General features: G+C 75.2%; 49 protein-coding genes, 1 tRNA gene, 1 pseudogene and 1 riboswitch (2 of these 52 running past the window's edge). Of the genes and pseudogenes, 23 read left to right on the top strand and 28 right to left on the bottom strand.

What is annotated here, in order from left to right:
* Both AC2TDM_RS04870 and purU read right to left on the bottom strand, forming a co-directional pair.
* On the bottom strand, positions 1-21 hold the 5' portion of the coding sequence (locus tag AC2TDM_RS04870; RefSeq protein WP_484635972.1) for a DMT family transporter. It extends 891 nt beyond the left edge of the window; only the first 21 of its 912 coding nucleotides appear in the window; it begins with the start codon at positions 19-21; the stop codon falls past the left edge of the window.
* A gap of 62 nt (positions 22-83) precedes the next feature.
* Positions 84-962, bottom strand: a complete 879-nt coding sequence (gene purU / locus AC2TDM_RS04875) for a formyltetrahydrofolate deformylase (protein ID WP_484635973.1) — start codon at positions 960-962, stop codon at positions 84-86.
* 72 nt (positions 963-1,034) lie between these two features.
* On the opposite strand from purU, the gene AC2TDM_RS04880 reads away from it, so the two are divergent.
* The 5 genes from AC2TDM_RS04880 (at position 1,035) to AC2TDM_RS04900 (ending at position 5,449) form a co-directional block, all read left to right on the top strand.
* Entirely contained in the window at positions 1,035-1,544 is a 510-nt protein-coding gene (locus tag AC2TDM_RS04880) for a GNAT family N-acetyltransferase (RefSeq protein WP_090034067.1), read from the top strand.
* Positions 1,545-1,579: 35 nt separating this feature from the next.
* A riboswitch (ZMP/ZTP riboswitch) is annotated at positions 1,580-1,666 on the top strand.
* Between the two features lie 118 nt (positions 1,667-1,784).
* Positions 1,785-3,083: a serine hydroxymethyltransferase gene (gene glyA, locus AC2TDM_RS04885; RefSeq protein ID WP_484635974.1), complete on the top strand. Its 1,299-nt coding sequence runs from the start codon at positions 1,785-1,787 to the stop codon at positions 3,081-3,083.
* An 11-nt stretch (positions 3,084-3,094) separates the two neighbouring features.
* A complete protein-coding gene (locus AC2TDM_RS04890; RefSeq protein WP_484635975.1) occupies positions 3,095-3,976 on the top strand; it encodes a bifunctional methylenetetrahydrofolate dehydrogenase/methenyltetrahydrofolate cyclohydrolase in 882 nt (293 codons plus the stop codon).
* Positions 3,977-4,118: 142 nt separating this feature from the next.
* Entirely contained in the window at positions 4,119-4,610 is a 492-nt protein-coding gene (locus AC2TDM_RS04895; protein ID WP_484635976.1) for a VOC family protein, read from the top strand.
* A gap of 53 nt (positions 4,611-4,663) precedes the next feature.
* A complete protein-coding gene (locus AC2TDM_RS04900; protein ID WP_484635977.1) occupies positions 4,664-5,449 on the top strand; it encodes an exodeoxyribonuclease III in 786 nt (261 codons plus the stop codon).
* 18 nt (positions 5,450-5,467) lie between these two features.
* On the opposite strand, the gene AC2TDM_RS04905 is transcribed toward AC2TDM_RS04900, so the two are convergent.
* The 6 genes and pseudogenes from AC2TDM_RS04905 to AC2TDM_RS04930 form a co-directional block, all read right to left on the bottom strand.
* Positions 5,468-6,682, bottom strand: coding sequence for an ABC transporter permease (locus tag AC2TDM_RS04905; protein WP_484635978.1), 1,215 nt, complete (start codon positions 6,680-6,682; stop codon positions 5,468-5,470).
* Positions 6,679-7,548, bottom strand: coding sequence for an ABC transporter ATP-binding protein (locus AC2TDM_RS04910; protein WP_090034116.1), 870 nt, complete (start codon positions 7,546-7,548; stop codon positions 6,679-6,681). The genes AC2TDM_RS04905 and AC2TDM_RS04910 overlap by 4 nt, the downstream gene beginning before the upstream one ends.
* The gene (locus AC2TDM_RS04915) at positions 7,545-8,594 is read right to left on the bottom strand and encodes a permuted SH3 domain-containing protein (protein WP_484635979.1); all 1,050 of its coding nucleotides are present in this window, start codon (positions 8,592-8,594) and stop codon (positions 7,545-7,547) included. The genes AC2TDM_RS04910 and AC2TDM_RS04915 overlap by 4 nt, the downstream gene beginning before the upstream one ends.
* A 163-nt stretch (positions 8,595-8,757) precedes the next feature.
* Complete coding sequence (locus AC2TDM_RS04920) at positions 8,758-9,996, bottom strand: Mrp/NBP35 family ATP-binding protein (RefSeq protein ID WP_484635980.1); 1,239 nt, start codon at positions 9,994-9,996, stop codon at positions 8,758-8,760.
* A gap of 274 nt (positions 9,997-10,270) precedes the next feature.
* Positions 10,271-10,759: pseudogene (locus AC2TDM_RS04925) on the bottom strand (DUF1003 domain-containing protein); the annotation flags it as partial.
* Positions 10,752-12,029, bottom strand: coding sequence for a magnesium transporter MgtE N-terminal domain-containing protein (locus tag AC2TDM_RS04930; protein ID WP_090034078.1), 1,278 nt, complete (start codon positions 12,027-12,029; stop codon positions 10,752-10,754). The gene AC2TDM_RS04930 and the pseudogene AC2TDM_RS04925, both read right to left, overlap by 8 nt.
* Before the next feature lie 126 nt (positions 12,030-12,155).
* Here AC2TDM_RS04930 and AC2TDM_RS04935 point away from each other — a divergent pair, with 126 nt between their 5' ends.
* Positions 12,156-12,848, top strand: coding sequence for a YflT domain-containing protein (locus AC2TDM_RS04935; protein WP_484635981.1), 693 nt, complete (start codon positions 12,156-12,158; stop codon positions 12,846-12,848).
* 93 nt (positions 12,849-12,941) lie between these two features.
* Here AC2TDM_RS04935 and AC2TDM_RS04940 read toward each other — a convergent pair whose 3' ends face one another.
* Complete coding sequence (locus AC2TDM_RS04940) at positions 12,942-14,558, bottom strand: aminopeptidase P family protein (RefSeq protein WP_484635982.1); 1,617 nt, start codon at positions 14,556-14,558, stop codon at positions 12,942-12,944.
* A gap of 129 nt (positions 14,559-14,687) precedes the next feature.
* Between AC2TDM_RS04940 and AC2TDM_RS04945 the strand changes: the two genes are divergently transcribed.
* Both AC2TDM_RS04945 and AC2TDM_RS04950 read left to right on the top strand, forming a co-directional pair.
* Positions 14,688-15,530, top strand: a complete 843-nt coding sequence (locus AC2TDM_RS04945) for a PHP domain-containing protein (protein WP_090034082.1) — start codon at positions 14,688-14,690, stop codon at positions 15,528-15,530.
* On the top strand, positions 15,527-16,147 hold the full coding sequence (locus AC2TDM_RS04950; RefSeq protein ID WP_090034084.1) for a MarC family protein: 621 nt from the start codon (positions 15,527-15,529) through the stop codon (positions 16,145-16,147). The genes AC2TDM_RS04945 and AC2TDM_RS04950 overlap by 4 nt, the downstream gene beginning before the upstream one ends.
* Positions 16,148-16,223: 76 nt before the next feature.
* Here AC2TDM_RS04950 and AC2TDM_RS04955 read toward each other — a convergent pair whose 3' ends face one another.
* Positions 16,224-18,032, bottom strand: coding sequence for a DEAD/DEAH box helicase (locus AC2TDM_RS04955; protein ID WP_484635983.1), 1,809 nt, complete (start codon positions 18,030-18,032; stop codon positions 16,224-16,226).
* Between the two features lie 315 nt (positions 18,033-18,347).
* Here AC2TDM_RS04955 and AC2TDM_RS04960 point away from each other — a divergent pair, with 315 nt between their 5' ends.
* Positions 18,348-19,313, top strand: coding sequence for a ferritin-like fold-containing protein (locus tag AC2TDM_RS04960; RefSeq protein ID WP_484635984.1), 966 nt, complete (start codon positions 18,348-18,350; stop codon positions 19,311-19,313).
* A gap of 136 nt (positions 19,314-19,449) precedes the next feature.
* On the opposite strand, the gene AC2TDM_RS04965 is transcribed toward AC2TDM_RS04960, so the two are convergent.
* Both AC2TDM_RS04965 and AC2TDM_RS04970 read right to left on the bottom strand, forming a co-directional pair.
* Positions 19,450-19,674 (bottom strand): DUF3107 domain-containing protein, encoded by a 225-nt coding sequence (locus AC2TDM_RS04965; protein WP_090034120.1) that lies wholly within the window; start codon positions 19,672-19,674, stop codon positions 19,450-19,452.
* A 39-nt stretch (positions 19,675-19,713) separates the two neighbouring features.
* The gene (locus tag AC2TDM_RS04970; protein ID WP_484635985.1) at positions 19,714-20,550 is read right to left on the bottom strand and encodes a TetR/AcrR family transcriptional regulator; all 837 of its coding nucleotides are present in this window, start codon (positions 20,548-20,550) and stop codon (positions 19,714-19,716) included.
* A gap of 162 nt (positions 20,551-20,712) precedes the next feature.
* Here AC2TDM_RS04970 and AC2TDM_RS04975 point away from each other — a divergent pair, with 162 nt between their 5' ends.
* From AC2TDM_RS04975 to AC2TDM_RS04985, 3 genes are all read left to right on the top strand, one after another.
* Positions 20,713-21,627 (top strand): DUF3152 domain-containing protein, encoded by a 915-nt coding sequence (locus AC2TDM_RS04975; protein ID WP_484635986.1) that lies wholly within the window; start codon positions 20,713-20,715, stop codon positions 21,625-21,627.
* 96 nt (positions 21,628-21,723) lie between these two features.
* A complete protein-coding gene (locus tag AC2TDM_RS04980) occupies positions 21,724-25,101 on the top strand; it encodes a PD-(D/E)XK nuclease family protein (RefSeq protein WP_484635987.1) in 3,378 nt (1,125 codons plus the stop codon).
* 32 nt (positions 25,102-25,133) lie between these two features.
* Positions 25,134-28,889, top strand: coding sequence for an ATP-dependent helicase (locus AC2TDM_RS04985; RefSeq protein WP_484636387.1), 3,756 nt, complete (start codon positions 25,134-25,136; stop codon positions 28,887-28,889).
* 7 nt (positions 28,890-28,896) lie between these two features.
* Here the strand turns inward: AC2TDM_RS04985 and AC2TDM_RS04990 are convergent, their stop codons facing one another.
* Complete coding sequence (locus AC2TDM_RS04990; RefSeq protein ID WP_484635988.1) at positions 28,897-29,838, bottom strand: phosphotransferase; 942 nt, start codon at positions 29,836-29,838, stop codon at positions 28,897-28,899.
* 154 nt (positions 29,839-29,992) lie between these two features.
* Between AC2TDM_RS04990 and nudC the strand changes: the two genes are divergently transcribed.
* Entirely contained in the window at positions 29,993-31,096 is a 1,104-nt protein-coding gene (gene nudC / locus AC2TDM_RS04995) for an NAD(+) diphosphatase (protein WP_484635989.1), read from the top strand.
* Between the two features lie 28 nt (positions 31,097-31,124).
* Here the strand turns inward: nudC and AC2TDM_RS05000 are convergent, their stop codons facing one another.
* Both AC2TDM_RS05000 and AC2TDM_RS05005 read right to left on the bottom strand, forming a co-directional pair.
* Complete coding sequence (locus tag AC2TDM_RS05000) at positions 31,125-32,276, bottom strand: acyltransferase family protein (protein ID WP_484635990.1); 1,152 nt, start codon at positions 32,274-32,276, stop codon at positions 31,125-31,127.
* A gap of 68 nt (positions 32,277-32,344) precedes the next feature.
* Positions 32,345-32,632: a mycoredoxin gene (locus tag AC2TDM_RS05005; protein ID WP_484635991.1), complete on the bottom strand. Its 288-nt coding sequence runs from the start codon at positions 32,630-32,632 to the stop codon at positions 32,345-32,347.
* A gap of 227 nt (positions 32,633-32,859) precedes the next feature.
* Here AC2TDM_RS05005 and AC2TDM_RS05010 point away from each other — a divergent pair, with 227 nt between their 5' ends.
* From AC2TDM_RS05010 to AC2TDM_RS05020, 3 genes are all read left to right on the top strand, one after another.
* The gene (locus AC2TDM_RS05010; RefSeq protein WP_090034096.1) at positions 32,860-34,947 is read left to right on the top strand and encodes an ATP-dependent helicase; all 2,088 of its coding nucleotides are present in this window, start codon (positions 32,860-32,862) and stop codon (positions 34,945-34,947) included.
* 205 nt (positions 34,948-35,152) lie between these two features.
* Positions 35,153-35,425, top strand: a complete 273-nt coding sequence (locus tag AC2TDM_RS05015) for a hypothetical protein (protein ID WP_090034098.1) — start codon at positions 35,153-35,155, stop codon at positions 35,423-35,425.
* A 132-nt stretch (positions 35,426-35,557) separates the two neighbouring features.
* Positions 35,558-35,974, top strand: coding sequence for a WhiB family transcriptional regulator (locus AC2TDM_RS05020; RefSeq protein ID WP_484635992.1), 417 nt, complete (start codon positions 35,558-35,560; stop codon positions 35,972-35,974).
* A gap of 24 nt (positions 35,975-35,998) precedes the next feature.
* On the opposite strand, the gene AC2TDM_RS05025 is transcribed toward AC2TDM_RS05020, so the two are convergent.
* Positions 35,999-37,030, bottom strand: coding sequence for a ThiF family adenylyltransferase (locus AC2TDM_RS05025; RefSeq protein WP_484635993.1), 1,032 nt, complete (start codon positions 37,028-37,030; stop codon positions 35,999-36,001).
* Positions 37,031-37,321: 291 nt separating this feature from the next.
* Positions 37,322-37,480, bottom strand: a complete 159-nt coding sequence (locus AC2TDM_RS05030) for a DUF5679 domain-containing protein (protein WP_090034128.1) — start codon at positions 37,478-37,480, stop codon at positions 37,322-37,324.
* A gap of 191 nt (positions 37,481-37,671) precedes the next feature.
* Here AC2TDM_RS05030 and AC2TDM_RS05035 point away from each other — a divergent pair, with 191 nt between their 5' ends.
* A complete protein-coding gene (locus AC2TDM_RS05035; protein WP_484635994.1) occupies positions 37,672-38,310 on the top strand; it encodes a YgjP-like metallopeptidase domain-containing protein in 639 nt (212 codons plus the stop codon).
* A gap of 58 nt (positions 38,311-38,368) precedes the next feature.
* On the opposite strand, the gene AC2TDM_RS05040 is transcribed toward AC2TDM_RS05035, so the two are convergent.
* Complete coding sequence (locus AC2TDM_RS05040; RefSeq protein ID WP_484635995.1) at positions 38,369-39,877, bottom strand: zinc-dependent metalloprotease; 1,509 nt, start codon at positions 39,875-39,877, stop codon at positions 38,369-38,371.
* A 214-nt stretch (positions 39,878-40,091) separates the two neighbouring features.
* Between AC2TDM_RS05040 and AC2TDM_RS05045 the strand changes: the two genes are divergently transcribed.
* Positions 40,092-41,306: a YlbL family protein gene (locus tag AC2TDM_RS05045; RefSeq protein ID WP_484635996.1), complete on the top strand. Its 1,215-nt coding sequence runs from the start codon at positions 40,092-40,094 to the stop codon at positions 41,304-41,306.
* Between the two features lie 19 nt (positions 41,307-41,325).
* On the opposite strand, the gene AC2TDM_RS05050 is transcribed toward AC2TDM_RS05045, so the two are convergent.
* A complete protein-coding gene (locus AC2TDM_RS05050; protein ID WP_090034105.1) occupies positions 41,326-41,904 on the bottom strand; it encodes a PPA1309 family protein in 579 nt (192 codons plus the stop codon).
* A 133-nt stretch (positions 41,905-42,037) separates the two neighbouring features.
* Between AC2TDM_RS05050 and AC2TDM_RS05055 the strand changes: the two genes are divergently transcribed.
* Together AC2TDM_RS05055 and AC2TDM_RS05060 are read left to right on the top strand one after the other, a co-directional pair.
* The gene (locus AC2TDM_RS05055) at positions 42,038-45,154 is read left to right on the top strand and encodes a UPF0182 family membrane protein (protein WP_484635997.1); all 3,117 of its coding nucleotides are present in this window, start codon (positions 42,038-42,040) and stop codon (positions 45,152-45,154) included.
* 140 nt (positions 45,155-45,294) lie between these two features.
* A tRNA-Met gene (locus tag AC2TDM_RS05060) sits at positions 45,295-45,368 on the top strand.
* Positions 45,369-45,543: 175 nt separating this feature from the next.
* Here the strand turns inward: AC2TDM_RS05060 and AC2TDM_RS05065 are convergent.
* Positions 45,544-45,789 carry a MerR family DNA-binding protein gene (locus AC2TDM_RS05065; protein ID WP_484635998.1) on the bottom strand — a complete coding sequence of 82 codons (246 nt, stop codon included), beginning with the start codon at positions 45,787-45,789 and terminating at the stop codon, positions 45,544-45,546.
* 45 nt (positions 45,790-45,834) lie between these two features.
* Positions 45,835-46,863 carry a restriction endonuclease gene (locus tag AC2TDM_RS05070; RefSeq protein WP_484635999.1) on the bottom strand — a complete coding sequence of 343 codons (1,029 nt, stop codon included), beginning with the start codon at positions 46,861-46,863 and terminating at the stop codon, positions 45,835-45,837.
* Positions 46,864-47,356: 493 nt separating this feature from the next.
* Between AC2TDM_RS05070 and AC2TDM_RS05075 the strand changes: the two genes are divergently transcribed.
* Positions 47,357-48,367 carry a hypothetical protein gene (locus tag AC2TDM_RS05075; RefSeq protein WP_484636000.1) on the top strand — a complete coding sequence of 337 codons (1,011 nt, stop codon included), beginning with the start codon at positions 47,357-47,359 and terminating at the stop codon, positions 48,365-48,367.
* 48 nt (positions 48,368-48,415) lie between these two features.
* On the opposite strand, the gene istB is transcribed toward AC2TDM_RS05075, so the two are convergent.
* From istB to AC2TDM_RS05095, 4 genes are all read right to left on the bottom strand, one after another.
* Positions 48,416-49,204, bottom strand: coding sequence for an IS21-like element helper ATPase IstB (gene istB / locus AC2TDM_RS05080; RefSeq protein WP_484636001.1), 789 nt, complete (start codon positions 49,202-49,204; stop codon positions 48,416-48,418).
* A complete protein-coding gene (gene istA / locus AC2TDM_RS05085; RefSeq protein WP_484636002.1) occupies positions 49,204-50,472 on the bottom strand; it encodes an IS21 family transposase in 1,269 nt (422 codons plus the stop codon). The genes istB and istA overlap by 1 nt, the downstream gene beginning before the upstream one ends.
* 276 nt (positions 50,473-50,748) lie before the next feature.
* The gene (locus AC2TDM_RS05090) at positions 50,749-51,621 is read right to left on the bottom strand and encodes an IS3 family transposase (protein WP_484636003.1); all 873 of its coding nucleotides are present in this window, start codon (positions 51,619-51,621) and stop codon (positions 50,749-50,751) included.
* Positions 51,618-51,905, bottom strand: coding sequence for a transposase (locus tag AC2TDM_RS05095; RefSeq protein WP_484636004.1), 288 nt, complete (start codon positions 51,903-51,905; stop codon positions 51,618-51,620). Before AC2TDM_RS05095 ends, AC2TDM_RS05090 begins: the two co-directional genes overlap by 4 nt.
* 246 nt (positions 51,906-52,151) lie before the next feature.
* Here AC2TDM_RS05095 and AC2TDM_RS05100 point away from each other — a divergent pair.
* A protein-coding gene (locus tag AC2TDM_RS05100) for an IS3 family transposase (protein ID WP_484636005.1) occupies positions 52,152-53,308 on the top strand; the annotation gives its coding sequence in 2 pieces (ribosomal slippage) (positions 52,152-52,425 and positions 52,425-53,308; 1,158 coding nt in all).
* Between the two features lie 199 nt (positions 53,309-53,507).
* On the opposite strand, the gene AC2TDM_RS05105 is transcribed toward AC2TDM_RS05100, so the two are convergent.
* Positions 53,508-54,377, bottom strand: a complete 870-nt coding sequence (locus tag AC2TDM_RS05105) for a hypothetical protein (protein ID WP_484636006.1) — start codon at positions 54,375-54,377, stop codon at positions 53,508-53,510.
* 230 nt (positions 54,378-54,607) lie between these two features.
* Between AC2TDM_RS05105 and AC2TDM_RS05110 the strand changes: the two genes are divergently transcribed.
* Positions 54,608-54,859 carry an excisionase family DNA-binding protein gene (locus AC2TDM_RS05110; RefSeq protein WP_484636007.1) on the top strand — a complete coding sequence of 84 codons (252 nt, stop codon included), beginning with the start codon at positions 54,608-54,610 and terminating at the stop codon, positions 54,857-54,859.
* Here AC2TDM_RS05110 and AC2TDM_RS05115 read toward each other — a convergent pair.
* Positions 54,852-55,403: a CueP family metal-binding protein gene (locus AC2TDM_RS05115; protein WP_310751819.1), complete on the bottom strand. Its 552-nt coding sequence runs from the start codon at positions 55,401-55,403 to the stop codon at positions 54,852-54,854. The genes AC2TDM_RS05110 and AC2TDM_RS05115 overlap by 8 nt on opposite strands.
* A gap of 83 nt (positions 55,404-55,486) precedes the next feature.
* On the bottom strand, positions 55,487-57,154 hold the 3' portion of the coding sequence (locus tag AC2TDM_RS05120) for a heavy metal translocating P-type ATPase (RefSeq protein WP_484636008.1). The gene runs 585 nt beyond the window's last position; only the last 1,668 of its 2,253 coding nucleotides appear in the window; its start codon lies off the right edge, out of view — the gene reads right to left on this strand; it ends in the stop codon at positions 55,487-55,489.

Here is a 57,154-nt window from a genome sequence, read left to right on the forward strand (position 1 = left end):
CCCGCCGGCGGTGCTGCCCACCGACGTTCCCGCCGACGCGCCCGCCGACGTGGCCGGTGGCCCTCCCGGCCGGGCCGACCCGGTCACCGGAAGACGATCGTGCGGTGCCCGTCCAGGAGCACGCGGTGCTCGGCGTGCCAGCGGACCGCGCGGGCCAGCGCGCGGCGCTCGACGTCCTGCCCGAGCGCGACGAGGGCCTCCACGCCGTGCGTGTGGTCCACGCGCTCGACGTCCTGCTCGATGATCGGCCCCTCGTCGAGGTCGCCGGTGACGTAGTGCGCGGTGGCGCCGATGAGCTTCACGCCGCGGTCGTGGGCCTGGTGGTAGGGCTTCGCGCCCTTGAACGACGGCAGGAACGAGTGGTGGATGTTGATGACGCGGCCCGCCAGCGCCCGGCACAGGTCGTCGGACAGGATCTGCATGTACCGCGCGAGCACGACGAGCTCGACGTCCAGCTCCTCCACCAGCGCGAGCAGCCGTGCCTCCGCCTCGGCCCGCGTCGCCGCCGTCACGGGCACGTGGTGGAAGTCGATCCCGTAGAACTGCGCGAGCGGCTCGAGCACGGTGTGGTTGGAGACCACGGCGACGAGCTCGACCGGCAGGGCCTCCGAGCGCTGGCGGAAGGCCAGGTCGTTGAGGCAGTGCGCCGCGGTGGAGCCCATGACGAGCGTGCGCACCGGCCGCCCGACGACGTCCAGCGTCCACGCCAGGCCGAACTCGCCCTCCAGCGCGCGCAGCCCGGACTCGAGCGCGGCGCGGGGCACGGCAGCGGTGACCTGGACGCGCATGAAGAACAGCCCGGTGCCGGCGTCGCCGAACTGCTGGGACTCGGTGATGTTGCCGTCCAGCCCGGCGAGCAGCCCGGAGACCGCGTGCACGATGCCGGGCCGGTCGGGGCACGAGAGCGTCAGCACCCAGTGGGTGGGCACGCCGGCCGGCACGTCGCCGGAGGCGGACGTCACGGGCTGATCCGATCGGTGGGACACGGGTGCCGAGAGTAGTGCGCCCCGCCCGGGGGCTGACACGATGGCCGCATGACGGAGGACGCGCTCGACATCCGACCCGTCGGCGGCCAGGACGCGGGGGAGCTGCTCACCCTGCGCCGTGCGGCCTTCGTCACGGAGGCCCAGGTCTACGGCGACCCGAACATCCCGCCGCTGACGCAGACGCTCGACGAGCTGCGCGAGGACCTGCGCGCGGTCGGCGTCATCACGCTCGGGGCGTGGCGCGGGCACCGCCTCGTCGGGTCGATCCGGGTCCTCGTCGAGGGGACGAAGGCCACCCTCGGGCGCTTCGCGGTCGCGCCGGACCTGCAGGGCCAGGGCGTGGGGACGCAGCTGCTGCTCGCGGTCGTGCCCTACCTGTCCGAGGGCGTCGAGGAGATCTGGGTCTTCACGGGCCGCGACTCCGTTCACAACATCGCGATGTACGCCAACCAGGGCTACGAGCGCCAGGAGGACCGCACGGCGGGCGACCTCACCTACGCCTACCTGCGCAAGATCGTCGGGGACGACGCCGACGCCCCCTCCGACCAGCCCGCCTGAGACACCCCTCGTCGCCGGTGCCGGTCGCGGTACCCTCGCCAGGTCGCGACTGGCGCACGGGTGGGTCACCACCGGGGAGCGACGCTGCAGCAGACCACGGGTCGGACGCCTGGGCCCCCGGTCACCCCGCACGGTCAGCTAGTCAGTCCCCCCACGCGACCGGTGTGCGAGGGGTGCCGGACGTGAGCCGGCGGCACCCCGAGGACCGCACCGGGACCGTCACGATCCGCCAGGAGAGCCATGAGCGCCGACCAGATCACCCGCCCGTCGCTGCTGGACCAGAGCATCGGCGAGGTCGACCCCGAGATCGCCGCCGTCCTCGACGGGGAGCTCGCCCGCCAGCAGGACACCCTCGAGATGATCGCCAGCGAGAACTTCGTCCCGCGCGCGGTCCTCGAGGCGCAGGGGTCGGTCCTCACCAACAAGTACGCCGAGGGCTACCCGGGTCGGCGCTACTACGGCGGCTGCGAGCAGGTCGACGTCGCGGAGACCATCGCGATCGACCGCGCGAAGGCGCTGTTCGGCGCCGAGCACGCGAACGTCCAGCCGCACTCCGGCGCCACGGCGAACGCAGCGGTCCTGCACGCGCTCATCCGCGCAGGGGACAAGATCCTCGGCCTCGAGCTGGCCCACGGCGGCCACCTCACGCACGGCATGAAGATCAACTTCTCGGGCCGGCTCTACGACGTCGCCTCCTACGGCGTGGACCCCGACACGTTCCTGGTCGACATGGACAAGGTCCGCGAGGCGGCGCTCGAGCACCGCCCCGACGTCATCATCGGCGGCTGGTCCGCGTACCCCCGCCAGCTCGACTTCGCGGCGTTCCGCTCCATCGCCGACGAGGTGGGCGCCAAGCTCTGGGTCGACATGGCGCACTTCGCCGGCCTCGTCGCCGCCGGGCTGCACCCCTCGCCCGTGCCGCACGCGGACGTCGTGTCCTCGACGGTGCACAAGACGATCGGCGGCCCGCGCTCGGGCTTCATCCTCTCCCGCGAGGAGCACGCCAAGAAGCTCGACTCCGCGGTCTTCCCCGGCCAGCAGGGCGGCCCGCTCATGCACGTCATCGCCGCCAAGGCCGTGGCGTTCAAGATCGCCGGCAGCGAGGCCTTCCGCGACCGCCAGGAGCGCACGCTCGAGGGCGCGCGGATCATCGCCGAGCGGCTGACCGCCCCCGAGGTGGCGCAGGCCGGCGTCTCGGTCCTCACCGGCGGCACGGACGTGCACCTCGTCCTCGTCGACCTGCGGCACTCCGAGCTGGACGGCCAGCAGGCGGAGGACCTCCTCCACGCCGTGGGCATCACCGTGAACCGCAACGCCGTGCCGTTCGACCCGCGCCCCCCGCGCGTCACCTCCGGCCTGCGCATCGGCACGCCGGCGCTGGCCACCCGCGGCTTCGACGCCACGGCCTTCGCCGACGTCGCCGACGTCATCGCCACGGCGCTGACCCAGGGCGCCGCGGCGGACGTCGATGCCCTCAAGGCCCGCACGGCCCGGCTGGCGGAGCAGTACCCGCTGTACGCCGGCCTGCGTCAGTACTGAGCGGCGGCGCCATGACGGCACAGCTGCTGGACGGCACGGCCACGGCCGCGGCCATCAAGGCGGAGCTCACGGAGCGGGTCGCCGCGCTCGCGGCGCGCGGGGTCGTGCCCGGTCTGGGCACCCTGCTCGTGGGCGACGACCCCGGCTCGCGCTGGTACGTCGCCGGCAAGCACAAGGACTGCGCGGAGGTCGGCATCGCCTCGCTGCGCGAGGACCTGCCGGCCGACGCCACCCAGGAGGACATCGAGGCCGCGGTGCGGCGCCTGAACGAGGACCCGGCCTGCACCGGGTTCATCGTCCAGCTCCCGCTGCCCGCGGGGATCGACACCCAGCGCGTCATCGAGCTCGTCGACCCCGCCAAGGACGCGGACGGGCTGCATCCGACGAACCTCGGCCGGCTCGTCCTGCGTGTGGCGGAGGACCTCGACTCACCGCTGCCCTGCACGCCGCACGGCATCGTCGAGCTCGTCGAGCGGCACGGGATCTCCTGGCGCGGGGCCGAGGTCGTCGTGGTCGGGCGCGGGGTCACCGTGGGGCGCTCGATCGGGCTGCTGCTGACCCGCCGGGCGGTCAACGCCACCGTGACGCTGACGCACACCGGCACGCGGGACCTGGCGGGGCTCACGCGCCGGGCCGACGTCGTCGTCGCGGCGGCGGGCGTGCCGGGCATCGTCACCGCGGACATGGTGAAGCCGGGCGCCGTGGTCGTCGACGTGGGCGTCTCGCGCGCGACCGACCCGGAGACCGGGAAGAGCCGGGTCGTCGGGGACGTCGACCCAGGCGTGCGCGAGGTCGCGGGCTGGGTCTCGCCCAACCCCGGCGGCGTGGGCCCGATGACCCGCGCGATGCTGCTGCGCAACGTCGTCGAGACCGCGGAGCGCGCGGCGCGCTGACGACGGGCGGGGCGTGGGCGATGAGCGGGCGATGAGCGGGCGATGAGCGGGCGATGAGCGGGCGATGAGTCCGTGCCCCGCCCGCGGTCTGCCCCACCAGGACGGGACGCACGGGGCGTCCCGACGACGAGGGGAGCCCGCCATGGGCAAGGTCCGTCCGCACCTGTGGTTCGACCACGAGGCCGAGGAGGCCGCGACGTTCTACGCCGCGACGATCCCCGGGTCGAGGATCACGCACGTCAACCGCGCGCCGGAGGGCGTGCCGGGTGTCGAGGCCGGCGCGGCGTTCGTCGTCGAGCTCGAGCTCGACGGCATGCCGGTCACCTTCCTCAACGGCGGGCCGGGCCACCCGCAGACGGACGCGTTCAGCCTCGTCGTCGACTGCGCGGACCAGGCGGAGGTCGACCACTACTGGGCCGCGCTGACCGCCGACGGCGGCACCGAGGGCCAGTGCGGCTGGTGCCAGGACCGCTTCGGCGTGTGGTGGCAGGTCGTCCCGCGCGGCATGGAGGAGGTGCTCGCGGGCGACGACCCCGAGGGCACCCGGCGGGCGATGGGGGCGATGTTCGGCATGCGCAAGGTGGACGTCGCGGCCCTGTGGGCGGCGTACCGCGGGGAGACGGCCACCGTCTGAGCCGGGCCCGGACGCCGCAGGGTCGTGTCGGTGCCCTGCGGCAGGATGTCCGGGTGCTGACCGTCGCCACCGTCAACGTCAACGGCATCCGTGCCGCCGCCCGCCGGGGCATGGGCCTCTGGCTCGACGAGCGCAAGCCCGACGTGCTGCTCCTCCAGGAGGTGCGCGGGTCTGACGAGGTGCTGACCGAGCACCTGCCGGGGGACTGGCACCTCGTGCACGAGGAGGGTGCGGCGAAGGGGCGGGCCGGGGTCGCGGTGGCGTCCCGGCTGCCCTTCACCGCGGTGCGCGTGGGGCTGGGCACCGACGTCCCCGGGGACGCGGGGCGCTGGGTCGAGGCCGACCTCGAGGCGCCCGGCGGCGCCCTCACCGTGGTCTCGGCGTACCTGCACTCCGCGACGGTCGGGACCCCGTCGCTCGACGAGAAGTACGCCTATCTCGAGGTCGTGACCGCCCGGATGGCGCAGCTGGCCGACGCGACGGCGCTCGTCGGCGGCGACCTCAACATCGCCCATCGGGAGGTGGACCTCAAGAACTGGAAGGGCAACCTGAAGAGCGCCGGCTTCCTGCCCGAGGAGCGCGCGTACCTGGACCGGTGGTTCGGCGACCTCGGCTGGCGCGACCTGGGCCGGGACCTCGGCGGACCCGGGCCGGGGCCGTACACGTGGTGGTCCTGGCGGGGTAAGGCGTACGACAACGACGCCGGGTGGCGGATCGACTACCAGCTCGGCTCGCCGGATCTCGCCCGCCGGGCCGTCCGCGCGCAGGTGGACCGGGCCGCGACCTACGCGGAGCGCTTCTCCGACCACGCCCCGCTCGTCGTGGAGTACGACCTGTAGAGGTCGTGCCCTGACGGGTCAGTAGCGGATCGCGTCGATGACCTTGACGCGGACCGCGACGACGGCCGGGATGAGGCCCGCCAGGGCACCGACGCCCGTCGCGGCCGCCATGCCGACGAGCGCGGCCGACACCGGGAACGGCGGCATCTCCTGGATGGCCCCGCCGAACACGCGGTCCACCGGCACGGACTTGATGATCGCCACGGCGAGCACCACGCCGACCGCTCCGGCGACGACGGTCGCCACGACCGACTCCATGAGCACGCCGAAGAACACCCGCCCCGAGGTGGCGCCGAAGGACCGGCGGATGCCGATCTCGCGGATGCGGTAGCGGACGGTCACGAGCGCGATGTTCACCAGGCCGAGGCCGCCGAGCAGCAGCGCGAAGGCGCCGACCCCGATGCCCACCCAACGGGCGGCGCCGTCGATGTCGAAGGTCTCGCCCCAGCCGCGGTTGTCGCTGACGTCCACCTGCAGGCCCGGCACGGCGGCGGCCATGTCGCGGGAGATCCGGGCGCCCAGCTCGTCGGCCATGTCGGCGGGCACCCACACGGACAGGGTCGGCGGCCCGCCGCCCCAGGCCGGGTTGGCGGTGCCGTACCAGTGCGCGAGCTGGTCGTAGAGGACCATCGCGAACGGCTCGGGGTTCTCGTACCCCTCGTCCATGACGCCGATGACCGTGGCGCGCACCGGGTCCGTGCGGCCCAGCAGGACGGTGGGGTGGTCCGCCACGCGGGCCCCGACGCGGTCGAGGAAGGCCTCGTTGACCACCAGCGTCGGCGCGTAGGCCTGCGCGTCGGCGGCCGTGAACCACCGGCCCTCGGTGATCGGGATGCGCTGCAGGACCCCGGCCGCCGGGTCGACGGCCCGCACGCCGATGTCCTGCACGCCGTTGCCGGGGAAGCGGATGGGCGCGCCCGTCCACAGGTCCCGCGTCGACCAGGTGAGCCCGTAGCGGGCCAGGGTCTCGGCGTAGGCGGCGTCGACGCGGGCGTTGTCCTCCTCGGTCGTGGCGCCGGTCATCGACCACGCGCTCACCATGAGCGTGACCTGCCGGCCGGCCTGCCGGTCCGTCTGCTCGGCGAAGGCCTGCTTGAGCATCGCCACCGCCGCGGTGACCCCGGTGATGGCCGTGACGGCCACGGCGACGCCCACGAGGGCGAGCAGCACGCGCAGCCGGTGGATGCGCAGCTCCTGCCACGCCTCGACGACGGTGCTGACGAGGCCGGTCACGGTCCGACCACCGGGCTCGTGACCTCGGTGCGGGCGGCATCCGGTGCCGCTGCCGGCGGCGCGGCAGGCACCGACGGCGCGAGCACCGGCGGCAGGCTGCGCCCCGACGCGTCGTGCGTGCGCTCGGCCAGGTCCACCGGCACGTCGCCGACCCACTCGGTGACGCGCCCCGGCTCGCCGAGGCTCACGGGAACGAGCACGCCGTCGGCCAGCCGGTAGCAGCGCTGGGCGCGCGCGGCCACGGACAGGTCGTGCGTGATGGTGACCAGCGCCGCCCCCGTGTCGGCGGCGACCTCGTCGAGCAGGTCCATGACGCTGGCGCCCGTCTCGACGTCGAGGGCGCCGGTGGGCTCGTCGGCGAGGATGACGCGCGGGCCGCGCACGAGGGCGCGGGCGATGGCGACGCGCTGCTGCTCACCGCCGGACAGCTTCTCCGGCATCGTCTCCAACCGGTCGCCCAGGCCGACGCGCTCGAGCATCGCGGCGGCCAGCGAGGTGCGCCGCCAGAACTGGCGACCCGGCGCGTACATGAGCGGCGCGACGACGTTCTCCAGCGCGGTGCGCCCCGGCAGCAGGTTGAACTGCTGGAAGACGAAGCCGAAGTCGCGCCCGCGCCGCTTCGTCCGGGTGCGCGACGAGAGCCGGCCGATGGGCACGCCGTCCAGCAGGTACTGGCCCTCGGTGGGGGAGTCGAGCAGCCCGAGGATGTTGAGCAGCGTCGACTTGCCGGTGCCGGAGCGCCCGACGACGGACACGTGCTCACCCGTGTCGACCGCCAGGTCCACGCCGCGCAGGATGTGCAGGCGTCGGTCGTCGGGCAGCAGGACCGAGCGCGTGACGCCGGTCAGCTCCAGGAGCGCGCTCATCCGCCGCACACCGCCGGGTCGTACTGCGACGGGTCGGCGCAGTCGACGGCCGCGTCGGCCACCGGGATGAACTGCAGCACGTGCTCGCCGGGCTCCAGGCCACCCGTGACCTGGACCATCTCGCCGTCGGTGAGCCCGAGGGCGACCTGCCGCAGCTCGCCCTCCGGGGCCGCGTCCGTGACGACCCAGACGTTGCCGTTCTGCACCGAGCCCTGCACGGCGGTCACGGGGACGACGACGCCGTCGGCCTGCCCGTTGGTGATCTCCAGGTCCGCGCCGAGGCCGGCGAACGCGGTGACGCCGGCGGGCACGGCGCACGTGACGGTCCCGGACGCCGTCGTGCCGTCGGGGCTCGTCGCGACGCCCGTGCCGGCGCCGCCGGCGTCCGTGCCGGTCCCGGTGCCGCCGGCCACGGCGCCGATCCGCATTCCGGTGCAGGTGAACGGCGCGGGCCCGCCCTTGAGCGTGACCTGGGCCTCCGTCGGGGCGTTGACGAGGCGGTACTGCTGCTCGGGCGTGAGCGTGCCCGTGACCGACAGGGTGCCGGGGGTGACGCTCGCGACGACGTCGCCGATGGCGACCTCCTGCCCGACGAGCACCGGCAGCGTGAGGGTCCCGCCGACGGGCACCGTGATCGTCGTCGTCGTGACCTTCGGGGCGCGCTCGGTGACGGTCTGCTCCCCGGTGGTGGGGTCGGTCGTGACGACCGGCTCCTGCGGCGTCTCCGTCCGGATCTGCACGATCCCGGCATCGGGCCCGACGCCGACGCCGTCCGTCGCCAGGAGCTTGGCGACGGTCCCGGCCGCCGTGGACTTCACGGGGACGGCCGGGTCGGCCACGACCGACCCGGCGACCTTCACCGTGTTGACGACGGTCCCGGTGGCGACCTCGACGGTGGGCTCGACGAGCTGGCCGCCGGGGACCAGCGGGTCCTCCGCCGTCTGCAGCTCGGCGCCGCTGAACGCGATGCGCACGAGCGCGACGGCGATGACCGCCCAGATGACCAGGCGCAGGGCGGGGAAGACGATGCGACGGGTGACACCCACGGTGGTGCGCCTCTCGGGTCGGGGGCCGGCTGCCCCCCAGCCGACCACGCGACCCTAGCGGCCGGCATCGTCCCGCAGGAGGAGATTCGGCCCCCGAGTTGCACGACTGTGGTTCCCGTGCTGCCGCCGCGTCGCCCCACCGGGGGAGGACGGCGGCACCGTGTCAGCGACCCGCCGGCGTCAGGCCCAGCGAGAGCCCGGCCAGACCACGGCGACGGCCGGCGAGCGCGGTCGCGACCCCGCGCAGCGCCTGCGCCCCCGGGCCGCCGGGGTGCGCCGCGACGACGGGCACGCCGGCGTCGCCGGCCTCCCGCACGGGGACGTCGAGGGGCACCTGCGCCAGCACCGGCACGTCGGTCCCCGTCAGGCGGGACAGCTCGTCGGCGACCTGACGCCCGCCGCCGCTGCCGAAGAGCTCCAGGCGCGTGCCGTCCGGCTGCTCGAGCCAGGACATGTTCTCGACGACGCCGACGACCCGCTGCCGGGTCTGCACGGCGACCGAGCCGGCGCGGGCGGCGACCTCCGCGGCCGCCGGCTGCGGCGTGGTGACCACGACGATCTCGCTCGTCGGGAGGAGCTGCGCCACGGAGATGGCGATGTCGCCGGTGCCGGGCGGCAGGTCGAGCAGCAGCACGTCGAGGTCGCCCCAGAACACGTCCGCGAGGAACTGCTGCAGCGCGCGGTGCAGCATCGGTCCGCGCCACACGACGGGCTGACCCGCGGGCACGAACATCCCGATGGACACGACCTTGACCCCGTGCGCGACGGGCGGCAGCAGCATGTCGTCCACCCGCGTCGGCGCGCGGTCCACGCCCAGCATGCGCGGCAGGCTGAAGCCGTGGATGTCGGCGTCGACGACGCCCACGCGCAGGCCCTCCTGCGCGAGCGCGACCGCGAGGTTCGCCGTCACGGTCGACTTGCCCACCCCGCCCTTGCCGGACGCGATGGCGTAGACCTTCGTCAGCGAGCCGGGCTGCGCGAAGGGGATGACGGGCTCGGCGGTGCCGCCGCGCAGGTGGGCGCGCAGCTCCGCGCGCTGCTCGGGGCTCATGGCACCGAGCGCGACGTCGACGGACGCGACCCCCGCGACGCGGAGCGCGGCGGCGGTCACGTCGCGCGTCAGGGTGTCCTTGAGCGGGCACGCGGCGACGGTGAGGTCCACGCCGACCACGACGTGCGCGCCGTCCGGGCCCGACCCGGCCACCTCGACCGACCGGACCATGCCGAGCTCGGTGATCGGCCGGCGGATCTCGGGGTCCTGCACGGCGCCCAGCGCGGCGCGGACGGCGTCGACGAGGGCGTCCGACGACGGGCCGGCGGAGGGCGTCGTCCCCTGGTCGGGGACGTCGCGGCGGACGTCGCGGCGGACGTCGACGGGGTCAGCGGGACGAGGGTCGGGCACGGGTCCCATCGTAGGTGGCGACGGAGGACCCTCCCGTGGGACCCCCGGCCACGTCCTCCGCGGGCGCCGCCGCCGCGCGCGGTGCTTCCTCCGGCACGACGGGGACGGCGGTGGTGGCGGTCCCGGGCTCCTGCCGGCGCCGGCGGCCACGGCCCTTGCGCGCCTCGCCCTTGCGGCCCTCGCCCTTGCGGCCCTCGCCCCTGCTGCGCCCCTCGCCGCGCCCCTCGCCGCGCCCCTCGCCGCGCCCCTCGCCGCGACCGGCGTCCTCGTCGCCCTCCTCGTCGCCCTCGTCGTCCGCGAGGAGGTCCTCGAGCAGGTTGCGCAGCTCGGAGCGGACGAAGTCGCGGGTCGCGACCTCGTTGAGCGCGATGCGCAGCGCCGCCACCTCCCGGGCCAGGAACTCCGTGTCGGCGAGGTTGCGCTCGGCGCGCGTGCGGTCGAGGTCGGCCTGCACCCGGTCGCGGTCCGTCTGACGGTTCTGCGCGAGGAGGATGAGGGGCGCGGCGTAGGAGGCCTGCAGGGACAGCATGAGCGTCAGCGCGGTGAAGCCGTTGGCCGCCCGGTCGAAGCGCAGGTCCTCCGGGGCGAGGGAGTTCCACAGCAGCCAGACGACGCAGAACAGCGTCAGCCAGAGGATGAACGTCGGCGTGCCGAGGAACCGCGCGATGGACTCGGAGACCTTGCCGCTCGTGTCCTGGTCCAGGCGCGGGCGCGGCAGGAGCGGCCGCCGCGTGCTGCGGGGCGTGTCGAGGCGCTCAGCCACGACGCACCGCGCGCACCGGGTAGAAGGTCTCGTCCGTCTCGCGCCAGTCCTCGGGCAGCAGGTGGTCGAGGACGTCGTCGACCGAGACCGCCCCGAGCAGCCGCCGCTCGGCGTCCACGACGGGCAGCGCGAGCAGGTTGTACGTGGCCAGGCGGCGCGTGACGGACTGCAGGTGGGCGTCGGCGGTGACCGTCTCGATGTCGCTGTCGACGATCGTGCCGATGGACTCGTGCGGCGGTTCGCGCAGCATCCGCTGCAGGTGCACCACGCCGATGAACCGCCCCGTCGGCGTCTCGAGCGGCGGGCGCACGACGAAGACCATGGAGGCGAGCGCCGGCGTCAGGTCCTGCCGGCGCACGTGCGCCAGGGCGGCGGCGATGGGCGTCTCCGGGCCGAGGATCACCGGGTCGGTGGTCATGAGGCCGCCGGCGGTGTTGTCCTCGTAGGCCAGGAGGCGGCGCACGTCCTTGGCCTCCTCCGGCTCCATCCGGGCCAGCAGCTGCGCGGCCTGCTCGTCGGGCAGCCCGCCCAGCAGGTCGGCGGCGTCGTCGGGCTCCATCGCCTCGAGGACGTCGGCGGCGCGCTCGACGCCGAGGTCGGCGAGGATCGCGACCTGGTCGTCCTCGCCCAGCTCCTCCAGGACGTCCGCCAGGCGGTCGTTGTCGAGGGCCGCGGCGACCTCCAGGCGGCGGGTGATGCCCAGGTCGTGCAGGCGGTCCGCCAGGTCGGCGGGCTTGAGGTCGCTGAACTGCGCGAGCAGCGACTGCGTGCCCTGGACCGGCGCCCGCCCGCCGAGCCCGCGCACGGCGTGGTGGTCGACGACGAGCGTCTCGCCGCGCCGCCGCAGCAGCCCCGACCCGCCGCCCTGCCGCCGCACCGACAGCCGCCGCACCTCCCAGTCGCCGTTGCGCTGCCGCTCGATGGCGACGTCCTCCACGGTGACCTGCCCCGACCCGTCCACCATGTCGACGGTCCGGTCCAGCAGCTCCCCGACGACGCTCGTCTCGATCGCCCGCTGCTCGAAGCGGCGCATGTTGAGCAGACCGGTGGAGATGACCCGTCCGGGCTCGATGGAGGTCACGCGCGTCAGGGGGAGGAACACGCGGCGCCGTCCCGGCACCTCGACGACGAGGCCGACGGCGCGCGGCGCACGCTTCTCGCGGATGAGGACCACGACGTCGCGCACGCGGCCGACCTGGTCCCCGATGGGGTCGAACACCGCGGTCCCGGCCAGGCGCGCGACGAACACAGGGGTCCCGACGCCGCTCACGCCGTCAGCCTAGACGTCGCCGGCGCGCCTGCCCCGCCTGGGAGCGGGCTGGGCGTCCGCTCCGGGTTCGCTGCGGGTTCCCCCCATCACCAGGACGGGCGGCCCCCGCGCGGGGATGATGGACGCATGTCCCTCTCCGGCAACACCCGCAGCCCCCGCACCCCGACCCTGCCGCAGGGCGAGACGGTCGCGTCGTACGCGACGTACCTCGAGGCGCAGAAGGCGGTGGACCACCTGTCGGACAAGGAGTTCCCGGTCGAGCTCGTGACGATCGTGGGCACCGACCTGCGCATGGTCGAGCGCGTGATGGGCCGGCTGACCTACCCCCGCGTGGCGCTGAGCGGGTTCGCCTCCGGCGCCTGGTTCGGCATCTCGTTCGGCCTGCTCATCGGGCTGCTGGCGGGCGGTGGGCTCGGGGTGACCGTGCTGGCCGGCCTGCTCATCGGTGGCGCCTTCGGGCTGCTGTTCGCGGTGGTCGCCTACGCGTTCACCGGCGGCCGGCGGGACTTCACCTCGTCGAGCCAGATCGTCGCCACGACGTACTCCGTGCTGTGCCGGGAGGAGAAGGCGCACCAGGCCCGCCAGCTCCTCGCCGAGGTCGGCGGGGTGCAGTCGGGCTGGGGCCGCCCCCAGTCCGCGCCTGTCGCGCCGCCGGCGCCGCAGCCGCAGGCCGTGCACCAGCCGGTCCAGCAGCCCGTGCACCAGCCCGCGCACCAGCCCGCCCAGCCGCAGCCCGGGCAGCCGCAGGCCGGTCAGCCCTGGGGCGCGCCCCAGCCCCAGCCCCAGCCCCAGCAGCCGCCGCAGCCCCCGCAGGGCTGACCCAGGGCTGACGCAGAGCTGACGCAGCGCTGAGCCGGGCGCCGGCCCCAGGCAGGGGCCGGCGCCCGGCTGCGCCCCGGGCCGCGCGCCGCGTCAGCCGAGCAGCCGGGCCATCCACGCCTCGACGTCGTCGGGCTCGCGCGGCAGCGCCGCCGACAGGTTCTCGACGCCGTCCGCCGTGACCAGCACGTCGTCCTCGATCCGCACGCCGATGCCGCGGAACCTCTCGGGCACCAGCAGGTCGTCGGACTTGAAGTACAGGCCGGGTTCGATCGTGAACACCATGCCGGGCCGCAGCTCGGCGTCGAGGTACATCTCCTTGCGGGCCAGCGCGCAGTCGTGCACGTCGAGGCCGAGGTGGTGGCTCGTGCCGTGCACCATCCAGCGGCGGTGGTGCTGGGCGTCCGGGTCGAGCGACTCCTCGGCGGTGCCCGGCAGCAGGCCCCACGCCGCGAGCCGGTCGGCGATGACGCGCATGGCGGCGGCGTGCACGTCGCCGAACCGGACGCCCGGCCGCGCGGCGGCGAAGGCGGCGTCCGCGGCGTCGAGCACCGCCTGGTACACCTGCCGCTGGACGTCGGTGAAGCGCCCGTCGACGGGCAGCGTGCGGGTCACGTCCGCGGTGTAGAGGGAGTCCACCTCCACCCCGGCGTCGACGAGCACGAGCTCGCCCGCACGGACGCTGCCGTCGTTGTCGGTCCAGTGCAGGGTCGTCGCGTGCTCGCCGCCCGCGGCGATGGTCTCGTACCCGACGGCGTTGCCCTCCTGCCGGGCGTGCCCGAGGAAGGTGCCCTCGAGCACCCGCTCGCCGCGCCGGTGCGCCGTGGCGGCCGGTAGCGCGCGCACGATCTTCTCGAAGCCCTCGACCGTGGCGTCGACGGCCCGGCGCAGCTCGGCCACCTCGTGCTCGTCCTTGACGAGCCGGAGCTCGGAGAGGGCCTCCGCGAGGCGGGCGTCCGTCTCGCCCGCCTCCTCCTGGCCCCGGATCTCGGCGACGACGGCGTCGACCGCCGGGTCGACGCCCGTGACGACCCGCAGCCGGACGCCGTCGGGGCCGACGTCCTTGGCGAGGGCGTCGCGCAGCTCGTCGAGGTCCGCGGTCGTGATGCCCGTCAGGGCGGCGACCTCCTCCAGCGTCGGGCGGGCGCCGACCCAGAACTCGCCGGAGCGGGCGTCGGAGAAGAACTCGTCGGTGTCGCGGCCCGCGAGCGGGCGCACGTGGAGGACGGCGCGGTGGCCGCTGCCGGACCCGCTGCCGGACCCGCTGCTGGCGCCCTCCTCGTCGGCGACGGGGTGCAGCACGAGCACGGCGTCCGGCTCCTGCTCGCCGCCGAGCCCGGTGAGGTGGGCGAAGGCCGAGTGCGGGCGGAAGCGGTGGTCGGTGTCGTTGGAACGGACCGTGAGCGTGCCGGCGGGCACGACGAGCCGCTCGCCGGGGAACAGCGCCGCGAGGGCCTCGCGCCGGGCGGCCGCGAAGGGGGCCGCGGGCGAGGGCTCGACCGTGCGCGGCTCCCGCGGCGCCCACCCCGACGTCATGTACGCCGCGAAGGCCGCGGACCGCGGCTTCTGCGAGCGGTTCGACCCCCGGTCGGCCAGCGTCTGGGGGTCCGACGGCTCGGCCGGGGTGGTGGCGTCGGGGACGGCGACGGGCGTCGCGCCGCCACCGGCGTCAGCGGTCGTCCGTGCGGTGGGCTCGAGGGGTTCCGTCATGGCCCCAGTATCCGCGCAGCACCCGCGCGGCGGCCGCGTGGCGACACCCGCGTGGGGACACCCGCGTGGGGACGCCCGCGTGGGGACGCCGGGGCGGGGACGCCCGCGGGCGGCACTACCCTGGGCCCGGTGCGTGCCGACCTCCACACCCACTCGACCGCGTCGGACGGCACGCAGACCCCCGCGGAGGTGGTGCGGGCCGCCGCGGCGGCCGGCCTCGACGTCGTCGCCCTCACGGACCACGACACGACCGCCGGCTGGGACGCCGCCGCCGACGAGGCCCGTCGCTCGGGCGTCGCGCTGGTCCGCGGCACGGAGGTCTCCACGCTGTCGGGCCACGTGAGCGTGCACCTGCTCAGCTACCTGCACGACCCGGAGCACCCCGCGCTCGCGGCGGAGCTCGCCCGGACCCGGGCCGCCCGCGACGGCCGGGCCCGCGCGATGGTGGACCTCCTCTCCCGCGACCTGCCCATCACCTGGGCGGACGTCGAGGCGCAGTCCGTCGGCAACGTCGCCCTCGGCCGGCCGCACATCGCCGACGCGCTCGTCGCCGCCGGGGTGGTGCCCGACCGGGACACCGCCTTCGCGCGGCTGCTCAGCGCCCGCGGGCCCTACTTCGTCCCGCACCACGCGCCGCCCACGGCACGCGCCGTCGCGCTCGTGCGCGCCGCCGGCGGCGTCCCCGTGCTCGCGCACCCGGGCGCCGACGCCCGGGGCCGGGTCATCCCCGACGCCGTGTTCGACGAGCTCGCCGGCGCCGGGCTGGCCGGCGTCGAGGTGCACCACCGCGACCACACCCCGGCCCAGGTCGCGCGGCTGTCCGCGATCGCCGCGCGGCTCGGCCTGCTCGTCACGGGGTCCAGCGACTACCACGGCACGGGCAAGGTCAACCGGCTGGGGGAGCACCTGACGGCCCCGGAGGTCGTCGCCGCCGTCGAGGAGCAGGGAGGGCTGCCGGTGGTCCGGCCGTGACGGGGGCGTTCGACGCCCAGCTGCTGCTGTCCGTCTTCATCACGCTGTTCGTCATCATGGACCCGCCCGGGACCGTGCCGATCTTCCTGGCGCTGACGGGGACGATGACACGGGCCGAGCGCTCGCGGGCCGCCCGGCAGGCGGTGCTCGTGGCGCTGGGCGTCGTCGTCGCCTTCGCCGTGTTCGGGCAGGGCCTGCTGTCCTACATGCACATCTCGCTGGCCGCCCTGCAGGGGTCGGGGGGCCTGCTGCTGCTCGTCGTCGCCATGGAGCTGCTCACGGGCAAGGCGGAGGAGCCGCAGCCGGCGGCGGCCGGGCGCGTCAACGTGGCGCTGGTGCCGCTCGGGACGCCGCTCCTGGCGGGGCCCGGCGCCATCGTCGCGACGATGGTCTTCGTCCAGCAGGCCGAGCAGACGTGGGACTGGGTCGTCATCGCGCTGGGCATCCTCGGCGTGCACCTGTGCCTGTACCTGGCCATGCGGTTCGCCGGCGCGGTGCACCGGGTGCTGGGGGAGTCGGGCACGACCCTCGTGACCCGCATCGCGGGTCTGCTGCTCGCGGCGATCGCCGTGCAGCTCGTCGCCGACGCGGTGCGCGCCTTCGTCACGGAGGGCTGAGGCCGGCACGGGGGACGGTGACGGCGCCGACCCGTCGTGGGTCGGCGCCGTCGCGGTGCGCCCTCGTGGGCGCCGGTCAGGCCTCCGGGGCCGCCGGTGCCGGCTCGCCGGACGCCGGTGCGCCCGCAGCGCCGTCACGGCCGCCGCGGGTGCGCCGGCGGTTGCGGCTCCGGCGGCGGGGGGCGTCGCCCTCCTCGCGCGGCCCGGTCGCGGTCGCGCCGTCGCCCGCCCCGGCCGTCACCCCGGGCGCGTCGGGCGTCGTCGGGCCGTCCGCGGCCGCGTCCCGCGCGCGGCCCTCGCCGCGCCCGGACCGGCCCCGGCCGCCGCCGCGCTCGTCGCGCCCGCGGCCCGCGTCACGCCCGCCCTCGCGCGCGCCTTCCCGCCCGCCCTCACGACGGGGCTCGCGACCGCTCTGGGCGCCGGCCCCGCCGCCGCGCTTGCCGGTCTCGCCCAGGTCCTCGAGCGCCTCGGCCTGCAGGCCGGCGCGGGTGCGCTGCTCCTTCGGCAGGCGCCCCGTGGTGCCCGCGGGGATGTCGAGCTCGGCGTAGACGTGCGGCGAGGAGGAGTAGGTCTCCACGGGCTCGGGGATGCCGAGGCCCAGCGCCTTGTCGATAAGGCCCCAGCGGGGGATGTCGTCCCAGTCGACGAAGGTGACGGCGGTGCCCGTGTGCCCCGCGCGGCCCGTGCGGCCGGTGCGGTGCAGGTAGGTCTTCTCGTCCTCGGGGCACTGGTAGTTCACGACGTGCGTGACGTCCTCGACGTCGATCCCGCGCGCCGCGACGTCCGTGGCGACGAGCACGTCGACCTTGCCGTGGCGGAACGCGCGCAACGCCTGCTCGCGGGCGCCCTGGCCGAGGTCGCCGTGCAGGGCGCCGGCGGCGAACCCGCGCTCGACGAGCTCGTCGGCCACCTTGGCCGCAGTCCGCTTCGTGCGCGCGAAGACGATCGTCAGGCCGCGCTTGCGCGCCTGGAGGATGCGGGCCAGCAGCTCGACCTTGTCCAGCGCGTGCGCCCGGTAGACGACCTGCGCGATGTTCTTGACGGTCTGGCCGTCGTCGTCCGGCGCGGCGGCGCGGATGTGCGTCGGCTGCGTCATGTAGCGGCGGGCCATGGCGACGACCGCGCCGGGCATCGTCGCGGAGAACAGCATCGTGTGCCGGCTGGCCGGAGTGGCGCCCAGGAGCTTCTCGACGTCGGGCAGGAAGCCCAGGTCGAGCATCTCGTCGGCCTCGTCGAGGACGACCTCGACCACGCGGGACAGGTCGAGGTGACGCTGGTTGAGCAGGTCGATCATGCGGCCGGGCGTCCCGACGACGACGTCGGCGCCGCGCTGCAGCGCCTCGATCTGCGGCTCGTAGGCGCGCCCGCCGTAGACCTGCACGACGCGGACGGACCGGCGCGACGAGGCCGTCGCCAGGTCGCCGGCCACCTGGACGGCGAGCTCGCGCGTCGGCACGACGACGAGCGCCTGCGGCTTGCCCGGCGCGGGCAGGCGGTCGTAGCCGTCCTCGCCGGGCGCGACGACGCGGTGCAGCAGCGGGACGCCGAAGCCCAGCGTCTTGCCGGTACCGGTCTTCGCCTGGCCGATGATGTCGTGGCCCGCCAGCGCCACGGGCAGCGTCATGGCCTGGATGGGGAAGGGCCGGGTGATGCCGGCGTCGGCCAGGGCGGCGACGATCTCCGGGCGGACGTCGAAGTCCGCGAAGGAGGCGTCGACCGCCTGCACCGAGCTGTAGGAGGTGAGCGAGGAGCGCGCGTGCGCGTCGGCCTCGGTGGTGACGGTGGCGCTCTCGGGGGTGGCGCTCTCGGGGGTGGCGCTCTCGGGGGTGGGGGTCTCGTCGGGGGTGGGCGCGTCGGCGCCGGTCGTGCTCGTCTGGGTGGTCACGCGTGCTCTCGTCTGCTGAGGGCCTCCGCCGGGCGGGCGCCGACCGCGTCCGCCGGCCGGGGAGGCCGTGCGCGGTCTCGGCGCCGGCCGGGCGGTCGCCACGGCTGGCGGCAGCCGATCGCGGAGGTCGCTCGCGCTGCTCCGCCGGTGGGGCGGGCACGAGGTGGTCCGGGCGGGTGTCCCCACCCCTCGGACCGGTGGAGCTTCGACGGGGGGACGACCGGGCAACCGATAACACGGCCAGCGTAGCCGACGGGACCCCGCACCGGCCTGCGGATGTGGGCGGCGTGCCAGCGCCCGCACTACGATGCCCGGATGACGTCGACGCCCCGCCGGCCGGACACCGCCACGTCCCGCGCCGCCACCACGGCCGCGGCCGACCCGGACGCCCGGGCCGCGGGCCGCCCGGGTGCCGGGGCCCCGACGGACGACGGCTGCTCCGCGGCCGACGCGATCGCGCTCCTCGGCCTCGTCGCCGAGCTCGAGCACGAGTCCTTCGCCCGGCTCGCGGCGGACGCGGCGGTCGCCCCCAGCCTCGAACAGTGCCTGCAGCTGTCGCGCCTCGCGGTCGAGGCCGTCGCGCGGCGGGACCGGGTGCTCACGCGGGTCACGGAGCTCGGCGGGGACCCGGTCGACGCGATGCGCCCCTACGAGCACATGCTCGACGACTTCGACGCCCGCACGACGCCGTCCTCGTGGTGGGAGCGCCTGCTCAAGGTGTACGTGGGCTACGGCGTGGCGGACGACTTCTGCCGCCTCGCGGCGGCCGGCCTCGACGAGCGCTCACGTGAGCTGGTCCTCGAGGTGCTGCAGGACGCGTCGCACGCCGAGCTCGCGGTGGCCGAGCTGGACGCAGCCGGGGCCGGCAACGACGTGCTGGCCGCCCGTCTCGCCCTGTGGGGCCGTCGGCTGGTGGGCGAGGCGCTCGGCACCGTGCAGCGGCTCGTCGTCGAGCACCCGACGCTGGCGCGGCTCATCGCCGAGCGGCCCGGTGCCCGCACCGCCACGGGACGCACCGGGCGCGACGCGACGGCGCCCGGCGTGCCGGTCGTCGCGGCGCCTGCGGCCCCGCTCGCGGTGGCGTCCCCGGTGGCCGCCTCGGTGGCTGCCCCGGAGAGCGGGGGCCACGGCCGTCGCTTCGGCCTCCACCGCCGCCGCCCGGCGGCCGTCCCCGTGCCCGCCGCCGTCGACCCGGCCACGGCGGAGGCCACGGCGGGGATCTTCGGGGAGCTGACCGCCGAGCACACGCGCCGCATGACGCGGCTGGGCCTCACGGCCTGAGCGCGCCCGTCCCACACGGCGGCGGCGTGGACGGACGCCAGGAGGGCGACAGGCCCGGCACCGGTGACGTGACGAGGGCCCTGCACGGCGCGCCGTGCAGGGCCCTCCTCGTCGGCCTCCGCGGCCGGAGCAGGGGTCAGATGGAGCCGAAGCCCACGCGCCCCTTGGTCTCCGTGCCGATCTCCACGTAGCCGATCGCGCTCGTCGGGACGATCACGCGCCGTCCCTTGCTGTCGGTGAGCTCGAGCGTCGCGCCGCCGCCGAGCGCCTCGGTGACCGCTGCGGCCACCGCGTCCGCCGACTGGTCGGACTCGAGCACGAGCTCGCGGGGCAGGTTCTGCACACCGATGGTGATGTCCACCGTCATCGTCTCCTCATGATCAGGTCGAGCACGGCGACCCTATCCCGCCACCTGCACGCCCTGCCCGCCGGCCCCGGCAGCGCCGGGCAGGGCACCGGCGGTGCTCGCGGGGACCCCCGCGACGGCGCCCGACGGCGCGGGACGCGCGACCCCGAGCACCCCGTCCCAGGACAGCGCCGTGACGAGCTCGACCGCCTCGTCGGGGCCGAGGCCGTCCGGGCTGCGCAACCGGTGCGTGGCCGCCCCCCGGGCCAGGGCGACGAGCGCGACGGAGGCCAGGCGCGCCTGGGCGGGGGTGAGCGACGCCGTCGCCTCCAGGGCCGCCGCCACCCGCTGCGCCACCTGGAGGGAGGCGCTCTCCACCCGCTCGCGGACGCCCGGGTCGTGCCGCACGTCCGACTCGAACAGCAGGCTCGACGACTCGCCGGCCACGTCGACGAAGGCGAAGATCGCGTGCACGACGGCGTGCACGACCTGGCGTCCCCCGTCGGCGGGCACGGGTGCGGGCCCCAGCGCGGTGAGCGCGAGCTCGACCGTGCGCAGCAGCTCCTCGCCGCGCTGGTCGACGACGGCGAGGTACAGGTCGAGCTTCGACGGGAAGTGGCGGTAGAGCACGGGCTTGCCGACGCAGGCGCGATCGGCGATGTCGTCCATCGAGACGTGGTGGTAGCCCTCGCGCGAGAAGAGCTCCTGCGCGACCTGGAGCACCTGCGTGCGGCGCTCGTCGCGCGCGAGGCGCTGACCGCGGATGCGCGGGACCTCGCCGGTGACCGTCGGGACGGGGGCGGCCGCGGTGGCGCCCGTGCTCGTGCCCGGAGTCGTGCCCGTGCTCGTGCTCGTGCCCGGGTCCGTTCCGGTACCCGCGAGCGCGTCCACGGCGCGATGGTACGGCCTGCGTGGGGGCCGGCGGGAGCCTCCGGACGGGCAGTTGATCGGCCCAGCACCTGCGCGTGCGCCGTCGGGTGCGGGTGCGGGTGCGGGTGCGGGTGCGGGTGCGAGTGCGGGTGTGGGTGCGGGTGCGGGTGCGAGCATGGGGTCGTGCTCCGACCCCTCCCCGCCCGTCGGCCCCTGGTGCCCCCACCGGTGGGCGACGGGCCGCGACCGGTCGTGGCGGCGGCCGTCGTCGGGCTGTCCCTCGTCGCGGGCCTCGCTGTGGGGTCGGGCCTCGTCGGCGGGGGCGACGAGGCCCCCCGGACCGCCCGTGCCGTCGCGGCGGCCGACGCCGGCGCGGCGCCCACGACCACCGGTCAGGACGGCGTGCAGGACGGCGTGCAGGACGGCGCGCAGGACGAGATCGGATCGGCGCCCGTGACCGCCGCGCCGCTCGTCCAGGAGCCGCTCGTGCAGCCGCCGGACCTCGGCGTGCTCCCCGAGGGTCTCGACGCCGCGGACCTCGCCGCCGGGTTGACCGGCGCGGAGGTGCCCGAGGTCGCCACCGGCGCGCTCGAGGTGGTCCCCGGGTCCGGTGCGGCCGGTCCTGACGCCGGTCCGGGCGCGCGCGTCCGAACCGTGAGGGTCGAGGTCGAGGCGGGCCTGGCGGTCGACGGGGCGACCTTCGCGCAGTTCGTCATGCAGACCCTGGCGGACCCACGCTCCTGGGGCGGTGACGGCTCGACGACGTTCGTGCGCACGGACGGCGCCGCCGAGCTGCGCGTGGTGCTGGCCAGCCCCGACCTCACCGATGCGCTGTGCGCGCCGCTCGACACGGGTGGGCAGGTCTCCTGCGGGCGCGCCGGCGCCGCCGTCCTCAACTGGCGGCGGTGGGTGCTGGCCACGCCGGAGTTCGCCGACCGGACCGTCTACCGGCAGTACCTCGTCAACCACGAGGTCGGGCACCTGCTGGGCCACGGTCACCGCACGTGCCCCGGCGCGGGGCAGGTGGCGCCCGTCATGCAGCAGCAGACCCTCGGCGTGGCACCGTGCACCGCCAACGCCTGGCCCTTCCCGGGCTGACCTCCGGGGTGTCCTGAGCGGGGACGTCGTGGTCCCGTCCGCATGGCCGGGGTGCCGGTGCGGGGCGTGTCGGTGGGGTGTGCTGGGATCGTCCGCGTGACAGCGACGGTGGAGGACCGCCCCACGGCGGCGGGGGAGGCGGGCGGCGCGGGGACCGTGCGCGCGCCGGGCGGGACGCGGGCGGTGCGGCTGGTGCGGCCCGCGCTCGCGGACGGGCCCGTCTCGGGGCCCGGGGCGCCCGTCGTGCTCGACCCCGTGCAGCAGGAGGTCGCCGACCGCGTCGTGGCGGGGGTGACGGACGCCGGCGCCGGGCACCTGCTGGTGCTCGGCGCGCCCGGCAGCGGCCGGACGACGGTCCTGCTCGAGGCGGCGGTCGCGGCGGTGGCCGCCGGCCTGCCCGTGGAGGAGCTGCTCGTCCTGGCGGCCACGCGGCGCGCGGCGGCCGACCTGCGGGACCGGCTCGCGGCCCGGCTGCGCGGCACCGCGGGCCGGCCGCTGGTGCAGACCCCCGCCGCCGCGGCGTTCGCCGTGCTGCGTGCGCGGGCCGCCGCGCTCGGCGAGCGCCCGCCGACGCTCGTCAGCGGGCCCGAGCAGGACCTCGTCATCGCCGAGCTGCTGGAGGGGCACGCCGCCGGCGAGGGACGACGCGTGCCCTGGCCGACGGGTGTGCCTGCGGAGCCCGCGGGGGTCCGCGCGTTCCGGGACGAGCTGCGGGACCTGCTCATGCGGGCCGCCGAGCGCGGGCTCGGGCCGGCGGACCTCGCGGCCCTCGGCCGCAGGCTCGGCCGGCCCGAGTGGGAGGCGGCCGCGGCGGTCCACGAGGAGTACCTCGACGTGCTGGAGCTGCGGTCCGGCACACCGGACCTGGGTCCTCGCTTCGATCCCGCGGCCGTCGTGGCGGAGGCGGCGCGGGCTCTCGCGCGCTGGTCGCGGGAGGTGCCCGGCGTGGCGGCCCCCCGTCGCCGCCTCGTCCTCGTCGACGACCACCAGGAGAGCACGGCCGCGACGGCACAGCTGCTCGCGCGGTTCGCGGCGGACGGGGCGCGCGTCGTCCTGGCCGGCGACCCCGACATCGCGGTGCAGACGTTCCGCGGTGCCCTGCCCTCGCTCGTCGGGCGGGCCGCCGTGGCGGGCGGCGCAGCCGGTGAGCTGGGCGCGACGACCCTGGTCCTGCCCCAGGTGTGGCGGCACGGGGCCGCCGTGCGCGCCGTGGTGCAGCGGGTCACCGAGCGGGTGCCCACCGCCGGGGTCGCGGCGCACCGCGCGGCCCCGTCGGCCACGAGCACGGCGACGAGCACGGCGACGAGGTCGACCACGAGTGGGACCGGAGGGGTGATCCCAGCCGCCGGGACGAGCGCCGGGCCGGCCGCCGACGCGGGCCTCGTGCGGGCGGCGGTGCTCCCCAGCGCGGCGCAGGAGGCCGCCTGGGTGGTGCACGCGCTGCGCGCGGCCCACCACGAGGACGGCGTGCCGTGGCAGGAGATGGCCGTCGTGGCGCCGACGGGGGCCCGGGTCGCGGCCCTGCGGCGCGCGCTGGTCGCGGGTCAGGTGCCGGTGGCCGTGCTGGGCGCGGACGTCCCCCTGCGCGAGGAGCCGGCGGTCCGTCCGCTGCTGGAGGCCACGCGGGTCGCCCTCGGGGCCGATCCCCTCGACGCCGACACCGCCGCGCGCCTGCTGCAGTCGCCGCTCGGCGGCGTCGACGCCGTCGGGCTGCGTCGTCTGCGGCGTGCGCTGCGGGCGGAGGAGCTGGCCGCCGGTGGTGGCCGGTCGAGCGACGCGCTGCTCGTCGAGGCGCTGCTCGAGCCGGGCACGGTGCTGGCGCTGCCGTCCACGGTGACGCGGCCGGTCCTGCGCGTGGCGGCCGTGCTGGCCGCGGGCGCCAGGGAGGCGGCGCGCCCGGACGCGGACGCCCGGACCGTGCTGTGGGCGGTGTGGGAGGCCGCGGGACTGGCCGAGACGTGGCGCGCGGCCGCGCTGGGCGGGGGCGTCGCCGCCGAGCGGGCGGACCGGGACCTGGACGCGGTCGTCGCGCTCTTCCGGGCGGCGGAGACCTTCGTCGAGCGCATGCCGCAGAGCCCGCCCGCGTCCTTCACCGACTGGCTCGTGGCGCAGGACCTGCCCGCGGACTCGCTCGCGGCGCGGGGGCGTCGCGCGGCGGTGTCCGTGCTCACGCCCGCCGGTGCATCGGCACGCGAGTGGGAGGTCGTCGTCGTGGTGGGGGTGCAGGACGGGGTGTGGCCCGACCTGCGGCTGCGCGACTCGCTCCTGGGCGCGCAGGCGCTCGTCGACCACCTCGCGGGCCGTGCCACCGCCGCCACCGACCCGGCGGCGGCGCGCGCTGCGGTGCTCGGCGACGAGCTGCGCTCCTTCGCGCTCGCGTGCTCCCGCGCGCGCCGCACCCTGCTCGTGACGGCCGTCAGCGGGCCGGACGACCAGCCGTCCCCGCTCCTGGACCTCGTGCAGCCGCCGGCCCCGGGCGACGACGCCGGGTCCGAGGAGAAGGACGTCCGCGTCACCTCCGCGCCCTCGCCCTGGGACCTGCGCGGGGTCGTCGCACGGCTGCGGCGACGCCTCGAGGAGGCCGCGGCTGCGGGGGCCGAGGACCCCGTCGCGGCCCGCGCGCTCGCGCGGCTGGCCGCCCACGGCGTCGCCGGCGCCGACCCGGCGGGCTGGGCCGGACGGGCGGCCGTCTCCTCCGACGCGCCGCTGTGGGCGCCCGGGGAGCGCGTCCCGGTCTCCCCGAGCCGGCTGGAGACCGCGCACACGTGCGCCCTGCGGTGGGCGCTGGAGAGCGCCGGCGGGACCGCCGGTGACTCCGGGCAGCAGTCGCTCGGGACGCTCGTGCACGCCATCGCGCAGGACCACCCGCGCGGGACGCACGCGGAGCTCGCGGCGGCGCTCGACGCACGGTTCGAGGAGCTCGGGCTCGGCTCGGGCTGGCCGGCGCTGGCGACGCGGCGCAAGGCGGAGCGCATGGTCGAGCGGCTGGCGGCCTACCTGCGGGACGGCGGCACGCCCGTCGCGGTGGAGGCGCCGTTCCGGGTCGAGACCGACCGCGCCGTGGTGCGCGGGACCATCGACCGGGTGGAGCAGCTCGCCGACGGCAGCGTGCGGGTGGTGGACCTCAAGACGGGGTCGGCCGTGCCGACCGCCGCGGAGGCCGCGGTGAACCCGCAGCTCGGCGCCTACCAGCTCGCGCTCGACGCCGGCGCCGTCCCCGACGTGCCGCCCGGTGCCCCGTCCGCGGGGGCCCGCCTCGTCCACCTGGCGCACGGCTCGGCCGCGCCGACGTGCCGGGACCAGCAGCCCTTGGCCGACGCGGAGGACCCCGCCTGGTCCCGTGCCCTCGTCGACGAGGTCGCGGAGCGCATGGCCGCTTCCGCCTTCGACGCCGCCGTCAACCGGCGCTGCGACCGGTGCCCCGTGCGCCGCTCCTGCCCCGCACGCCCCGAGGGTGCGCAGGTGGCCGGGTGACGACCACGACGACGTCCCCCGGCGCGGGGCGCATGCCGGCCGCACCGGGCTTGGTCGCCGACGCCGCCGCGGCGCGCCTGACCGCGCTCGAGGTCGCCGACCTGCTGGGCCAGCACCCGCCGACCCCGGAGCAGCGGCGCGTCATCGAGGCACCGCTCGCCCCGGCGCTCGTCGTGGCGGGTGCCGGCTCGGGGAAGACCGAGACGATGGCCGGTCGCGTCGTCTGGCTGGTCGCGAACGGGTTCGTCGCGCCCGAGGAGGTCCTCGGGCTCACGTTCACGCGCAAGGCCGCGGGAGAGCTCGCGCTGCGCGTGCGCCAGCGGCTGCGCCAGCTGCGCGTGGCGCTGCGGGCCGCGGGGCTGGAGCCGGCCGTGCGCGCCGGCGGCGGGGGCGCGGGCGGCGGCACGGACGGCGGCGGTGCGGGTGGCGGCGGTGCGGGTGGTGGCGGTGCGGGTGGTGGCGGTGCCGGTGGTGGCGGTGCGGTGGGTCTGGCGGACCTGGACCGTCCGGTGGTGTCGACCTACAACGCCTACGCCGCCTCCGTCGTCGCGGACCACGCCGTGCGCCTGGGGCTCGAGCCCACCGCGCGGCTGCTGGGCGAGGCGTCCCAGTGGCAGCTCGCCAGCGAGACCGTCGAGGCGTGGGCGGGCGACCTCGACACCGACCGCGCGACCTCCACGGTGGTCCGCGCGGTGCTCGCGCTGTCCGGGGCGCTCGACGAGCACCTCCTCGACCCGGCCGTCGCGCGGGCGCAGGTGCAGGCGCTGGCGGCGGGCCTCGCCGCGACCCCGCCCACGGCGCCGACCGGCAAGGGCCGGCCGCGGCCCCTGCGCAAGGAGGCGCTCGAGGTGCTCCAGAGCCTCGAGCTGCGGGGCCGGCTGCTCGACCTCGTCGCCGACTACCGCGCCCGCAAGCGACGTGCCGACGCCATCGACCACGGGGACCAGATCGCGCTGGCCGCGCGCCTCGCGGAGTCGTTCGAGCCGGTCGCCGCGGGTGAGCGGGCGCGGTACCGGGTCGTCCTGCTCGACGAGTACCAGGACACGTCCTACGCCCAGGTCCGGCTCCTGCGCGCCCTGTTCGGCGGTGGCCACGCCGTGACCGCCGTCGGCGACCCCCACCAGTCCATCTACGGCTGGCGCGGGGCCAGCGCGGGAGGGCTCGCCCGCTTCCCCGGCGAGTTCCCCGCTCGCGCCTCCGGGACGACGTCCGCCTCGGACGTCGTCGCGCCGGGAGCCGGGGTACCGGGCGGACGCGTCCCGGGTCCGCTGCGGCCCGCTGACGTGCACCCGCTGTCGACGTCCTGGCGGAACGACCGCGCGGTCCTCGCCGTCGCGAACGCCGTGGCGGAGCCGCTCCGCGCGGGCGTGCGCGGCCTCGACCTGCCGGTGCTCGTCCCACGCCCCGGGGCCGGCGAGGGGCGCGTCCGCGCGCTCGTCGCCGGCACGGTGGAGGAGGAGGCCGCGGCGGTGGCCCGGCACCTGCGCGACCTGCGCGCCGGCACGGGGGCCGGCACAGGGGCCGGCACAGGGAACGGCACGGGTGCCGGAGCGGAGGACGGCAGGGCTCCGGTGACCGCCGCCGTGCTGTGCCGGCGGCGCTCGCAGTTCCCGCTCCTGCGTCGGGCCCTGCTGGACGCGGGGGTCCCGGTGGAGGTCGTGGGGCTCGGCGGGCTCCTCAGCACACCGGAGGTCGTCGACCTCGTCGCGGCGCTGCAGGTCGCCCACGACCCGGCGCGCGGCGACGCCATGGTGCGGCTGCTCACCGGCGCTCACGTGCGCCTGGGCGCGGCCGACCTGCACGCGCTGCACGAGTGGGCGCGCGAGCTGGCGGGCCGGGGCGCACCGGCGGCACCCGCCGCCCTGCCGACGGACACGCCGACGACAGGCCCCGCGCCGACGGGTCCTGCGCCGACCGGCCCGTCGACGACGGGCGCACCGGTCGAGGCGGACGCGGCGGACCTCCGCAGCCTCGTCGACGCGGTCGACGAGCTCCCGCCGCCGCGGTGGACCGGCCCCGGCGGCCGTCGGCTGACGCCCGTCGCCCGGGAGCGGCTCGCCGGGCTCGCCCGGTTGCTGCGAACCCTGCGCCAGCACACCTACCTGACGGTCCCGGAGCTCGTGGCCGAGGCCGAGCGGCTGCTCGGGCTCGACCTGGAGGTGGCCGCCCGGGGCGGCACCACCCCCGGTCTCGCGCGGGCCGCGCTCGACGCCTTCGGCGACGTCGCGGTCGAGTTCACCCGCACCGCCGACCAGGCCACGCTCGGCGCGTTCCTCGCCTGGCTCGAGACGGCCGAGGAGGTGGAGGACGGCCTGGACGCCCCCGTCACGCCGCCGGACCCGCGCGCGGTGCAGCTCGTGACCGTCCACGGGGCCAAGGGCCTGGAGTGGGACGCGGTGGTCGTGGCCGGTCTCCTCGACGGCACGCTGCCGAAGGTCAAGGCGCTCGGTCCGGAGGGGCCGCGCGACTGGGGCTGGGCCCGGGACCCGGGCGCCCTGCCGGCACCGCTGCGGGGCGACCGCGCGGACCTGCCGACGCTCGACGTGGTGGGCGCGGCCGACGCCGCGGAGCTGCACGCGCGGCTCGACGCGTACCGCCAGGAGGCCGGCCTGCACGAGCTGGCGGAGGAGCGGCGGCTCATGTACGTGGCGGTCACCCGGGCGCGCGAGGACCTGCTGCTGACGGCGGCCTGGTGGGGGGACGGGTCGCGGCCGCGTGCGCTGTCGCCGTTCCTCACCGAGCTCCTCGAGGCGCCGGAGCCGCTGGTCGAGCTCGTGCACCGCGCCCCGGAGCCGGAGCCGGACGCGAGCAACCCGCGCGAGGACCTCACCGCCGCCGTCTCCTGGCCGGCCGACCCCTTCGGCGGCAGCCCGCGCCGGGAGGCGGTCGAACGGGCCGCGCAGCAGGTGCTGGTGCAGGCGGACGCCGCGGGCCCGGAGCTCGCCGACCTGACCAGCGGCGACGCAGCCCTCGACGCGCTCATCGGGAGGCTTCTCGACGAGCGGTCCCGCTCGGCCGCACCCGTGGCCGAGGTGGAGCTGCCGCCGCACCTCTCGGCGTCCGCACTGGTGCGCCTCGAGGCCGACGCCGGCCGCTTCGCGAGGGACCTGCGCAGGCCCGTCCCCGTCGAGCCCTCGCCGGCCGCCCGCACCGGGACCGAGTTCCACGCGTGGGTGGAGGCCTACTACGGACGGGCGACGCTCGTCGACGTCGACGACCTTCCCGGGGCCGACGACGACCCGGCCGTCGACGCGGACCAGGCCTCCCTGCGCGCGGCCTTCCTCGCCACGCCCTGGGCCGCCCGCACGCCCCTGGCGGTGGAGGTGGACATCGAGACGAGCGTCGACGGCTACGTGCTGCGCTCCCGTATCGACGCCGTGTTCCCGGACACGGAGCGCCTGCCGGGGACGGAGTCGCAGCACGCGGGGAGCGGCGCGGACCGACGCGTCGTCGTCGTGGACTGGAAGACCGGCCGTCCGCCCACGGACGCCAAGGCGCGCGCCGACCGGGAGCTGCAGCTCGCCGTCTACCGGCTCGCGTGGTCGCGCTGGACCGGGACGCCCGTCGAGGACGTGCGCGCGGCGTTCTGCTACGTCGGGGAGGGACTCACGGTGTTCCCCGAGCGGCTGCTCGGAGAGGACGAGCTCGTCGCCCTCCTGCGACGGACGGGCGGGGAGCCCGGCGGCGCCGACGACGCGCCGGTCGGCGGCGACGAGGGCGGCGCTACCCGCAGCGCGGCCGGTGGGGCGGTCCGTCCCGGTGCAGGTCCAGGGGTTTCCGACGGGTGAGGAGCCGTCAGCCGGCGACGGGCTCGGCCACCGGCTCGCTCTCGCGGCAGGAGGCGTCGAGGTCGCGCAGCATGGCGACGGCGTCCTGGACCACCGCGTCGTCGCCCGTGCGCACCCCGTGCAGGAGCCACCGCGCCAGGGCCAGCTCGCCCGCCAGCAGCGCACGGTCCTGCAGGTGCGGGTCGCCGAGCTCCGTCCGGCGCAGCAGGTACGCCTCGAGGATGGAGTCGACGGCGTCCGGCGGGGCCGCCACGAGCAGCCAGGACAGGTCGTCGGCGGGGTCGGCGACCTTCGTCTCCGTCCAGCCGACGACCCCGCACACCGCGCCGTCCTGGACGAGCACGTGCTCCTCCGTCAGGTCCCCGTGCACGACCACCGGGCGGAACCGCCACAGCGACACGTCCTCGAGCAGCCGCTCCCACCGGCGCAGCAGGGTGGGCGGCACGTGCCCGGTGCGCGCGGCCTCGTCGACCTCGGCGAGGCGGCGCTCGCGGTAGCCGGCGGCGTCGTAGACCGGCAGGCCCTGCTGCTCGACGACGGCGGTCGGCAGCTCGTGGAGCGCGGCCAGCGCACGGCCGAGGGACGCGGCCAGGCCGGGGCCGGCGGTGAGCGTCTCGAGCCGCAGCGGTGCGCCGGGGAGCTGCCGGTGCACCATCGCGCGGCCGCCCTCGGGCAGCGCGGCGAAGCCGGTCGGCCGGGCGACGGCGAAGGGCAGCCGGCCGCCCTCCACGTGGTCCTCGAGCGCCGCGAGGAGCGCGACCTCGGCCTCCAGCGCAGCACCGGCGGCGGCCGTGCGCGGCGCCCGGACCAGCCAGCGTCCGCGCCGCGCGTCGACCACGACGGCGGCGTCGTCGTCGGAGCCGGAGCCGGCGGGGTGCGCGTCCCAGACGTCCAGCCCCGGCACGGCGGCCGTGGCGAGCGCGGCGAGGACGAGCGGCGAGCGGGTCATGGCACCGAGGGTAGGTGCGGCCCGCCGCGGGGCGCCCCAACCGCCCGGGGCGTGTCCGGCCGCGCACCGGCCGGGCACGGAGGAGGCACCACCTGCCATCGGCGGCGGTCGCGGCGGCCCGCCCGGTGCCCGACCGGTGCGTACGGTGTCGGGCGTGGTCCTCGACGAGCTCCCCCTGTCCCGTGCGACCGTCGACCGCGCCGCCGACCTGCGCACCCGTCCAGGCCTCGTCGCCGACGCGCTGGCCGCGCCCACCACGCGGGTCCTCCTCGTCCGGGACGGCGCCGTGGCCGTCGTGCCCGTCGTCGAGGCGTCCGGGGACGGCGCGGGCGCGGCGGCTCTCGACCTGCGGCCCGCCACGGACGTCGGAGGGAGCGCGGCAGCGGACGGCGCTGCCGCCACCTGGCTGTTCCTGGGCCGTGAGGCGGACGGCACGCTGCACCTGGCCCGCTCGTTCGGCGTCGACGAGCGCCTCGTCGAGCCGGACGAGGTCCACCGCTCCGACGACGGCGTGCACCCCGGACGTGACGAGCGCGCCGCGGACGCGGGCGCCGCCGAGCGAGCCGGTACCGCCGTGGCACCCGCCGTGGCACCCGCCGTGGCACCCGCGGTGTGGGCAGGAGAGCCGGTGTTCGCACCCCTGCGCGAGGTGGGTGCCCGCCTCGGCTCGCGCGACGCGGGGTTGGCGACGACGGCGGTCGCCCTGACCGCCTGGCACGCCCGGCACCCGCGCTGCCCCCGGTGCGGCGCGGCCACGGAGGTCGTGCAGGCGGGGTGGGCCCGCCGCTGCCCGGTCGACCGCTCGGAGCACTACCCGCGGACCGACCCCGCCGTCATCATGGCGGTCGTCGACGCCGACGACCGGGTGCTGCTCGGCCACTCGGCCGGCTGGCCCGAGGGCCGCTTCTCGACGCTCGCGGGGTTCGTCGAGGCGGGGGAGCCGCCGGAGGCGGCCGTGCGGCGCGAGGTGCTCGAGGAGACCGGCGTGCACGTCGGCGAGGTGGAGTACCGGGGCAGCCAGCCCTGGCCGTTCCCCGCGTCGCTCATGCTGGGCTACCGCGCCCGCGCGACGTCGACGACGGTGGTGCCGGACGGGGTCGAGATGACGCAGGCCCGCTGGTTCAGCCGCGAGGAGCTCGCCGCCGCGGTGCGCAGCGGCGCCGTGGTGCTGCCGGGGCGCTCCTCGATCGCGCACGCGCTCATCGCCGAGTGGTACGGGCAGCCCCTGCCGCCGGCGGACCCGTCCACCGGCGGCTGACCCCGGGCGAGTCGTCGGCCCTGTCGCGTCAGACGGAGGACGCGGGTGGTGGTGCTGGTGCGGCCGGGGCGCCGGCGCGCCGGCCGCGGCCGGCGTGGAGGGGCTGCGGCGTCGCGTCCGGGTGTACGTCCCACAGGCGTCGGGTGAGCGCGGCCCGGAGCCGCGGTTCCAGCACCGTCCCCAGGACGTAGGCCAGGGCGAGCACGACGACGCCCGCACCCACCGCGGCCCCGAGCGGTGGTGCGCCGAGCTCGACGAGGGTCGCCGCGAGCGTCGCACCCCACGCGAGGTGGACGAGGTAGAGCGGGTACGTCATGCCGGCCGCATCCTGCACGAGCCGCGTCGGCCGTGCCGGGAGCACCACCCGCGTCGCCACGGCGAGCACCACGACGGACGCGACGAGCAGGGCTGCGCCGACCGTCGGGGAGCGGGGGACGACGGCATCCGGGGCGATGAGGTCCACGTGGTCGGCGGTGTGCAGGCCGAGCAGGGTCGTCGTCACGAGCACGCCCGGGAGCACGACCAGAGCCCGTGCTCCGAACCGCCACGCGCCCAGCAGGAGGCCGAGGACGAACGCCGGGGCGTACTCGTACTGCAGGGCCACGGTCAGCACCCCGGTGGGCGCACCGGCCTGCCGCGCGGCGAGAGCCACCGCGAGCCAGGCGTAGGCGGCCGCCACGACCCGCGGGACGTCGAGGGGCCGCGCCACGACCATCACGACGGCGAGCAACGCGTAGAACCGCAGCTCGGCCCACAAGGTCCAGAACGGCGGGTCGGCCCAGGGCACGTGCAGGACGTCGCTGAGGAGCAGGGGCGACAGCAGCGCCTCTGCCGGCGTGAGCGACGTCAGGCGTCCGTCGACGACGGCGAGCACGGCGGACACGGTGGCGATCGGCACGAAGAGGGGCAGCAGCCGCACCGCTCGGGCGACCAGGAAGCGGGCCGGTCCCGTCCGGGCGGCGCTGGGCACCATGACGATGCCGCTGATGACGAAGAAGACGGGGACGCCCAGGAAGCCGTAGGCGCCGGCGCCCGCGAGCCACCTCGGCACGTCCTCGGCGTCCCACCCGAAGGCGGCGGTGGTGATGCGGCGGTCCGCGAACCAGTGGAAGAGCAGCACCGCCACGGCGGCGAGCAGCCGCATCGCGTCCACCGCAGGCATCCGCGCGCTCGTCGTCATCAGGGCCCCCCTCCCGTCGGGCGGTGACAGTACCGCGGGCGACCGGCGGCGGGAGAGGGGCTCCGACGTCAGGCGCCGAGCCTCTGCTTCACCTGCACCAGCGAGGGGTTGGTGAGCGCCGAGCCGTCGGGGAACACGACCGTGGGGACGGTGCGGTTCCCGCCGTTCACCTGCTCGACGAGCGCCGCCGCGTCCGGCACCTGCTCGATGTCGACCTCGGTGTAGGCGATGCCGGCCGAGTCCAGCTGCGTCTTGAGGCGCTTGCAGTACCCGCACCACGTCGTCGAGTACATCGTCACGGCACCCGCCGTGCCCGCCCCGGTGCCGGTTGCCGTTCCCGTCGTCCCGCTCGACATCGCTCTCCCTCTCGTCTGCCGTCCGCGGCGCGCGGCCCGGACGGTGGTGGCCGTGGTGCGGCCGGTCCCTTGCTGAACGCTGCCACGGCCCCCGTGCTTCCCGCCCGTCCGGAACCCCTCCCGACGAGGGGGCGTGCGCGGCGGCCCGCCCGCGTCGTCCGGCCGACGGGTCCACAGCCGTCCGTCGCCGGCCCGCCGTGTCGGGGGTCCCTGCGAGACTGGTGGCGATGTCCGCCGACGCCCTCCTCGACGCGCTCGACCCCGACCAGCGCGCCGTCGCCACCGCCCTCACCGGGCCCGTCTGCGTGCTCGCGGGCGCCGGCACCGGGAAGACCCGGGCCATCACCCACCGCATCGCCTACGGCGTGCGGACCGGCACGTACCGCCCGTCGAGCGTGCTGGCGGTGACGTTCACGGCCCGTGCCGCGGGGGAGATGCGGATGCGCCTGCGGGACCTGGGCGCCACGGGTGTGCAGGCGCGGACCTTCCACTCCGCCGCCCTGCGCCAGCTCACCTACTTCTGGCCGAAGGTCGTCGGCGGCGCCCCGCCGCGCCTGCTCGAGCACAAGGCCCCGGCGGTCGCCGACGCGGCGCGGCGGCTCGGCCTGGAGGTGGACCGGGTCGCGGTGCGCGACCTCGCGTCGGAGATCGAGTGGGCGAAGGTCAGCCTCGTCGCGGCGGACGACTACGAGCGGGCCGTGCTCGCGGCCGGCCGAGCGCTGCCCGAGGGGTACGACGCCCGCACGCTCGCCCGGCTGCTCACGGCCTACGAGGACGTGAAGACCGAGCGGCACGTCATGGACTTCGAGGACGTGCTGCTCCTGCTCGGCGCCGTGCTGTCGGAGCGGGCGGACGTGACGGAGCAGGTGCGCGCGCAGTACCGCCACTTCGTGGTGGACGAGTACCAGGACGTCAGCCCTCTCCAGCAGTTCCTCCTCGACCAGTGGCTCGGCGGCCGGCAGGAGCTGTGCGTGGTCGGGGACCCGAGCCAGACCATCTACTCCTTCACGGGCGCGACGCCGCACCACCTGCTGACGTTCGCCCGCACCCACCCCGGGGCCACCGTCGTCCGCCTGGTGCGGGACTACCGCTCCACGCCGCAGGTGGTCGCCCTGGCCAACCGCGTCCTCGCCGTCGGCCGGCGACCGGCCGACGTGCCCCCCCTCGAGCTCGTGGCCCAGCGGCCCGACGGGCCCGCCATCCGCTACGCGGTGCACGAGGACGACGAGTCCGAGGCGCGGGCCGTCGCCACGCGCATCGCCCGGCTCGCCGAGGCGGGCGCACGGCTGAGCGAGATCGCCGTGCTCTACCGGACCAACGCGCAGAGCGAGGTCCTCGAGCAGGCCCTGGCGAGCGCCGGCATCGGGTACGCGGTCCGGGGCGGGGACCGCTTCTTCGCGCGCCGCGAGGTGCGCGACGCGCTCGTACTGCTGCGCGGCGGCGCGCGCAGCGCCGACCCGACCGACCCCATGCCGCAGACGGTCCGCGGCCTGCTGCTCCCGGTCGGCTGGGCCCCGGAGCCGCCGGCGGCCCGCGGTGCGGCGCGCGAGCGGTGGGACCTCATGCAGGCGCTGGTCGCGCTCGCCGACGAGCTCGCGGAGACCGCCGCCCGGGACGGACGGTCCGCGACCGTGCAGGACCTCGTCGCAGAGCTCGACGAGCGCGCCGCCGCCCAGCACGCGCCGACGGTCGAGGGCGTGACCCTGGCCTCGCTGCACGCGGCCAAGGGGCTCGAGTGGGACGTAGTGTTCCTCGTCGGGCTGAGCGACGGGCTCGTGCCGATCTCGCTCGCCGAGGGGGAGGACGCGATCGCGGAGGAGCGGCGGCTGCTCTACGTGGGCGTGACCCGCGCGCGCGAGCGGCTCGAGCTGTCCTGGGCGCGGTCCCGCAACCCGGGGGGCCGCGCGTCCCGCTCGCGCACGCCGTTCCTGGCGGGCATCTGGCCCGACGACGAGCAGCGGCGGGGCCGCACCGCCGGCGGTCGGGGAGGCCGGGAGGGCTCGCGGACGCCGACCAGCGGCCGGCCCGGCGTCGGCGGCGCGGCCCTGTGCAGCGCCTCGGCGGGCCCCGCGCCCGACGCGGCGGTGCTGCGGCGGCTGCACGCCTGGCGGGCCGAGGTGGCGCGGACCACGTCGAAGCCGGCCTTCACCGTGCTCACGGACGCCGTCCTCGAGCAGGTGGCGCGCACGCTGCCGACGACCGTGCGCGAGCTCGCCCTCGTCGACGGGGTGGGCGCGGTCAAGCTGCAGCGCTTCGGGCCCGCGGTGCTGGACGTCGTCGCGGGCCGCGGCCCCGCGGTGGGTCCGCGCGCCTGACGCCGGCTCGGGACCCGGGAGAAGAGCCCGGCCACGTGCCCGGCGAAGAGCTCCCAGAAGGGCCGGGGACGAGCCCGGGGACAAGCCGGCGAGAAGATCCGGGAAAAAGGATTGTGCCCGTCGCCGGGCCGTCCCTAGTCTGGGGACGTCCTTGCTGAGAGGTCGCGCCCACGGGCCCGGCCCGCGCCGAGAGGAGGTGGCTGCTGTGGAGAACATGACCGACCTGGTCGGGGTGACGCCGCGTGGCGCCCACCTCCTCGCGCCCATCGGCGGCGCGTTCCAGGGGACGGGTCTGCCCGTCGTCAGCGGCGGCCGCGCCATCGGCAGCGGCCTCGGTGCCGGTCTCGGTACCGGCGCCCGCACCGGTGCCCCCGTCGGCGGCACCGGCCGGATCCGCACCACCGGTGGGTACGCCCCGGTGACCTGGAAGACCTCGCACCTCGTCGTCGACACGACACCCAGGACCCGCTCCGTCTGACGCCTCGTCGGACAGCCTCCCCAGGCCGCGGATCCCTCTGGTCCGCGGCCTGCTCGTACCCCCGGTGATCCCGGTGGGCAGCGGCCCGGACCTCCGCGCACTGCTCACCAGCACGGACACCAGGAGGACATCGTGCGGCTCTCGACGCTGCTCGACACGGACCAGCGCACCGGCTCCGGCCGGTGGACGGCCCTGGCCGAGGCGCCGGCCCCCCTCGCCCCCCGACCGGCGGCGGGCGCCGCCGACCCGGCATCCCGCACCACCACGGCCACGCTCGAGGAGCGGCGGAGCTTCACCTCCGTCGTCGCCGCGCTCGTGCCGTGCCGGTCCAACGACCCGGAGCTCTGGTTCGCCGAGCGGACGGCCGAGGTCGAGCAGGCCAAGGCGCTGTGCCGCGAGTGCCCGCTCGTCGCCGGCTGCCTGGCCGGTGCCGTGGAGCGCCAGGAGCCCTGGGGCGTCTGGGGCGGCCAGGTCTTCGTCGACGGCGTCGTCGTCGCCACGAAGCGGGGCCGCGGCCGGCCGCGCAAGGACGCGTCCGGCGCCGCCTGACCACCGCCCCGGCGGCCGCGGGCGTCAGCCGGTCGGCGGCAGGCCCGTGCACCCGCACCGCGCGTGCGGGTGCACGGGTTGCGCCACGCCGAGGAGCCCCGGCAGGGCCACCTCCACCACCGCACCCCAGCTCGGCGGCCGCCGCCCGTCCACCGCGGCGAGGACGTGCGCGGCGGCGAGCGTCCCGGCGACGCCGCTGAGCAGCAGCGGCTCCTCCGCGGCCGGGCGGGCCCGCGGCCCGTGGTCACCGCCGGCCGCGGGCGGGCCGGCACGTCGCCGCAGGCCCAGCCCGTCGGTGAGCGGCAGAGCGGCGTCGGGCGGCACCACCTGCGCCGCGACGACGGGCCACGCCGGGTCGTCCGCCGTGCGCGCCAGGTCGAGGCACCGCAGGCACGGGGTGCGCCCCGGCACGACGAAGGGCCCGACGAGCGCGTCCGCCTCGCGCACCACGACCGACAGGTGCGGGACGCCTGCGCCGAGCAGCACGGGGGCGCGGGCCGGGTCCGCGGCGCCGTGCTCCACGACGACCAGGACGTCGGGCCGGCGGTCCGCGGTCGTGCGGACGTCGACCCGCACGTCCGCCAGGGCGCGCGCCGCTGCAGCCACGCGCGGGGACCCCACGTCCGCCCAGCGGTAGGCGCCCGGACCCACGTCCGCGGAGCGCACGGGGCCGGGGTCGTCGAGCACCACGGTGCCGACGCCCGCCGCGGCCACCGTCGACGCGACCACCAGTCCGGTCGGGCCCAGCCCGAGCACGCCCACCACCGCGGCCTCGCGCCGGGCCAGGACCTCGGCCGCGCCGCCCCCGCCGCCGGCGAGGCACGCGGCGTCCGCGGAGACGACGGCCGCCCGTGCCGCGCGTGGGTCGGCCCGGCCCTGGTCGAGCACGCCGAGCGCGAGCAGCCCCGGCAGGACCGTGTCCGGGAGGGCGCCGACGGCCCGCGCCCCGGCCGCGCCGACCGGCAGCTCGCGCACGCGGTCCAGCGCCACCAGTGCCTCGACCTCGGCGGGCGCGAGGCCGTCGACGCGCACGGCCCACCGCGGGTCCAGGCCCACCTGCACCTCGCCCGGACCCCGACGCAGGACACGCAGGCCCGCCCGCAACCGCATCGTCCTGCCGCCCCTCTCGTGCGCCGCCCGGCCGCGGCACACCGGCGGCCGGGCGGCACCCTGCCACGACGACCCGACCCGCGGGCGCCTCCATCCACAGCCCGTGCCGCGGGACGGGACCGGGCGACGGGGGGACACGACGACGGGGTGCCACCGCTGCTGCGGTGGCACCCCGTCGGGTGGTCGGTGTGCTCGGAGACCGGCCCAGGTCTGGCCGGGTCCGGCGCGGACCGGGTGTCAGGCCTTGCCGAGGATCCGGTTCAGCTTGGTCCCGCACACCGGACACACGGCCTTGGCCATGCGGCGCCCGGACTCGGAGACGACGACGTCACCCTCGGCCTCGCGCTTCTCCTTGCACTTCACGCAGTAGAACTCACCCGCGTAGGTCTCCGCCATCACCATCTCCTGTCCTTCAGCCGCCTCGGACCGGCGGCCGGCTCGGGGGCGCGGCACCGGTCGCCGGGCCGCGCGACGCCCACAGTAGACGCACGATCGGGGGACCCGCCGCCGCACGGGGGCCCGGCGCGCCGGGCGGGCCGGGCCGGTGCTCCCGTCCGGCGGGCCGCCGCTCCACTACCGTCACCCCCGTGCGCCACCAGCACGACCTCGACGGCGTCGAGGTCCGCCGCTCCCGCCGTCGCCTGCGGACGGTCTCCGCGTGGCGCGAGCCGGACCGCACGGTGGTCGCCATCCCGGCGCGGTTCAGCCCCGCGCAGGAGCGCGAGTGGGTGCAGCGGATGCTCGCGCGGCTGGCGGCGCAGGAGCGGCGGCGGCGGCCGTCCGACGACGAGCTCGTCGTGCGGGCCGCGGAGCTGTCCGCGCGCTACCTGGGCGGACGGGCGCGGCCCGCCAGCGTCGCCTGGTCGTCCCAGCAGGGGCGGCGGTGGGGGTCGTGCACGCCCGCGGACCGGTCCATCCGGATCTCCGACCGCGTCCGCGGGATGCCGCGCTGGGTGCTCGACTACGTGCTGCTCCACGAGCTCGTGCACCTGCTGCACGCGGGTCACGGCCCCGAGTTCTGGGCCGAGGTGAACCGGTACCCGCGGACCGAGCGGGCGCGCGGCTTCCTCGAGGGCTACTCCTTCGCCCTCGAGCGCGGGGGCCCGGACGACGGACCGGACGGCGGACCGGACGACGCACCGGACGGCCGACCGGACGGCCGACCGGACGGCCGACCGGACGGCCGACCGGACGACGACGGGGTCGAGGTCGCGGTCGAGCCCTGAGGCCCGGCCCGACGCGTCCGGCCCGTGGACCTGGGCCTGACGCCGGGGCCCCCGCCGCTCAGGCCCCGGTCCCGGCCCCTCCGCGCCCGTCGCCGTGCGGGCCGTCGCCGTCGTCCTGCGGCCCCGGCGCCGTGGGGCCGTCGCCGGTGCCCTCGCCCAGGATCTCGGCCAGGACCCGGTCGAGGTCGGCCCCCTCGTCCGTCTGCTCCGCGCGCCGCCCGGCGTACCCGGCCGGGTCGTCGAGGTCCTGCGCCGTCGGCAGGAGGTCGGGGTGAGCCCAGACCGCGTCCCGCCCGGCCGGCCCGCCGTCGGCGGCGATGCGCGCCCAGAGGGCCGCCGCGTCCCGCGACCGCCGCGGCCGCAGCTCCAGCCCGACGAGCGTGGCGAACGTCTGCTCGGCCGGCCCGCCCGCGGCCCGGCGGCGGCGCATCATCTCGCGCAGCGGGACCGCGTGCGGCAGGTGCGGCAGGGCCGCCTGCGCGGTCACCTCCTCCACCCAGCCCTCGACGAGCGCCAGCGCCGTCTCCAGGCGCGCGAGCGCGGCGCGCTGGTCCTCGGTCGTCTGCGGCGCGAAGACCCCGCCCGCCAGCGCCGAGCGCAGCGCCTCGGCGTCCGTCGGGTCGATGGCGCGCACCGCCTCCTCGAGGCCCTCGACGTCGATCGAGATGCCGCGCGCGTACGCCTCGACCGTACCCAGTAGGTGCGCCCGCAGCCACGGCACGTGCGTGAACAGCCGGTTCGCCGCCGCCTCGCGCAGCGCCAGGAAGAGGCGCACCTCTTCCGCCGGCGCGTCCAGCCCCTCGGCGAAGGCCTCGACGTTCCGCACGACGAGGGCCGCGCCGGGCGTCTCGAGCAGCGGCAGCCCGATGTCCGTGGTGCCGAACGCCTCGGCCGCCAGCGTCCCGGCCGCGTGCCCGACCTGCATGCCGAACACCGCCGACCCCAGCCGGCGCAGCAGCTCACGGGGGTCGCCCATGGCGCCGAGCCCGGGCAGGCCCGGCATGCCCGGCAGCCCGGGCACCCCCGCCGTCCCGGGCCCGCCCTCGAGCTCGTCGGCGCCCGGCAACGCCTGCCCGAGGGTGCCCGCCAGCGCCAGCGACAGCGACGACGCGACCGGCTCGGTCAACGTCCGCCACGTGGGCAGCGTCGCCTCGACCCACTCCGCGCGGGTCCAGGCGCGCGGCGTGCCCGTGGCGGGCGGCAGGTCGGTCGCGGCGTCGAGCCAGAGCTCGGCGACCCGCAGCGCGTCGAGCGCCTGCCGGGACTGCGTCGGCGTCAGCGAGGGGTCGCCGCCGACGGCCGCCTGCTGGCGCGCCAGGTCGTGGGCGACCTGCCAGTTGACGGGCTCGTCGCCCGACGTGGCGAGCATGCGCTGCACCTGCTGCATGGCGGCGGCCATCGTCTGGGGGTCCGTCGGCATGCCGGACGCGGCGGCCATGGCCTCCGGGTCCAGCCCGCGCTCACGCATCTCGCGCAGGGCGTCGTCGGCGGCGGGGCCGAGCATCTGGCGCAGCATCTGCTCCCACGGCGGCACGCCGCCGTCGGGGGAGGGTCGGTCGGCGCTCATGGGTCCTCCGGGGTCGCGGGCCGGCGGTGGCGCCGGCGGTGCCCACGCTAACGACCGGGGACGGGCGCGGGCTCCCGTCCCCGCGGCACGACGCGATGGTTCGCTGAGGGCGCAGGACCTGTGCGCCGACCTGGGTGCGGGCCGTGCGTCGGCCGGACGGGTGCGCCGCGGTCGCTCCCAGGTCGCTCCCGGCCGGGTGGGCGATGATGCGGCGGTGACAGAGCAGCAGGCCGGGGTGCCCGACGAGCGCGTCGGCGGCCCCGTGGCACCCGGCGACGCCGACCGCAGCACGGAGGGCACCGGCGCGACCGGCGCGACCGGCACGACCGGCGCCTCCGGCACCGACCCCCGCACGCGCCCGGGCCGACGCGCGCTGACCCTGTCGGTCTCGCTGCTGACGACCGCGGGCCTCGCGGCGGCCGGGCTCGTGCTCCCCGTGCCCTACGCCGTCAACAGCCCCGGGCCGACCCTCGACGTGCTCGGCGAGCACGACGGCGAGCCGCTCATCACCATCGACGGCGCCCCGACCTACGACGCGACGGGCGAGCTGCGGCTGACGACCGTCAGCGCCGTCGGCGGCCCCGGCTACCCGGCCTCGGTGCTCGACGTCGTCGTCGGGTGGGTGCGCCCCGACGTCCTCGTCCAGCCCGCCGAGGACGTCTACGCCCCCGACCTCGGGCGCGACGAGCTCGAGGAGCAGAACCAGGCGCAGATGACGAGCTCGCAGGAGGACGCGACCGTCGCCGCGCTCACCCAGCTCGGCTACGAGGTCCCCGCCGTCCTCACCATCACCGCGGCGGTGGAGGGGACGGCGGCCGTCGGCCTGGTGCAGGAGGGCGACGTCCTCACAGCCGTCGACGGCGTGCCGCTGCCGGACTACGGGACGCTCGTCGGGCACCTGGACCAGGTCACCCCCGGCGACACCGTCACCCTCACGGTCACGCGCGACGGCGCCCCCGTCGACGTGCCGGTGGTGACGGGGGAGGCGGACGGCCGCGCGCTCATCGGCGTGTACATCGACCCCGCCTTCGACCTCCCCGTGGACGTGACGATCCGGTCCGAGGACATCGGCGGGCCGTCGGCGGGCACGATGTTCGCGCTCGGCATCATCGACGCCCTGACGCCGGAGGACGAGGCGGACGGCGCGGTCGTCGCGGGCACGGGCACCATCTCCGTCGACGGCCGGGTCGGCCCCATCGGCGGCATCCGGCAGAAGCTCTCCGGGGCGTCGCGCGACGGCGCGTCCTGGTTCCTCGCCCCCGACGCCAACTGCGCCGAGACGGTCGGGCACGTGCCCGACGACCTGCGGGTCGTCGCGGTCGGCACGCTCGAGGAGGCCTACGACGCCGTCGTGGCCATCGGCGCGGGCGACGCGCAGGACCTGCCGACCTGCACGGCGGACGGCCCGTCGGACGCGTCCGCGGCCTGACGCGTCGCGTCCGTCGTCCTCAGTCGAGCGTCGCGCGCAGCGCCTCGACGAGCCCCGGGACGGCGTCGGGCCCCTGCCCGACGGACGCGTCCTCGTCGTCGGACCGCGTGCGCAGCACGCACCACGAGGGACCCGCGCGCAGGACGCCGACCGCCATCCGCACGTCCGTCCGCTCCGGGTGCGTGCGCAGCACCTCGAGGGCGGCGGCCGGGTCCGCCGGCAGCGCCTCCTCCACGTGCGGCGGCACGACGAGGCGCTCCACGGTCAGCGCGACGCCGTCGACCGCCGGGGGCCAGGCCAGGGCACCGAGCAGGCCCTCGAGGTCGTCGGCGGGCGGCAGCCGCTCCTGCTCGACGGACGTGAGGTGCCAGGGGTTCTCGGCCGCCGCCGCGAGGACGTCCATCGACAGCCGCGGCCCCAGCCCCGGGTCGGAGGCGAGGGCGGCCTGGGTCCGCACGAGCGCGAAGACGCGCACCGGCCCGTCCCACCCGGCGCGGGCGACGTGGACCTCCACCTCCCGCACGGCGTCCGCCAGCGCACGGCGCGCCGCCTCCTCGTCCTGCGGGCCGGTCGCGGGTCGCGTGCTGCCTGTGCTCACGGCGCCAGCATCACACGAGTCTGTGGGAACCTGGCGCCCGGACCAGCCGTTGCGCTGTGCGGACCCGACGCCCGGGGCCGTGCGTCGGGCGGACCCGGTCTCCGCTCCGCCCGACGACGAGGAACCCGCAGCCGTGACCTTCGCCAGTGCACCACCCCCGCGCAGCCCCCAGGGCCCCCGGGCCCCCCGCCCGCCGGCCCGGCGGCGCCCGCACCCCCTCGCCGTCACCGCGGTCGTCGTCGGCCTGCTCGTCGTCGCGCTGCTCACCCTCAGCCAGGTCTGGACCGAGTTCCTCTGGTTCGGCCAGCTCGGCTTCACGCGCGTCCTCGTGACGGAGTGGGTGACGCGCGGGGTCCTGTTCCTGCTCGCCGCCGTCGTCATGGCCGGCGCCGTGGCGGTCAACCTCTCCGTGGGCTACCGCTCCCGCCCGGTCTACGCGCCCTCGACGCAGGAGCAGGCCAGCCTCGACCAGTACCGCGAGGCCATCGAGCCGCTGCGTCGCGTCGTCATGGTGGTCGGGCCCGCGGTCCTGGGCCTGTTCGCCGGGGCCGCCGCGTCCCAGCAGTGGCAGACCGTGCAGCTCGCGATCAACGGTGGCGACGTGGGCACGAGGGACCCGCAGTTCGGCCTCGACGTGGGCTTCTACCTGTTCACGCTGCCGGCCGTGCGGTTCGTCGTGTCGTTCCTGCTGGCCGTGGCGGTGATCGCCGGCATCGCGGGGCTCATCACGCAGTACCTGTACGGCGGCGTGCGCGTCGGCGGGCCTCAGGGCGCGCCCCGCACCACCCGGGCCGCCCGCGCCCAGCTCTGCACGGTCGGCGCGGTCGTGCTGCTGCTCGTCGCGGCCAACTACTTCCTCGACCGCTACTCCCTGCTGACGAAGGAGAGCGGCAACGGCCGCTTCTTCGGCGCCTCCTACACGGACGTCCAGGCGGTCATCCCTGCGCGGGGCATCCTCGCCGGCGCGGGCGTCCTCGTCGCCCTCGTGTTCGTCTACGCCGCCTTCCGCGGCTCGTGGCGCCTGCCGCTCATCGGCGTGGGCATCATGGTGGTCTCCGGCGTCGCGCTGGGCGGGATCTACCCGGCCGTCGTCGAGCGGCTGCAGGTGAGCCCCAACCAGCAGGACGTCGAGGCGCCCTACATCGAGCGCAACATCGCGGCCACGCGCGCCGCCTACGGGCTCGACGCGGTCGACACGCAGACCTACTCCGCGGCGACGACGGCCGAGGCCGGCCAGCTGCGCGAGGACGCCGAGACGGCCGCGCAGATCCGCCTGCTCGACCCGCAGGTCGTCGCGCCGTCGTTCCGCCAGCTCCAGCAGGTGCGCGCGTTCTACGACTTCCCGGAGACGCTCGCGGTCGACAAGTACGAGATCGACGGCGAGAGCCGCGACACCGTCATCGCGGTGCGCGAGCTCAACATCAACGGCCTCAACGACGCGCAGCGCAACTGGACCAACGACGTCACGGTCTACACGCACGGCTTCGGCGTCGTCGCGGCCTCGGGCAACCAGGTCGCCGCGAACGGCGGCCCGTCCTTCTGGGAGGGCGGCCTGCCCACCACGGGGGACATGGGCGAGTACGAGCCGCGCATCTACTTCAGCCCGGAGGCGCCCGCGTACTCCATCGTCGGCGCCCCCGAGGGCCGCGGGGACTGGGAGCTGGACTACCCGGACGACGAGTCCGGCGGTGCGGTGAACACCACCTTCCCGACGGAGGCCGTCTCCGCCGGCCCGAGCGTGGGCAACCTGTGGAACAAGCTGCTGTACGCGCTGAAGTTCGGCGCGACGCAGATCCTCCTGTCCGACCGTGTGACCACCGAGTCGCAGATCATCTACGACCGCGACCCGCGCGAGCGCGTGGAGAAGGTGGCGCCGTTCCTCACGCTCGACGGCCGCGTCTACCCGGCCGTCGTCGACGACAAGGTGGTCTGGATCCTCGACGGCTACACGACGTCGAACCAGTACCCCTACTCGGCGCAGCGCTCGCTCGACGACGCGACGGAGGACGCGCTGACCGGCACGGCCGCCACGGTCCAGGCCCTCGCGCCCGAGCAGGTCAACTACATCCGCAACTCGGTCAAGGTCACCGTCGACGCCTACTCGGGCGACGTGACGCTCTACGCCTGGGACGACACCGACCCGATCCTGCGGGCCTGGCAGCGGGTCTTCCCCTCCGAGGTGCAGCCGCTGTCGGCCATCAGCGGTGAGCTCATGAGCCACATCCGCTACCCCGAGGACCTGTTCAAGGTGCAGCGGGACCTGCTCGGCCAGTACCACGTCACCGAGGCGGACCAGTTCTTCTCCGGCAACGACTTCTGGACCACGCCGGACGACCCGTCGACGGACCGCGAGGTCAACCAGCCGCCGTACTACCTGACCCTGCAGATGCCGGGCCAGGAGCAGCCGACGTTCTCGCTGACGACCTCGTTCATCCCGAGCGGTGCCAACGCGCGCAACGTGCTCACCGGCTACCTCGCGGCGGACTCCGACGCGGGCGACCAGGCGGGCGTCAAGGGGGAGCGGTACGGCACGCTGCGGCTGCTGGAGCTGCCCCGCGACTCCACGGTGCCCGGCCCGGGCCAGGTGGCGAACAACTTCAACACCGACCCCGACGTGTCCACGACGCTGAACATCCTGGCCCAGCGCTCCACGACGGTCGTGCGCGGCAACCTGCTCACCCTGCCCGTGGCGGGCGGTCTGCTCTACGTGCAGCCCGTGTACGTCCAGGCGGCGTCGGGCACCTCGTTCCCGCTGCTCCAGCGCGTGCTCGTGGCGTTCGGCGACGAGATCGGGTTCGCCAGCACGCTCGACGAGGCCCTCGACCAGGTGTTCGGCGGCGACTCGGGCTTCGAGGGCGACGGGACGGGTCAGGGCGAGGCGCCCGACACCGGCTCCGAGGTCCCGGACCCGGGGACCGGCACGGACCCGGGTGACGGCACGGACCCCGGCACCGACCCCGGGACGACCGACCCGGGCACCGGGACGCGTGACCCGGGCTCGACCGCGGACGCCCGCACGCGCCTGGCCGACGCCCTGGCGTCCGCCGACGCGGCCATCCAGGCCGCCCAGGCCGCGCTGACGGCCGGTGACTTCGCCGGCTACGGCGAGGCGCAGGCGCAGCTCGACCAGGCCATCCAGGACGCCATCGCGGCGGAGGCGGAGCTCGACGCGGCCGCCGACGGCGCGACGACCGACCCCTCGGCGTCGACCTCGCCGTCGCCGGACCCGTCGGCCTCCGCCAGCCCGTGACGACGGCCGGCTGATCACCGACGAGGACCCGGGGCGCACGCCGCCCCGGGTCCTCGCGCGTGTCGGCGGTGCGGGTCGGGCTGCTGGTCAGGAGTCGATTTGGTCCTCGTCCCGAGCTGACGTACTGTTGTCCACGCCGACGCGGGGTGGAGCAGCTCGGTAGCTCGCTGGGCTCATAACCCAGAGGTCGCAGGTTCAAATCCTGCCCCCGCTACTTGTGAAGTGGCACGTCAGAGGCCCTTCCGATCATCAGATCGGGAGGGCCTTTGACGTTGCGGTCAGCAGATGGTCAGCAGTGGAGCCTGGCGAACGTGGGCGGACGCATGCGGTCGGCGGCGACGAGCCGTCCCTACGAAGGGCGGCGATCGCGCAGCAGCGCGATGAACTCGTCAGCCATCTCGAGCTCTCCGGGCCAGTTCGGCTCGGCGCTCTGCAGCAGCGCCCAGGTAGGCCTCCAGGCGGGCGTGGCTGGTGGAGTCCCCGTGGCCATCGATCGCTTCGACCAGGTCGAGAGGCTCGCACATCTCGTCGAGCGTGAAGCCGAGGGGCTTCATGCGTCGGATGAGCAGCAGCCGCTGGACGTCGTCGTCGACGTTGAGGCTGCCTTCATCGCGCGGGGCGGCAAGCCTGCGCACAACTTCAGTCGGGTCTCCCTTCCGCCCGGCATTCGACGTCGGGCGTCAGCTTTCGTACCGACGGACGAGCTCGTCGATGCGTTCGTCAACGAGTTCGCGGGCGTGCTGCTGCCCACGCAGCAGGGTGGAGACGTCGCCCCGGTCGAGCAGGACGACGACTCTGTCCCGGGCCTGCTCGCGAGCTTCGGTCCGGGCGGGCGCAGTGAACCCGCTCATCGACACGTAGATGCCCGAGACGATCGCCGGCCGGTCACGGGTGAGCTTGCCGATCAGCTCGGTTATCGCCGTCCGGCCGACGGCTTCGGCGTACCAGCGGCATTCGACCAGGGCTCGGATCGGTCGGTGGACGATTAGGTCAACCTGCTCACCTTCCCGATGCTTGCCCTTCTCAACGTCGAACCCGTGGGCCGCAAGCAACTCACGTACGAAGGGCTCGAATCTCAGCCCGCGCGCGTTGGGCTTGTCGTCCATCCCATCGAGCGTCTCAAGTTCACCGGCGAGTTCCCGCAAACGAGCACGGTTCATGCCGTACCCGCGGAACTCGGCGAAGGCCTCGGCGACGCGACGATTCTGGTGGTGCCCGTCGGCGAGGTCCCACCCGAGCATGCCGAACGCCGTGATTCGTCGCTGGCTCCACACGTGCGCGGGAAGAGCTCCGCGGTAGCTAGCGGCGAGTTGCTGAACGTCTTCCGTATCGATCAGCTCCAGCTTGCCAGTCAGGCCGGCGACCGCACGGACCTCGCGGACGACGTCCGGCGCGTGGAGGGTGTCCCAGTTCGCAAGGATGGGGTCCTCCCACATCTCCCGGACCTCCACCGCATCTGTCTCCGCTGGTGCTGCGAACGCCCATGCCCGCAGCAGAGACACCACGACGGTGATGCGCGTGGGCCGCATCAGGGGGAACGCATCGGGACTGTCGCGGGCTTCGTCGTCGTAATACCTGCCGACCCGCTCGCGGTAGTCCTCAAGCACCAGCGGCCAGTACGTCCGCGCGCCCTCGACCCACGCGGTCACCCACTCCCGGCTCGGCAGCCACCACGCGTCGGCCTCGGAGTCAAAGCGCACACTCGCCACGACGGCCAGCGTGCCACGCTCCCGTGCCCTCGTGGGTGGCGATGATTGGAAGCCAGGTCACGACCTGGCCAGCGAGGGCGAGGAGCTGGGGGAGTCGGGTGCGCCGGTGCGGCGGGCGTTGATGCCCGCGGCTGCGGTGAACCGCTCGGGGGAGTCGACGAACTCCTGGCGCAGGCTCCGGCCGCTCGCGCTCGAGTCGACACTTAGCGCGTCGAGCCATGGCTTGGCAGGGAGGGCCTCGAGGAGGTGAGAAGGGCCAGTTGACTTGCACTCCGATCTGCGGCACCCCAGGTGTGATCGCGCGCAGCCCCTTGAGGGCTCAGGCGTCTCGGGCCTTCCCGAGATACGGTCAGCGTCGCGGTGTCCAGGACGGGACCTGGCGGTTAGTGACACGAACCGCAGTTGTCACGCTGCCCCGTTGAACCGTGCAGATGCTGGGCGTGACCCGCGACGGGATGAGCAGCAACTGACCTGCAGGAGAAGGGGCGGGTGTATGAGCGAGCCCGGGCGCACGATCAAGGCCATTGTCTTCGACACGAACGTCTTCGGGAGGGCCGTCGAGCCCAACGTCGACCTGATCGAACGCTGGGCCGAGGCGTGCGAGCGCAATGACGCCGAGCTGTGGATCCCCGAGCCCGTGGCACTGGAACTCGCCGAGCGGGCGGTTCGTGCCTCGCGAGAGCACGCCGACGCCGTGAGGGCCCACAACGCGAGGCGAAAGAAGTGGGGCATGCGTCCCCTGGAAGTCCCGGCCGTGGTCACGGCCGACGACGTCGTCGAAAACCTCGTCGAGCATGGAGCGATCATCGTCGAGGTGTCCGGCGACGTCGCGCGCGATGCGCTACGGGACCAAATCCTCGGTGAGGGACCGGCCTCCACCAAGGCAGGGGTCAAGACTGGCGCGTCCGACAGTGCGTGGGCACGGGCCGTCATTGCGCACAACGGCGACGACGGGCACGGACTCATCATCGTTACCGGCGACGAGGGGGCAGCGAGCTTCCTGATCGACGAGCTTGGCGTTCTTCCGGAGAGCATCGTGGGTAGCACCGGCGAGATCCGCGACCTGCTGAACGAGCAGAGCGCTGCCACATCGGAGCAGGTCGCGCAGTTCCTAGACGCGCTCCCGGATGAGCCCGACGACAGCCAGTGGCTGATGGCGCAGACCGAGATCGAACGTCAGTGGCACCCCTTCCGCTTCCCCTCCCGCGGCGTGCTCGATGAGCCCCGATTCGAGCTCCAAGACCGCGCATTCACCCTGACTGAGGGACCTAAGCTGCGCAGCGCCGTCGAGTACGACGCCTGGTCGCAGTCGCTCACTGCACGAGTCCAGTGGGTCGTCACCGTCGATACGCAGTACGCAGACCTCGACAGCGACGAGGTCGTCATCTTCGACGACGAGTTCCCGCTCTGGATCGAAGGGGACGTTGCGGTCATGTACGACGAAGAGCTCAACGCCTGGGCGTGGGCCGAGTTCGAGGACGGCCAGGTTGTCAACGACGGCTGAAAGCGGACCCCCTGGCGACGGCCGAAAACGGACCCCCGCCCGGTGTGGTCAGTTGGTCGTGGCCGCTGGTGGGCGGCCGAGGTCGCGGTTCTTGAGGCGGTAGGAGTCGCCCTTGAGGGCGATGACGTCGGCGTGGTGTACGAGGCGGTCGATCATGGCTGCTGCAACGGTGTCGTCTCCGAAGACCTCGCCCCAGCGTCCGAACGGCTTGTTCGAGGTCACGATGAGGGACGCGCGTTCGTAGCGCGCCGAGACCAGCTGGAAGAACAGGTTGGCGGCCTCGGGCTCGAAGGGGATGTAGCCGACCTCGTCGATGACCAGCAGCGGGTAGCGGCCCAGGCGTCGCAGCTCGTCCTGCAGCCGGCCCTCGTGGTGGGCGCCGGCGAGTCGATCGACCCATTCTGCGGCGGTAGCGAACAGTGTGCGGTGCCCGGCTTGGCAGGCTCGGATCGCCAGGCCGGTGGCGAGGTGGGTCTTGCCGGTGCCGGGCGGGCCGACCAGGACCACGTTCTCGCGGCCGGCGATGAAGTCCAAGGTGCCCAGGTGCGCGATTTGCTCGCGTCGAAGGCCGCGGGCGTGCTCGTAGTCGAAGTCTTCGAGTGCTTTGCGGGCCGGGAAGCGGGCGGCGCGGATGCGTCCTTCGCCGCCGTGGGACTCGCGGGCAGAGACCTCGCGTTGCAGGCAGGCGGCCAAGAACTCCTCGTGAGACCAGCCCTCGGTGCGGGCGCGGTCGGCGAGGCGGTCCACGGCCTGACGCAGCGTGGGTGCTTTCAGCGCCCGGGTCAGGTAGGTCAGCTCGGCGGTCAGGTCCCGAGTCGTGGTCGAGGTGGTGGCCATCAGGCAACCTCGTCCAGGCCGCGCTGGGCGCAGGTGGCCGTGTCCGGTGCCGGTTCCTGCAGGCCGAAGGCGGCGTCGTAGGTGCTCAGGTCTCGTTGCTCGACCTGCTCCTGAACCGGCGCCGAGGTGCGGTGGTGACGGGCGGTGCTCGTCGCCAACGCCGCGGCCCGGTGCGCCGGGTCGGTGATGCTCTGGTGCCGGGCCCAGCAGCGCTCGTGCCGGGCCACGATCTTCTCACCGCAGGTCACCGTCACCGTGGTCAGGTCCGCCACGACCTGGACCTTGCGACCGACCGCAGCCGGGTCCACGGAGTAGTCGTTGGAAGCCAGGCGCACGTAGTGGTCGCGCGGCAGCCGGGTGCTGGTGCGCCACCCCGTCACCGGTGCCACCGGCGGCAGGGCGAGCATCGCGGCCCTGTCCGCCTCCCAGCGCTGCTCCGGGCGGCACCCCAACGCCCGGTGATGGCGGGCGTTGGCCCGCAGCAGCCACGCGGTCAGCTGCTCGTTGAAGTCCACCGGCGAGGAGAACGTGCGCCCGGGCAGGAACGATGTCTCCAGATAGCCGTTGTTCCGCTCGACCAGCCCTTTGGACTCGGGGTCCCGCGGCCGGCACTGGTGCACCCCGATGCCCAACGTGCCGCGGAACGCCTCGAACTGCTCGGCCAGCACCGGGCGGCCCGCCCGCCAGGAACCCACCGCAGGTTCGTTGTCCCAGACCAGCTCGGCGGGAACCTTGCCGATACGTTGCAGCAGATCCCAGTGCCCGCAGATCAGGTCTTCGGCCTGCCGCGAGGGCAGCATCAACGCAAACAGCATCCGCGAGTAGCCCGCGGTCATCACCAGCACCGGCGGGGACCCGATCTGCCCGGCCCCCAACGGCACCGGGACCGGCGGGAACCACAGGTCGCACTGCATCCGGTGCCCTGGCTCATACGCGGTGCGCGTCGCAGGGTCCGCCGGCAGGTAGTACGGGCGCAGCGCACGGATCCGGTCCTTGAGCACCGTCAACGAACGGTCCCATCCGATCCGCTCGGCGATCACCGTCGCAGGCATTGTCGGGCACCCGCGCAGCAGCTCCCGCACCTGCGGCTCGACCGCGTCCACGATCGAGCCCGGGCTCGCTCGCCGGTACTGCGGCGGGTCGTCCCTGGCCAACGCCCGCTTGACCGCGTTCCTCGAGATCTGCAGATCACGGCTGATCGCCTTGATCGCCTTGCGCTCGACCCGGTACAGCCGCCGGATCTCCGCCCAGTCCTCCAAGGTCATCACCCTCCTCAGCGTGGCCCGGAGGGGGTCCGTTTTCGGCCGTCGCTAGGGGGTCAGTTTTCAGGCGGCGCCGACACAGGTGACGTCTGAAGAGGACGGCTAGGTCATAGAGATAGCGGGTGCCTTTGCTGAAGCGGCTGGGTGGCGGTGGACCGGTGCTGCGGTCGGGACACCGATCGGGTGAGCAGCGACTTCGGCGTACAGCCGAGCGGTGGTTCCGGTGACGATCTCGGGGGCATGGAGCCTGACCCGGTTTCCCGGACACGGACGGTGTGGTGATCATGCCGCGGTAGCGGCGGCGGTGTGAAGGTTCTCGAACTCGATCGGGGCCAGGTAGCCCAGGCCTGAGTGGCGCCGGCGGGGGTTGTACCAAGCCTCGATCCACTCGAAGATCGCCGTGCCGAGCTCGCCGCGGGCGGACCACGTGCGGGTGTCGAGGAGCTCGCGCTGCATGGTCGACCAGAACGACTCGACCATCGTGTTGTCGACCGAGCTGGCGACGCGGCCCATGGAGCCGAGCAGGCCGGCCTCGCGCAGCCGGTGACCAAACGCCCAACTGGTGTAGACGCTGCCGCGGTCGGAGTGCACCACCGTCCCGGGACCGGGCCGGCGCCGCCACTGAGCCATCTGCAGGGCGTCGACGACGAGCTCGGTCCGCATGTGGTCCGCTATCGACCAGCCCACCACCATCCGCGAGTACGCGTCGATGACGGCGCAGCAGTAGACCTTCCCCTCAGCCGTGGGGTGCTCAGTGACGTCGGTCGCCCAGAGCCGGTCCGGCCCGTCAGCGACGAACCTGCGCTGGACCAGGTCGTCGTGGACGGCCGGGTCCGGCTTGCGGCCCCGCTTGCGACGGTGGCTGATGCCCTGCAGCCCGGCCAGGCGCATCAGCCGGGCGATGCGTTTGCGGCCGCAGCGCAGGCCCAGCCCGAGCTTGAGCTCGGCATGGACGCGCGGGGCGCCGTAGCTGGCCCGCGAGCTTCGGTGGATCTCGATGATCCGGTCGGTCAGCGAGGCGTCCGCGACCGACCGTTTCGAAGGCTCCCGTCCGGCCCACTCGTAGTAGCCGGACCTGCTGACCTCGAGCTCCCGGCAGGCCACCGCGACGGGGATGCCGTCCGCGGCGAGCTCCTGGACCAGCCGGAACGTCATTTTGGGAGGACGTTCTCCCTCGCGAAGTAGGCGGAGGCCCGCTTCAGGATCTCGTTCTCCATTTCCAGGACCCGGGTCCGACGGCGTAGCTCGACGAGCTCGTTCCGTTCGTCGCTGGTCAGGCCTTCCCTGCGGCCGGCGTCGACGTCGTCGATCGACATCCAGCGCCGCAGGCAGGACTCGCTGATCCCGAGGTCCTTCGCGACTTTGGCGACGGAGGTGTCGGGGCGGCGGGCCAGCTCGACTGCTCGTCGGCGGAACTCCGGAGGCTTGGCAGCGGGCATGGGGCGGACTCCTCTCCGAGACGATCCTCGCCTCAGAACAGGTGTCCGGGAAAGCGGGTCAAGCTCCCATGGACGATGCGGCGTTCCAGGTGGGCTGTGGCGAGATCGGGACGTTCGCTCACCAGATCGCGAGGCAACGACCGAGCCGGCATGAACAGGAGGCCCGTCCGTGCGAGCGGGACTGCTGCAGGTTCGGTTGACACCTGACCTGTGGGGACGTGTGTCCCCGCTGGAAGGATGTGTCCCGTGCCCGCACCCCACCCCCAGGAGTTCCGCGACGACGCGGTCGCCCTCGCACGCAAGGGCGAGGCCCCGATCTCGACGATCGCCAAGGACCTCGGCATCTCCGAGTCGTGCCTGCGCAACTGGATGAAGGCCGCCGACGTCGAGGCCGGCACCCGGCAGGGCGTCACCGCCAAGGAGTCCGAGCAGCTGCGTGAGCTGCGCAAGCGCAACAGGTTGCTGGAGCAGGAGAACGAGATCCTGCGCCGGGCGGCGGCGTACTTCGCCAAGGAGATCTCCCCAAAATGATGCACCCGCTGGTCCGTGACCTCGCCGGCGACGGGATCCCCGTCGCGGTGACCTGCCGGGTGCTGAAGTTCTCCACGCAGGGCTACTACGCCTGGTGCGCCAAGCCGATCAGCGACCGGGACCTGGCCGACGCGTACCTGACCGACGCTGCGATCGACGCGCACAGGGACGACCCGGAGTTCGGGTACCGGCTCGTGGCCGACGAACTGCGCCAGGCCGGCCACCGGGTCGGCGACCGGCGGATATGGCGTCTGTGCTCTCAGCAGGGCGTCTACTCCACGCACTCGCGCAAGCGGGGCAAGGCCAAGCGGCCCGGCCCGCCGGTGCACGACGATTTGGTCGAGCGCCGCTTCAGTGCCGAACGACCCAACAGCCTGTGGCTGACCGACATCACCGAGCACTGGACCGACGAGGGCAAGCTCTACTGCTGCGCCATCAAGGACGTCTACTCCAACAAGATCGTCGGCTACTCCATCTCCGACCGGATGAAGTCGCGCCTGGCCGTCGACGCGCTGAACAGCGCCGTACGGCGCCGCGGCGGGCCCGGTGCGGTCGCCGGGTGCGTCGTCCATTCGGACCGGGGCAGCCAATTCCGCTCGAGAAAATTCGTGGCCGCGTTGCGCCGTCACGACCTGCGCGGGTCGATGGGACGCGTCGGCGCGGCCGGGGACAACGCGGCCATGGAGTCGTTCTTCGCGCTGCTGCAGAAGAACGTCCTGAACCGGCGCCGCTGGGGCGCCCGTGACCAGCTGCGCCGGGCGATCGTGGCCTGGATCGAGCAGACCTACCACCACCGACGCCGCCAGGCCCGCCTCGGGCGCCTGACGCCGGTCGAGTTTGAGACCATCTACGCGACCGCCTCAGCGGCCTGAGAACCACTCACCCCGAGTGTCAACGAAACCTGCAGCAGTCCCGCCCGTTGTCGCGAGTTGTGAACCCTTGTGCCCCTGCGATGGCCGAGGCCGAGCGGTGTCGTCATGACGTCAGGTGTGCGCTGGCAGGGGAGAAGATGACGCCTTCCCCGGCCGAACGTGTGTGAGGGCATGCACTCCGACGATCTGCGCGTCGCGGTCATGAGGCCACTCGGATCTCGGTGACCGGGCGAGCCGGGCTTGCGTCCTTTGGCATCGGCGAGCGCAGGCGCCTTCTTCGCGTTGCCTGCAGAGCACGCCGGGTCTCAGGGTCCTCGATGACGGATGGGCCGTCGGCGAGCAGCCGGGCGAGGAGGCCCGCGATGCCGCCCGAACCGCGGAGGACCAGGACAAGCCGGCGAGCCTGCCACGGTGGGAGCTCCAGACGGTTGGCCAGCGGGCGCCAGCCGACGGCTGTCGTGCCTGCACCAACGGGGCCGTCCATCTCGGCCGTCTCCTGCACGATCCGCGCCGCGACCTCTGCAGGCCATCCAGCCTCGCCGAGTGCCTGGGCAGCGAGGCGTACGGCCGTGGTGAGCGGACTGTCGTGCATCCCGGTCGAGCCCTCGGCAGGTGGTTCCCAGCCGTTTGTGAGGAGCGGGTCGAGGGACAGCGGTCGTCGGACGCCGCCAGCCCGTTCGGCGGCGTCGAGCTCCCAGGCCCGCCGCGGCGACACGCCCCAGCGGTCGGCGAGGATCTCACCGAGCATCGCCCGGCGCGCCGTCTGCCACAGGACACCCCAGGGCGAGTGGGCACTGCGCAGCGACGGCTCGAGGAGCTGTAGCCAGACCGCCTCCCAGGCCGTCGCCTCGGCGTGAGCGGCGCAGGCTCCCCTGAGTCCGACGTCGACGGCGAGCGGACGGACGATGTGGCTGCGCAGGTAGGTCAGGAGGGCCGTCGCGGAGGGGCCCTCCCACCCTTCGACGTCGATGACGGCGAGGTGGCCGAGGAGGCCGTCGCGGTCCCGTCGGATGTCAGCCGGCGCCGTTCCTCGAGCGAGCGCGGTGGTACGCGTGCGGCGGTCGTCCATCGTTGCCTCCTCCGTGTGCCGGTCGGAGACGACGCTGCTCAGCGCCTATGCACGTGGCGATGACGCGGAGGCCAGGTTGTGGACGTCATCGATGACGCGCGAGCTGTGGACGGGGCGTCATCGGATCGGGACGCTGGGACTTCGGCTCCGTCATCGGTGCGGCTAGTGGATGCCCGGAGAGTGGTGCCCCAACATCCACTCGGAGGTGGGGCATGTCCGCGACAGCTCAGGTGCACATCACCACCGACCGCGGCGTCCGTGAGGACCGCGTCCTCAACGTCGTGGTCGAGAACGACGACAGGCTGCTCTTGAGCGTCGTCGAGGCTGCTCGGCGGCTCGGGATCGGCCGCACGCTCATGTACGACCTGCTCGCCGCCGGCGAGATCACGTCGGTCCACGTCGGACGGCTGCACAAGATCCCGGTAGGGGCACTCGACGCCTACATCGCCCGGCTCACAGCGACCGTCCCTGAGGTCAGGTGAGTTGGAGCGTCGTCAGGCAGGTCGGGCTGCCCTCCGTCGTGCTGAACGGGACGCTGCCACTCAGGTCGCCCTGCGTGATCTCCACCGTGCCCTCAACGTCCTCAGGGAGCCAGTAGCCGACGAACCCGTTGGAGTACGTCGTGGCGCTCTCCTCGACGAGGACGGCACCGTCCGCGTCGGTGATTCTCACCTCCACCGGCTCCTCGACGAGCTCGCCCTGGCAGCCGGCGAGGCTGTGGAAGAAGCACTCGTGCGTGCTCTCGATGTACGGCGCGATCGACAGGTAGAACTGGCCGTCGTCGAGCGGGACGGCGACCTCCGTGGTACCGTCGCCGACGAGCACCTCGTCCTCGCGCACCGATGCGGTGAAGTCCAGCGGCCGGCTCTCGGCGGAGGCGTCGAGCTGCGTGACAATCTCCTGACCGGTCAAGCCGTCGAGACCGAGGTCGGTGAGTACGTCGTCGTCCGACGTCGTGGCGGAGCAGCCGGCGAGCAGAGCGGCGCTGGCGACGAGGACGGTGGCAAGGTGGAACCGAGAGCGCATGTGGAGATCCTCGCTCACGATCTCGCGCAACTCCGTCGACTGAAGTCCCGTCGGCAATGAAGATCCGATGAAGGGTCGTCTGCTCAGGCAGCCGGCACCGCGGTCCGGGACGGCGGTCCGACACGCTTGGCCCCCTGTGCTGCGGCTGTCGAGGCCTCCGGGCTCAGGTCGAGACGCCGCAGGAGCTGGGCGTTCGCGGCAACGACCACCGTGGACAGGGACATCAGGATCGCGCCGATCTCCATCGGCAGCACGAAGCCCACCGGGGCGAGAACACCGGCTGCGAGTGGGACGGCTGCGATGTTGTAGCCGGCGGCCCACCACAGGTTCTGCGTCATCTTCCGGTAGCCCGCACGCGAGAGCTGGATGACGGACAGGACCGACCGGGGGTCGTCAGAGGCGAGGATGACACCCGCGGAGGCGATCGCGACGTCCGTGCCTGCGCCGATGGCGACGCCGACGTCGGCCTGCGCGAGGGCGGGTGCGTCGTTGACGCCGTCACCGACCATCGCGACGGTCCGCCCGGCGCCCTGCAGGGAGGCCACCTTGCTGCTCTTGTCCTCCGGGCGCACGCCGGCGAAGACCTGGTCGATGCCGAGCTCAGCGCCCACGGCCTTGGCCACCGGCTCCGCGTCGCCGGTGATCATCACGACGCGGATGCCGAGAGCGTGGAGGGCATCGACGGCTTCTCGGGACTCGTGCCGGACCTCGTCGGCGAGCCCCAGGGCGCCGGCGACCTGGCCGTCGAGGAGTACGTGCAGCACGATCTGCCCGCGATCGGACCAGGGCTGAGTCTCCGGCAGGGGGCCGAGCCCGTGCTCGGTCAGGAGGTTCGGTCCGCCGACAGCGACCCGGCGTCCCTGCACCGTGGCGGAGACGCCGACCGCCGTCGACGCCCGGAAGTCGTCGGCACGAGGCACGGTGAGGCCTCGGTGGTGTGCGGCTGCGGTGATCGCTCGCGCGAGGGGGTGCTCGCTGTCGGCCTCCGCCGCCGCGGCAAGACGAAGGAGCTCCTCCTCGCCGATCCCGGTCGTGACGACGTCGTGCAGGGCCGGCTCGCCCTTGGTGAGGGTGCCGGTCTTGTCGAACAGGACGGTGTCGACGACGCGCATCCTCTCGAGCGCAGCCCTGTCCTTGATCAGCACACCACCGCGGGCGGCGCGTTCGGTGGAGATGGAGACCACGAGCGGGATGGCGAGCCCGAGGGCGTGCGGGCAGGCGATGACGAGGACCGTGATGGCGCGGATGATCGCGAAGTCGGGTGTCCCGACGGCGCTCCAGACCGTGACGGTGATGACGGCGGCGATGAGAGCGAACCAGAACAGCCAGCCGGCGGCGCGGTCGGCCAGGAGCTGCGCGCGCGTCGTGGACGACTGTGCCTGCGCGACCAGACGCTGGATTCCGGCCAGCACGGTGGAGTCACCGACGGCGTCGACCTTCACGCGCAGGGCGCTGTCGGTCGAGACGGTTCCGGCGACGACCTGGTCGCCGATGGTCCGACGGACCGGTCTTGACTCGCCGGTGATCATCGACTCGTCGACGTCGGCTGCGCCCTCGACGACCTGCCCGTCGGCCGGGACCCGGCCACCTGGGCGTACGACGACGACGTCGCCCAGGACGAGCGAGGACGGCGAGACCGTGACGACGGAGTCGCCGTCGACCTTCTCCGCCTCGTCGGGCAGCAGCGCCGCGAGCGAGTCCAGGGCCGAGGAGGTCTGGGCCAGGGACCGCATCTCCAGCCAGTGGCCGAG

Source organism: Cellulomonas sp. plas2 (assembly GCF_057221735.1).

What these genes read in the sequence shown, in the direction of transcription:
- AC2TDM_RS04880 (WP_090034067.1), top strand. Translation starts at nt 1,035, where the DNA reads ATGACGGAGGACGCGCTCGACATCCGACCCGTCGGCGGCCAGGACGCG.
- glyA (WP_484635974.1), top strand. Translation starts at nt 1,785, where the DNA reads ATGAGCGCCGACCAGATCACCCGCCCGTCGCTGCTGGACCAGAGCATC.
- AC2TDM_RS04890 (WP_484635975.1), top strand. Translation starts at nt 3,095, where the DNA reads ATGACGGCACAGCTGCTGGACGGCACGGCCACGGCCGCGGCCATCAAG.
- AC2TDM_RS04895 (WP_484635976.1), top strand. Translation starts at nt 4,119, where the DNA reads ATGGGCAAGGTCCGTCCGCACCTGTGGTTCGACCACGAGGCCGAGGAG.
- AC2TDM_RS04910 (WP_090034116.1), bottom strand. Translation starts at nt 7,548, where the DNA reads ATGAGCGCGCTCCTGGAGCTGACCGGCGTCACGCGCTCGGTCCTGCTG.
- AC2TDM_RS04935 (WP_484635981.1), top strand. Translation starts at nt 12,156, where the DNA reads ATGTCCCTCTCCGGCAACACCCGCAGCCCCCGCACCCCGACCCTGCCG.
- AC2TDM_RS04940 (WP_484635982.1), bottom strand. Translation starts at nt 14,558, where the DNA reads ATGACGGAACCCCTCGAGCCCACCGCACGGACGACCGCTGACGCCGGT.
- AC2TDM_RS04960 (WP_484635984.1), top strand. Translation starts at nt 18,348, where the DNA reads ATGACGTCGACGCCCCGCCGGCCGGACACCGCCACGTCCCGCGCCGCC.
- AC2TDM_RS04985 (WP_484636387.1), top strand. Translation starts at nt 25,134, where the DNA reads ATGCCGGCCGCACCGGGCTTGGTCGCCGACGCCGCCGCGGCGCGCCTG.
- AC2TDM_RS04990 (WP_484635988.1), bottom strand. Translation starts at nt 29,838, where the DNA reads ATGACCCGCTCGCCGCTCGTCCTCGCCGCGCTCGCCACGGCCGCCGTG.
- AC2TDM_RS05000 (WP_484635990.1), bottom strand. Translation starts at nt 32,276, where the DNA reads ATGACGACGAGCGCGCGGATGCCTGCGGTGGACGCGATGCGGCTGCTC.
- AC2TDM_RS05005 (WP_484635991.1), bottom strand. Translation starts at nt 32,632, where the DNA reads ATGTCGAGCGGGACGACGGGAACGGCAACCGGCACCGGGGCGGGCACG.
- AC2TDM_RS05010 (WP_090034096.1), top strand. Translation starts at nt 32,860, where the DNA reads ATGTCCGCCGACGCCCTCCTCGACGCGCTCGACCCCGACCAGCGCGCC.
- AC2TDM_RS05030 (WP_090034128.1), bottom strand. Translation starts at nt 37,480, where the DNA reads ATGGCGGAGACCTACGCGGGTGAGTTCTACTGCGTGAAGTGCAAGGAG.
- AC2TDM_RS05040 (WP_484635995.1), bottom strand. Translation starts at nt 39,877, where the DNA reads ATGAGCGCCGACCGACCCTCCCCCGACGGCGGCGTGCCGCCGTGGGAG.
- AC2TDM_RS05075 (WP_484636000.1), top strand. Translation starts at nt 47,357, where the DNA reads ATGAGCGAGCCCGGGCGCACGATCAAGGCCATTGTCTTCGACACGAAC.
- istB (WP_484636001.1), bottom strand. Translation starts at nt 49,204, where the DNA reads ATGGCCACCACCTCGACCACGACTCGGGACCTGACCGCCGAGCTGACC.
- AC2TDM_RS05090 (WP_484636003.1), bottom strand. Translation starts at nt 51,621, where the DNA reads ATGACGTTCCGGCTGGTCCAGGAGCTCGCCGCGGACGGCATCCCCGTC.
- AC2TDM_RS05095 (WP_484636004.1), bottom strand. Translation starts at nt 51,905, where the DNA reads ATGCCCGCTGCCAAGCCTCCGGAGTTCCGCCGACGAGCAGTCGAGCTG.
- AC2TDM_RS05105 (WP_484636006.1), bottom strand. Translation starts at nt 54,377, where the DNA reads ATGGACGACCGCCGCACGCGTACCACCGCGCTCGCTCGAGGAACGGCG.
- AC2TDM_RS05115 (WP_310751819.1), bottom strand. Translation starts at nt 55,403, where the DNA reads ATGCGCTCTCGGTTCCACCTTGCCACCGTCCTCGTCGCCAGCGCCGCT.